55 protein-coding genes (2 of these 55 only partly in view) are annotated in these 56,257 nt (G+C 65.1%); 28 read left to right on the top strand and 27 right to left on the bottom strand.

What is annotated here, in order from left to right; all coding sequences use genetic code 11:
- A protein-coding gene (locus IQ16_RS17245; protein WP_018642271.1) for a S41 family peptidase crosses the window boundary here: on the bottom strand, window positions 1–334 show its beginning. 1,004 nt of this gene lie to the left of the window's left edge; only the first 334 of its 1,338 coding nucleotides appear in the window; it begins with the start codon at window positions 332–334; its stop codon lies beyond the left edge, outside the window.
- A gap of 295 nt (window positions 335–629) precedes the next feature.
- Between IQ16_RS17245 and IQ16_RS17240 the strand changes: the two genes are divergently transcribed.
- From IQ16_RS17240 to IQ16_RS17205, 9 genes are all read left to right on the top strand, one after another.
- Window positions 630–1,763, top strand: coding sequence for an alpha-hydroxy acid oxidase (locus IQ16_RS17240; RefSeq protein WP_018642272.1), 1,134 nt, complete (start codon window positions 630–632; stop codon window positions 1,761–1,763).
- 8 nt (window positions 1,764–1,771) lie between these two features.
- Window positions 1,772–2,404 (top strand): HAD family hydrolase, encoded by a 633-nt coding sequence (locus tag IQ16_RS17235; protein ID WP_018642273.1) that lies wholly within the window; start codon window positions 1,772–1,774, stop codon window positions 2,402–2,404.
- A gap of 155 nt (window positions 2,405–2,559) precedes the next feature.
- Window positions 2,560–2,754 (top strand): hypothetical protein, encoded by a 195-nt coding sequence (locus IQ16_RS17230; protein ID WP_018642274.1) that lies wholly within the window; start codon window positions 2,560–2,562, stop codon window positions 2,752–2,754.
- Window positions 2,755–2,984: 230 nt separating this feature from the next.
- Window positions 2,985–4,196 carry a molybdopterin molybdotransferase MoeA gene (locus tag IQ16_RS17225; protein WP_018642276.1) on the top strand — a complete coding sequence of 404 codons (1,212 nt, stop codon included), beginning with the start codon at window positions 2,985–2,987 and terminating at the stop codon, window positions 4,194–4,196.
- 176 nt (window positions 4,197–4,372) lie between these two features.
- Complete coding sequence (gene lexA, locus IQ16_RS17220) at window positions 4,373–5,074, top strand: transcriptional repressor LexA (RefSeq protein WP_014494969.1); 702 nt, start codon at window positions 4,373–4,375, stop codon at window positions 5,072–5,074.
- 185 nt (window positions 5,075–5,259) lie between these two features.
- The gene (locus IQ16_RS17215) at window positions 5,260–5,457 is read left to right on the top strand and encodes a hypothetical protein (protein WP_018642278.1); all 198 of its coding nucleotides are present in this window, start codon (window positions 5,260–5,262) and stop codon (window positions 5,455–5,457) included.
- Between the two features lie 197 nt (window positions 5,458–5,654).
- The gene (locus tag IQ16_RS45650) at window positions 5,655–6,086 is read left to right on the top strand and encodes a hypothetical protein (protein ID WP_018642279.1); all 432 of its coding nucleotides are present in this window, start codon (window positions 5,655–5,657) and stop codon (window positions 6,084–6,086) included.
- A 30-nt stretch (window positions 6,087–6,116) separates the two neighbouring features.
- Entirely contained in the window at window positions 6,117–6,335 is a 219-nt protein-coding gene (locus tag IQ16_RS45645) for a hypothetical protein (protein ID WP_167526332.1), read from the top strand.
- Entirely contained in the window at window positions 6,310–7,251 is a 942-nt protein-coding gene (locus tag IQ16_RS17205) for a GAF domain-containing protein (protein WP_018642280.1), read from the top strand. The genes IQ16_RS45645 and IQ16_RS17205 overlap by 26 nt, the downstream gene beginning before the upstream one ends.
- A 9-nt stretch (window positions 7,252–7,260) precedes the next feature.
- On the opposite strand, the gene IQ16_RS17200 is transcribed toward IQ16_RS17205, so the two are convergent.
- Both IQ16_RS17200 and IQ16_RS17195 read right to left on the bottom strand, forming a co-directional pair.
- On the bottom strand, window positions 7,261–9,543 hold the full coding sequence (locus IQ16_RS17200) for a ComEC/Rec2 family competence protein (RefSeq protein WP_018642281.1): 2,283 nt from the start codon (window positions 9,541–9,543) through the stop codon (window positions 7,261–7,263).
- A gap of 93 nt (window positions 9,544–9,636) precedes the next feature.
- Window positions 9,637–9,870 carry a DUF2171 domain-containing protein gene (locus IQ16_RS17195; protein WP_026311879.1) on the bottom strand — a complete coding sequence of 78 codons (234 nt, stop codon included), beginning with the start codon at window positions 9,868–9,870 and terminating at the stop codon, window positions 9,637–9,639.
- Between the two features lie 386 nt (window positions 9,871–10,256).
- Between IQ16_RS17195 and IQ16_RS17190 the strand changes: the two genes are divergently transcribed.
- Window positions 10,257–11,585 (top strand): MFS transporter, encoded by a 1,329-nt coding sequence (locus IQ16_RS17190; protein WP_018642287.1) that lies wholly within the window; start codon window positions 10,257–10,259, stop codon window positions 11,583–11,585.
- 64 nt (window positions 11,586–11,649) lie between these two features.
- Here the strand turns inward: IQ16_RS17190 and IQ16_RS17185 are convergent, their stop codons facing one another.
- Window positions 11,650–12,012 (bottom strand): SPW repeat protein, encoded by a 363-nt coding sequence (locus tag IQ16_RS17185; RefSeq protein ID WP_051122962.1) that lies wholly within the window; start codon window positions 12,010–12,012, stop codon window positions 11,650–11,652.
- Between the two features lie 243 nt (window positions 12,013–12,255).
- On the opposite strand from IQ16_RS17185, the gene IQ16_RS17180 reads away from it, so the two are divergent.
- Window positions 12,256–12,438: a hypothetical protein gene (locus IQ16_RS17180; RefSeq protein ID WP_026311880.1), complete on the top strand. Its 183-nt coding sequence runs from the start codon at window positions 12,256–12,258 to the stop codon at window positions 12,436–12,438.
- Window positions 12,439–12,564: 126 nt separating this feature from the next.
- Window positions 12,565–13,995, top strand: a complete 1,431-nt coding sequence (gene glnA, locus IQ16_RS17175) for a type I glutamate--ammonia ligase (protein WP_018642290.1) — start codon at window positions 12,565–12,567, stop codon at window positions 13,993–13,995.
- Window positions 13,996–14,089: 94 nt separating this feature from the next.
- On the opposite strand, the gene IQ16_RS17170 is transcribed toward glnA, so the two are convergent.
- The 3 genes from IQ16_RS17170 to IQ16_RS17160 form a co-directional block, all read right to left on the bottom strand.
- Complete coding sequence (locus tag IQ16_RS17170) at window positions 14,090–14,476, bottom strand: YybH family protein (protein WP_018642291.1); 387 nt, start codon at window positions 14,474–14,476, stop codon at window positions 14,090–14,092.
- Between the two features lie 8 nt (window positions 14,477–14,484).
- Window positions 14,485–16,161 carry a glutamine--tRNA ligase/YqeY domain fusion protein gene (locus IQ16_RS17165; protein ID WP_018642292.1) on the bottom strand — a complete coding sequence of 559 codons (1,677 nt, stop codon included), beginning with the start codon at window positions 16,159–16,161 and terminating at the stop codon, window positions 14,485–14,487.
- A gap of 79 nt (window positions 16,162–16,240) precedes the next feature.
- On the bottom strand, window positions 16,241–16,828 hold the full coding sequence (locus IQ16_RS17160; protein ID WP_018642293.1) for an NAD(P)H-dependent oxidoreductase: 588 nt from the start codon (window positions 16,826–16,828) through the stop codon (window positions 16,241–16,243).
- Between the two features lie 67 nt (window positions 16,829–16,895).
- On the opposite strand from IQ16_RS17160, the gene gltX reads away from it, so the two are divergent.
- From gltX to IQ16_RS17115, 9 genes are all read left to right on the top strand, one after another.
- Window positions 16,896–18,326: a glutamate--tRNA ligase gene (gltX, locus tag IQ16_RS17155; protein ID WP_018642294.1), complete on the top strand. Its 1,431-nt coding sequence runs from the start codon at window positions 16,896–16,898 to the stop codon at window positions 18,324–18,326.
- 146 nt (window positions 18,327–18,472) lie between these two features.
- A complete protein-coding gene (gene gltA / locus IQ16_RS17150; RefSeq protein WP_018642295.1) occupies window positions 18,473–19,777 on the top strand; it encodes a citrate synthase in 1,305 nt (434 codons plus the stop codon).
- Window positions 19,778–19,876: 99 nt separating this feature from the next.
- The gene (locus IQ16_RS17145; protein ID WP_167526331.1) at window positions 19,877–20,581 is read left to right on the top strand and encodes a hypothetical protein; all 705 of its coding nucleotides are present in this window, start codon (window positions 19,877–19,879) and stop codon (window positions 20,579–20,581) included.
- 123 nt (window positions 20,582–20,704) lie between these two features.
- On the top strand, window positions 20,705–21,883 hold the full coding sequence (locus IQ16_RS17140) for an ROK family transcriptional regulator (RefSeq protein WP_018642296.1): 1,179 nt from the start codon (window positions 20,705–20,707) through the stop codon (window positions 21,881–21,883).
- 61 nt (window positions 21,884–21,944) lie between these two features.
- The gene (locus tag IQ16_RS17135; protein WP_018642297.1) at window positions 21,945–23,231 is read left to right on the top strand and encodes an ABC transporter substrate-binding protein; all 1,287 of its coding nucleotides are present in this window, start codon (window positions 21,945–21,947) and stop codon (window positions 23,229–23,231) included.
- Window positions 23,228–24,151 carry a carbohydrate ABC transporter permease gene (locus tag IQ16_RS17130; protein ID WP_018642298.1) on the top strand — a complete coding sequence of 308 codons (924 nt, stop codon included), beginning with the start codon at window positions 23,228–23,230 and terminating at the stop codon, window positions 24,149–24,151. The genes IQ16_RS17135 and IQ16_RS17130 overlap by 4 nt, the downstream gene beginning before the upstream one ends.
- Entirely contained in the window at window positions 24,144–25,001 is an 858-nt protein-coding gene (locus IQ16_RS17125; protein WP_026311881.1) for a carbohydrate ABC transporter permease, read from the top strand. Before IQ16_RS17130 ends, IQ16_RS17125 begins: the two co-directional genes overlap by 8 nt.
- A gap of 10 nt (window positions 25,002–25,011) precedes the next feature.
- A complete protein-coding gene (locus IQ16_RS17120; RefSeq protein ID WP_018642300.1) occupies window positions 25,012–26,127 on the top strand; it encodes an ABC transporter ATP-binding protein in 1,116 nt (371 codons plus the stop codon).
- Window positions 26,124–26,891: an SDR family NAD(P)-dependent oxidoreductase gene (locus IQ16_RS17115; protein WP_018642301.1), complete on the top strand. Its 768-nt coding sequence runs from the start codon at window positions 26,124–26,126 to the stop codon at window positions 26,889–26,891. The genes IQ16_RS17120 and IQ16_RS17115 overlap by 4 nt, the downstream gene beginning before the upstream one ends.
- A gap of 113 nt (window positions 26,892–27,004) precedes the next feature.
- Here the strand turns inward: IQ16_RS17115 and lpxB are convergent, their stop codons facing one another.
- From lpxB to lpxA, 3 genes are read right to left on the bottom strand one after another with little or no spacing between them, the layout of a single operon-like run.
- Complete coding sequence (gene lpxB, locus IQ16_RS17110; protein ID WP_018642302.1) at window positions 27,005–28,183, bottom strand: lipid-A-disaccharide synthase; 1,179 nt, start codon at window positions 28,181–28,183, stop codon at window positions 27,005–27,007.
- Window positions 28,180–29,037 (bottom strand): LpxI family protein, encoded by an 858-nt coding sequence (locus tag IQ16_RS17105; protein ID WP_035666159.1) that lies wholly within the window; start codon window positions 29,035–29,037, stop codon window positions 28,180–28,182. The genes lpxB and IQ16_RS17105 overlap by 4 nt, the downstream gene beginning before the upstream one ends.
- Window positions 29,038–29,056: 19 nt before the next feature.
- Window positions 29,057–29,848: an acyl-ACP--UDP-N-acetylglucosamine O-acyltransferase gene (lpxA, locus tag IQ16_RS17100; protein WP_018642304.1), complete on the bottom strand. Its 792-nt coding sequence runs from the start codon at window positions 29,846–29,848 to the stop codon at window positions 29,057–29,059.
- Window positions 29,849–30,024: 176 nt separating this feature from the next.
- Here lpxA and IQ16_RS17095 point away from each other — a divergent pair, with 176 nt between their 5' ends.
- Window positions 30,025–30,348 (top strand): KTSC domain-containing protein, encoded by a 324-nt coding sequence (locus IQ16_RS17095; protein ID WP_018642305.1) that lies wholly within the window; start codon window positions 30,025–30,027, stop codon window positions 30,346–30,348.
- 23 nt (window positions 30,349–30,371) lie between these two features.
- Here IQ16_RS17095 and fabZ read toward each other — a convergent pair whose 3' ends face one another.
- The 15 genes from fabZ to IQ16_RS17020 all read right to left on the bottom strand — a co-directional run bounded on the left by fabZ (window position 30,372) and on the right by IQ16_RS17020 (window position 50,946).
- Window positions 30,372–30,833: a 3-hydroxyacyl-ACP dehydratase FabZ gene (gene fabZ, locus IQ16_RS17090; protein WP_018642306.1), complete on the bottom strand. Its 462-nt coding sequence runs from the start codon at window positions 30,831–30,833 to the stop codon at window positions 30,372–30,374.
- Window positions 30,830–31,897: a UDP-3-O-(3-hydroxymyristoyl)glucosamine N-acyltransferase gene (gene lpxD / locus IQ16_RS17085; RefSeq protein WP_018642307.1), complete on the bottom strand. Its 1,068-nt coding sequence runs from the start codon at window positions 31,895–31,897 to the stop codon at window positions 30,830–30,832. The genes fabZ and lpxD overlap by 4 nt, the downstream gene beginning before the upstream one ends.
- Window positions 31,898–32,033: 136 nt before the next feature.
- Window positions 32,034–34,574 (bottom strand): outer membrane protein assembly factor BamA, encoded by a 2,541-nt coding sequence (gene bamA, locus IQ16_RS17080; RefSeq protein WP_018642308.1) that lies wholly within the window; start codon window positions 34,572–34,574, stop codon window positions 32,034–32,036.
- A gap of 174 nt (window positions 34,575–34,748) precedes the next feature.
- Window positions 34,749–35,900, bottom strand: coding sequence for an RIP metalloprotease RseP (gene rseP / locus IQ16_RS17075; protein ID WP_018642309.1), 1,152 nt, complete (start codon window positions 35,898–35,900; stop codon window positions 34,749–34,751).
- Window positions 35,901–35,944: 44 nt separating this feature from the next.
- Window positions 35,945–37,168, bottom strand: coding sequence for a 1-deoxy-D-xylulose-5-phosphate reductoisomerase (gene dxr, locus IQ16_RS17070; protein ID WP_018642310.1), 1,224 nt, complete (start codon window positions 37,166–37,168; stop codon window positions 35,945–35,947).
- 4 nt (window positions 37,169–37,172) lie between these two features.
- Window positions 37,173–38,015, bottom strand: a complete 843-nt coding sequence (locus IQ16_RS17065) for a phosphatidate cytidylyltransferase (RefSeq protein WP_018642311.1) — start codon at window positions 38,013–38,015, stop codon at window positions 37,173–37,175.
- The gene (locus tag IQ16_RS17060; RefSeq protein ID WP_018642312.1) at window positions 38,012–38,770 is read right to left on the bottom strand and encodes an isoprenyl transferase; all 759 of its coding nucleotides are present in this window, start codon (window positions 38,768–38,770) and stop codon (window positions 38,012–38,014) included. The genes IQ16_RS17065 and IQ16_RS17060 overlap by 4 nt, the downstream gene beginning before the upstream one ends.
- A gap of 10 nt (window positions 38,771–38,780) precedes the next feature.
- A complete protein-coding gene (gene frr, locus IQ16_RS17055) occupies window positions 38,781–39,344 on the bottom strand; it encodes a ribosome recycling factor (protein WP_026311883.1) in 564 nt (187 codons plus the stop codon).
- 69 nt (window positions 39,345–39,413) lie between these two features.
- The gene (gene pyrH, locus IQ16_RS17050) at window positions 39,414–40,130 is read right to left on the bottom strand and encodes a UMP kinase (RefSeq protein WP_145831628.1); all 717 of its coding nucleotides are present in this window, start codon (window positions 40,128–40,130) and stop codon (window positions 39,414–39,416) included.
- 60 nt (window positions 40,131–40,190) lie between these two features.
- Window positions 40,191–41,114 (bottom strand): translation elongation factor Ts, encoded by a 924-nt coding sequence (gene tsf, locus IQ16_RS17045; RefSeq protein ID WP_018642315.1) that lies wholly within the window; start codon window positions 41,112–41,114, stop codon window positions 40,191–40,193.
- 133 nt (window positions 41,115–41,247) lie between these two features.
- Window positions 41,248–42,243 carry a 30S ribosomal protein S2 gene (locus IQ16_RS17040; protein ID WP_018642316.1) on the bottom strand — a complete coding sequence of 332 codons (996 nt, stop codon included), beginning with the start codon at window positions 42,241–42,243 and terminating at the stop codon, window positions 41,248–41,250.
- 213 nt (window positions 42,244–42,456) lie between these two features.
- Window positions 42,457–44,946 carry a caspase family protein gene (locus IQ16_RS17035; RefSeq protein ID WP_026311885.1) on the bottom strand — a complete coding sequence of 830 codons (2,490 nt, stop codon included), beginning with the start codon at window positions 44,944–44,946 and terminating at the stop codon, window positions 42,457–42,459.
- A 189-nt stretch (window positions 44,947–45,135) separates the two neighbouring features.
- Window positions 45,136–45,906 (bottom strand): carbonic anhydrase, encoded by a 771-nt coding sequence (locus IQ16_RS17030; RefSeq protein WP_026311886.1) that lies wholly within the window; start codon window positions 45,904–45,906, stop codon window positions 45,136–45,138.
- Between the two features lie 327 nt (window positions 45,907–46,233).
- Window positions 46,234–49,737, bottom strand: a complete 3,504-nt coding sequence (gene dnaE / locus IQ16_RS17025; RefSeq protein ID WP_018642319.1) for a DNA polymerase III subunit alpha — start codon at window positions 49,735–49,737, stop codon at window positions 46,234–46,236.
- 486 nt (window positions 49,738–50,223) lie between these two features.
- Complete coding sequence (locus tag IQ16_RS17020; protein ID WP_018642320.1) at window positions 50,224–50,946, bottom strand: outer membrane protein; 723 nt, start codon at window positions 50,944–50,946, stop codon at window positions 50,224–50,226.
- Window positions 50,947–51,201: 255 nt separating this feature from the next.
- Between IQ16_RS17020 and IQ16_RS17015 the strand changes: the two genes are divergently transcribed.
- The 5 genes from IQ16_RS17015 to IQ16_RS47300 all read left to right on the top strand — a co-directional run bounded on the left by IQ16_RS17015 (window position 51,202) and on the right by IQ16_RS47300 (window position 54,915).
- Window positions 51,202–51,510, top strand: coding sequence for a DUF3551 domain-containing protein (locus IQ16_RS17015; protein ID WP_018642321.1), 309 nt, complete (start codon window positions 51,202–51,204; stop codon window positions 51,508–51,510).
- 1 nt (window position 51,511) lies between these two features.
- Window positions 51,512–51,760, top strand: a complete 249-nt coding sequence (locus IQ16_RS17010) for a DUF3551 domain-containing protein (protein WP_018642322.1) — start codon at window positions 51,512–51,514, stop codon at window positions 51,758–51,760.
- Between the two features lie 161 nt (window positions 51,761–51,921).
- Entirely contained in the window at window positions 51,922–53,241 is a 1,320-nt protein-coding gene (locus tag IQ16_RS17005; protein ID WP_018642323.1) for an MFS transporter, read from the top strand.
- An 88-nt stretch (window positions 53,242–53,329) separates the two neighbouring features.
- The gene (locus tag IQ16_RS17000) at window positions 53,330–54,583 is read left to right on the top strand and encodes a hypothetical protein (protein ID WP_035666061.1); all 1,254 of its coding nucleotides are present in this window, start codon (window positions 53,330–53,332) and stop codon (window positions 54,581–54,583) included.
- Between the two features lie 197 nt (window positions 54,584–54,780).
- The gene (locus IQ16_RS47300) at window positions 54,781–54,915 is read left to right on the top strand and encodes a hypothetical protein (RefSeq protein ID WP_283812182.1); all 135 of its coding nucleotides are present in this window, start codon (window positions 54,781–54,783) and stop codon (window positions 54,913–54,915) included.
- A 94-nt stretch (window positions 54,916–55,009) separates the two neighbouring features.
- On the opposite strand, the gene IQ16_RS45140 is transcribed toward IQ16_RS47300, so the two are convergent.
- Window positions 55,010–55,180 carry a hypothetical protein gene (locus IQ16_RS45140; protein WP_018642326.1) on the bottom strand — a complete coding sequence of 57 codons (171 nt, stop codon included), beginning with the start codon at window positions 55,178–55,180 and terminating at the stop codon, window positions 55,010–55,012.
- 52 nt (window positions 55,181–55,232) lie between these two features.
- Window positions 55,233–55,637: a response regulator gene (locus IQ16_RS16995; protein ID WP_035666063.1), complete on the bottom strand. Its 405-nt coding sequence runs from the start codon at window positions 55,635–55,637 to the stop codon at window positions 55,233–55,235.
- 83 nt (window positions 55,638–55,720) lie between these two features.
- On the opposite strand from IQ16_RS16995, the gene IQ16_RS16990 reads away from it, so the two are divergent.
- Window positions 55,721–56,257 carry the 5' portion of a chemotaxis protein CheB gene (locus IQ16_RS16990; RefSeq protein WP_018642328.1) on the top strand. The gene runs 468 nt beyond the window's last position, so the window shows 537 of its 1,005 coding nt (coding positions 1–537); its start codon is at window positions 55,721–55,723; the stop codon falls past the right edge of the window.

Below are 56,257 nucleotides of genomic sequence, written 5' to 3'. Positions count from 1 at the left end.
CCATCGTGACCTCGATGCCGAGCCCGCCGAACTCGCCGGAGGTGGTCTCCTGCATCTCGGTCCAGGCCTTGTCGTTCATGTAGCGTGAATGCGGATCGAGCGAGGTCACCATGCCGGTGATCGCGCCTTCGATCAGCTTGGAATTGTCCGGCTTCTCGACATAGCTCGCCTTCACCCGCTCGAACACTTCGCCGAACAGGTTGAGCTTGGAATAGGCATCGTCCGCGCCCGCCGCCGCCCTCGCCGCCCATAGTCCGCCCTGCGGACCGGATACCAGAAGGGTCAGGCACACGCCGGTGAGCGCGCCAAGGGGGAACAGCAGGGATTTCCGCATGGAGAGTTAGCCTTCTTGCTCGGGGCTCGGGAGCCGCCATGCAAATGGCGATCCAGCCCGGTTCTCACAATACCATTCAGGTTTCTTCAAGGCCGGCCCGCAACGCCGGCGGGGCACCTGCAAAAATCCCTTCGTCCCGGCCTAAACTTTTGGCAACGTTCCGAAACCGTCTCGCGCGAAAGACGGGACTCGGTCGGCCGGCCCGCGCTTCGCAGCTATGCGATTTTAGGATGGTTTTGGAGAGGCGGACGGGTTAGGCGATGACACAAGGCTTCAAATTCTCGGGAGGACAACAATGAACGAAGCGCCCCGCATCCGGCCGGAACGGAACGTTGAACTCGGCGCCAGCAACGAGCCGTTCCAGAACCTGCACGAATTCATCCGGAAGGCGCGCGCCAACCTCAACCAGAATGCCTGGGACTATATCGTCGGCGCCGCCGAGACCGAGACCACGATGCGCCGCAATCGCATGGCGCTGGACGAGATCGCCTTCCGCCCGCGCGTGCTGCGCGACGTCCGCAAGGTCGACGGAAGCGTCGAGCAGTTCGGCCGCAAGATGCGCCTGCCGGTGGTGCTGGCCCCGGTCGGCGCGCTCGAGATTTTTGACCCGGATGGCGCCGCGAGCGTCGCACGTGCTGCCGGCACCTTCGGTGCGGCGCACATGCTGAGCTCGGTGTCCGAGCCCGGCCTGGAGAAAACCGCCGAGGCTGCCCCCGACGCGCTGCGTCTCTACCAGCTCTATGTGCGCGGCGATGACGCCTTCGTCGCCGATGTCGTCAGCCGGGCCGAGAAGAACGCCTACGCCGCCTTCTGCCTGACCGTGGACACCGCCCATTACAGCCGTCGCGAACGCGACATCGCCAAGCGCTACGTTCGTGAAAGCCGCCTGCGCGCCACCGGCGGCGACTACCAGAAGGGACTGGAGTGGCGGACGGTGAAGATGATCAAGGACAAGTTCAAGATCCCTCTGATCCTGAAGGGCATCGCCACCGCCGAGGATGCGCAGATCGCGCTCGATCACGGCGTCGAGTGGATTTACGTCTCCAACCATGGCGGCCGCCAGCTCGACCACGGCCGCGGCGCCATGCATGTGCTGCCTGAAATCGTCGACGCCGTGAAAGGCCGCGCCAGGATCATGGTCGATGGCGGCTTCTGCCGCGGCACCGACATCGTCAAGGCGATTGCGGCAGGCGCCGACCTCGTCGGCATCGGCCGGCTGCAATGCTGGGCCCTGGCCGCGGCCGGCGAGGCCGGCGTGACCCGGATGCTGGAGCTGCTGGAAGACGAGGTGCTGCGCTGCCTCGGCCTCTTGGGCGCCACCTCGTTCGCCGAGGTCGGCAGGTCCTGCCTGCATCCGGCCACCGCGACCAACGCGCCGAGCGTGTTCAGCGCGTTCCCGCTGTTCGAGCACGATCCCTATCGATACTGAGTGAAAGGATGCAGGTGACCCCGCTCTCTCCCGGCAGCGCAGACGCGCTTCTGTTCGATCTCGGGCGCGTGGTGCTCGACATCGATTTCTCCAGGGCGATCGCCTGCTGGGCGGGACACGCCGGCTGCAAGCCTGAAGCCATCGTCGCGCGCTATGTGCGCGACAGCGAAGCCTACCGGCTGCACGAGGTCGGCAAGATCAGCGACGCGGACTATTTCGCCTCGCTGCGCTCATCACTCGGGATCGCGATTTCCGACGCGCAGTTCCTGGAGGGCTGGAACGCGATCTTCGCCGGCGAGATGCCTGACATCGCGGAACTGTTGCCGCGTGCGGCGAGGCGGATGCCGCTCTACGCCTTCTCCAACACCAACCGGCCGCATGTCGACCATTTCTCGAAGGAATATGCCGGCCTGCTCGGCCATTTCCGCGAGCTCTACCTGTCGTCCAGCATCGGCCTGCGTAAACCGGACGCGGAGGCTTTCGACCATGTCGTGGCCGCTATGGGCGTGCCGGCGAGCCGCATCGTCTTCTTCGACGACCTCGCGGAAAACATCGAGGGGGCACGGGCGCGCGGGCTGACCGCGGTGCATGTGACCTCGCCCCGTGACGTCGGCGATGCGCTGAAGCAGCTCGGGATTTGACGGATCCGCCTCCCGGCAGGTGCGGTTCCCTGGAACTCGTTTGCCAAATATGAGGAACCAAATCACTTTGTGCATTTTTGTACAAAGTTCCGGGAACGGAATCTGCCCTTCCGGACTCTTGAGTCCGTTGGGACTTCTACATTGGACCGATCGACGTGCTGGGCAAATCCTACCTCACCAAGCAAGCCTCTCTCCTGCTCGAGTTCGCAAGAACCACCTCGGACTCCGACCTATCCGCCAAGTTGATCAGCAAGGCCGCCGACCTGAAATCCCAGGCCGACCCGCTGCCCGACAAGGACCAGGGTCCCAAAGCGCCGGATGTCAGTCCGGACGCGCCGGCAGGGAGTTGACCGATGCTGGCCGTGGCGCTCGTTCTTCTCGTGCTTGCCATGGCCGTCCTCGTGCCGGTCTGCCTCGCCTTCCGGATCATGCCGCGGCGGATTTGACGTCCATCTTTCGCGATAGAGCGAACGACGCAGGCTGAATCATCCTGCATCTCCCCTGTTTTGCCTCTGCGGCCGCACTCGGCTAGAACTCTCGCCGCCGATTTGCCGAACGTGCTCAGCAGGAGTTTTCACCCGTGGCTTTGATGCCGGTATCTGACGCGCTTGCCGCGGTGCTTGCCGGCGCGGAGCCGCTGCCTGAGGAGACGGTCCCCCTCGACCAGGCCTACCACCGCGTGCTGGCGCGCGACATCGCGGCGCGGCGTACGCAGCCGCCGCAGGCGATGTCGGCGATGGACGGCTATGCCGTGCGCACGGCCGACGCGGCGACGATCGATTCCCAACTGACGGTGATCGGCGAGGTCGCGGCCGGGCGGCCATTTGCCGGGTCGGTCGGCGCCGGCGAAGCGGTCCGGATCTTCACCGGCGGCGTCGTTCCCGCCGGCGCGGATGCGGTCGTGATCCAGGAGGATACGGTCGCTGACGGCAAGCGCATCACGATCAAGGAAGCGGCGATTCCCGGACGGCACATCCGGCGCGCCGGGGTCGACTTTGCCGAGGGCGACGTGCTGCTGCGCAAGGGAGCCCGGCTCACCGAGCGCGATCTCGCACTCGCCGCCGGGATGAATCACCCGCACCTTCCGGTCCAACGCCGTCCCAAGGTCGCGATCCTCGCCACCGGCGACGAGCTGGTGATGCCGGGCGCAACGCCCGGCCCCGGCCAGATCGTCTACTCCAACGGCTACGCCCTGCACGCGCTCGCCCGCCAGGAGGGCGCCGATACCGTCGATCTCGGGGTTGCCGCCGACACGCTGGAAGCCACCGCCGCCGGGATCCGCCGGGCCCGCGAGAGCGGCGCCGACATCCTGATCACGAGCGGCGGCGCCTCGGTCGGCGACCACGATCTGGTCCAGCAGGCGCTCAAGGCCGAGGGCATCGCGATGTCGTTCTGGAAGATCGCGATGCGGCCGGGCAAGCCGATGATGCACGGCCGGCTCGGCGCGATGCGCGTCATCGGCCTGCCCGGCAATCCCGTGTCATCCTACGTCTGCGCTTTCCTGTTCATGGTGCCGTTGATTCGCGCGCTGTCGGGCCGCTCGGTGATTCATCATCGCCGCGAGCACGCCGTGCTCGGCCGCGACCTCAATGCCAACGACCAGCGCGAGGATTATCTTCGCACGCGCCTGGAGCGGCGCGACGACGGCACGCTCATGGCCCTGCCCGTCAATCACCAGGATTCTTCGCTGCTTGCGAATCTCGCTGCGGCACAGGCACTTCTCGTGCGCGCGCCGTTCGCGCCCAAGGCCGAAGCCGGCTCGCCCTGCGAGGTGCTGCTGCTGCCCGTATGAACGCTGTCACCACACGCGTTCCGCGAACTTTGTCGCGTTCACGGTAAATTAAGCAGTTGCGGAACATGTATCGAACATATAGTGTCCGTTCATGATTTGTTTCGAGCATGCAGCGGCTTATCGCTGAACTGAGCGTCTCGGAATCGAACGACATCAACCGGGGGATTTTGGTCGAGATGTTAACGCGCAAACAATACGAGCTCCTGCGGTTCATCAGCGAGCGACTGAAGGAAAGCGGCGTGCCGCCTTCCTTCGACGAGATGAAGGACGCGCTCGATCTGCGCTCGAAATCGGGCATCCATCGCCTGATCACCGCGCTCGAGGAGCGCGGCTTCATCCGGCGCCTGCCCAACCGCGCCCGCGCGATCGAGGTCATCAAGCTGCCCGAGCTCCAGGCGGCTGCCGGCAGCCGCCGCGGCTTCACGCCGAGCGTCATCGAAGGCAATCTCGGCAAGGTGCGCACGACCTCCAGCCCGCCGGCTGACGAGGGTGAGCGTCCCGTCGCCGTGCCCGTCATGGGCCGTATCGCGGCCGGCACGCCGATCGAGGCGCTGCAGACCCGCAGCCACACTATCAGTGTACCGCCTGACATGCTCGGCTCCGGCGAGCACTACGCCCTCGAAGTGCGCGGCGATTCGATGGTGGAAGCCGGCATCCTCGACGGCGACATGGCGCTGATCCAGCGCAACGAGAGCGCCGACACCGGTGACATCGTGGTGGCGCTGATCGACGACGAGGAAGCAACGCTGAAGCGCTTCCGCCGCCGCGGCGCATCGATCGCGCTCGAGCCCGCCAACGCCGCCTATGAGGTCCGCATCCTGCCGCCCAACCGGGTGAAGATTCAGGGCAAGCTGATCGGCCTGTACCGGAAGTACTAGGTGCATCCCGCGGTGCCAGTTGGCGACCGCGCCTAAACGATTGGAGCGGATCATTGTCCGCTCCGGCTGGATAGTCTTTCTGGTTCTGCACAGATTATCCGGCCACCTCCCCCGCGCTAGATCCTCGGCACGCCGCGCAAAGCACGCATCGCTTTGCGGGCCTTTGAGAAACCGAGGAGACAACCATGCGCAAGATCGTCTTGAGCACCGTCGCGATGGCGCTGATCGCAACGTCAGTGTCACCGGCCGTCGCCGCACGATCGCATCATGTCCGCAAGACGACGCCAGCGCGTGAGCAATTGCGCAACGCACGCGACGCCGTTGCACAGCAGTCGCAACCGGCCTGGCCGTATTCGGGCTGGTCGGCACCTGCTGGCCGCTGACGAAGAAGAAGCTCGCAGAATGCACGGAAGCGGGCTTTGTTCCTCGTGCATCTGAAAAAGATATTGTGATGGCAGCCTGCGGAGCCAAGCCGCAGATTTGCCCACAACCAAGCAGACCGTTGTATGCTTCCACTCTGATAGAGGCTTGTGCCTCGACAAGAGGCGCGGGTCGCTATCTTCGAATGAGGAGCACCCCGATGTGTGACTACAGCCTGCACGCCGTCGCGACGCGTCCCGCCGAAGTCGGCGAGACGATCGTCACGACAACCTTCCGCGGCACCTCGACACGCGGCTTCGCCTCCGAAGCCGACATGTCCGTCGCGGTATGCCTGCTGCCGGGAACGGAGCTCGCCTTCGCCGACAACGTCCGCTACGACAATCGCTGGATCTGGACGCGCACCATCAACTCGCGCGTCGGCAAGTTCGGCAAGATCGACCCGCACATTCCGGATCGCCATCACGATGCGATCGAATTTCCCGACGGCAAATACGTGCTGGTGACTCAGCTCGTCGAAGGCCAGCGCGCAACCGTGCTGCAATTGCCGGTGACCCAGCCACTCGGCGAGCGCGAGCACAAGCCGCAGACCATCGCCGACAGGCCGACGATCACACGCCTGCCGATCGGCTGATCGTAGCTGCCCCGGCTCGCGGGTCGGGCCATGATTGAAATCGCCATCGCCGGCCGTGGCCGGCGACGTGGTGTGGTTTGCATCTTCGAAAATACCTTCGCCGGATCAGCCGCCGCTCTTCTCCGTCGCACGAAGTTTGCGCTGCCCTGCCTGAATTTTGAACGTCCGTTCCGCAGGCAAATGGCCGATGCTGCCAAAAGGCTTGAGGCGGCGGACACGTTCGATGAAGACCTTCATTCGCGTCGTTGAACTCTGGGTGCCCGACCGGACGCGTACGCGGCTGGAATTCGGCGGGGGCCTCTACGGCGAAGGGCTGTCCGCGTTCAAGGCCGCAAGTGAAGAGCTGCGCTTCGGTCGGGATGAGGGGCTTCCCGGCAAGGCCTGGGCTTCCGGCCACCCCGTCATCCTCACCAAATTCGCCAACTCCTATTTCAAACGGACCGACCAGGCCCTCGCCGCGGGCCTGACTTGCGGCGTGGCGGTGCCGGTATTTTCAGGCGAATTCCTGCAAGCCGTGATGGTCCTGTTCTGCGGCGACGACGAGGCGCATGTCGGCGCGATCGAGCTCTGGCACAACGACCCCGATACCTCCCACGAGATGGGCCTCGTCGACGGCTACTATGGCACCGCCGACATGTTCGAGTTCAACTCGCGCCACACCAGGTTTCCGCGCGGCTTCGGCCTGCCCGGACGCACCTGGAAAGCCGGCCTGCCGCTGATCATCAAGGACCTGCACAACGCCAAGAGCTTTCTGCGCTGGGAAGACGCCGCCGAGGTCGGGATCAATCTCGGCGTCGGCGTTCCCTACCGGACCGGCACCGACCAGACCTGGGTGCTGACCTTCCTCTCCGCGCAGGCAACGCCAATTGCGCGGCGCTTCGAGATCTGGGGGCCGGATGAGGCTCGTTCTGCGCTGGTCTTCCGCGCCGGCGATTGCAGCGCCCAGACCGATCTTGTCGCGCTCTATGCGGACAAGTCCATCACGAGGGGCGACGGCAGCATCGGCGGCGCCTGGGCCACGGGGATGCCTGCGCTCAACGATGATCTCGCGCATGACAAATCGATCGCCGCGGCCGAAGCCCGCGCGTCCGGGCTGAGCCAGATGGTTGCCTTGCCGGTGATCGGGAGCGCCGGGCTCGACGCCGTGCTGGCGTGGTACCTGTAGCCCGCCTCCTCAATCCTCAGCCTGCATGTCCGCCTCGGACGGCGTCGCATCCCGGCTACGGGGCACCGCCGCCGGCGGCGCAAGGCTCGCGCCGAAATCGCCTTCGCCGGCGGTTGCCGGCGCCCATGGGCGGTCTGCGCCTCTTGCCTTGACCGTCTGCACCGCAAAGCCGTCGCCCCGCCGTGTCAGCGCCAATGCGCCCTGCGCGGCAAGGCGCTGCCGGTCCACCACCATCGCCGCGCAATCCGGCGCAGCCGGCCGGGCCGTCACCACCAGCGCGGCGCGGCTGCAATCGTCCGCCAGCGCATCGATGCGCAAGGCCAGCGCGACGAGGCGCCCGTCGGCAAGCGGCGTCACGCAGCCGGCCTCGTCGCACGACACGCCGTCGGCCAGCGTACCATTGGCGGCATCGCGCGGGTCAGCGTCGGCTGCCAGCCACTCCTTCAGCAGAAAGCTGTCCTTGCCAGCCCGGATCATGTGCAGGTGTCCGTCCCTGCCCCGCACCGCAACGCTTTGGCCGTCTCCGGCGATCAGGATATCCGGCGGCCGCGCCGACAGGCCCCAGAGGATCGCAGCCAGCAGCACCAGCCCGCCTGACCAGCGCAGCGGCGTACGCAAGAGACCCATGACAATGATGCCGAGACTGGCCGCGATCAGCGGCGCGATGCCGAACGCCGGGATGCGGCCGACCGCGCCGGGCAGTGCCGCCACCCAACGCGACACCACGACCATCCAGTCGATGCCGATCCCCATCAGCCACCAGAACACGCCATCGAGCCCGAAGGGAGCAGCGAGCAAGCCCAACAATCCGGCCGGCATCACCAGCGCCGAGACCACCGGCATCGCGCCGAGATTGGCGAGCACGCCGTAAGGCGTGACGCGGTGGAAGTGGAAGGCAGCATAGGGCGTGGTCGCAAGCCCCGCGATCAGCGAGGCCAGGAACAGCATCGCGATCTCGCGGCCGCCCCACAGCGCGATGCGCGCGGTCGCGGAATGGTCGGGCGAGGCAAACAGGTTCGGCATGCCGATCTGCACCAGCGCCACCAGCCCGAGCGTTGCCGCAAACGACATCTGGAAACTGGGGTGAACCAGCGCCTCCGGCGCCACCGCGAGCACGATCAGCGCGGCCACGGCCAGCGTGCGGAAGGTGATGGCGCGGCGATCGACCATGACGGCGATCAGCACCACCGCGGTCATGAAGAACGAGCGTTGCGTAGCAACCTCCGCGCCCGAGAGCAGAAGATAAAACGCCGCGGCAACCAGCGCTGCAGCCGCCGACCATTTCTTGATGGGGAAGCCGACCGCCAGTCCCGGGATCAAGGCCAGCAGCGCGCGCACCGCGAAGAACACGACGCCGGCAACCACCGCCATGTGATAGCCGGAGATCGACAGCACGTGGCCGAGCCCCGAGACGAACATCGCGTCGTTGACGGGCGTCGTGATGGCATCGCGCCGGCCGGTCAAGAGCGCAGTCGCGATCGCGCGGTTGTCGCCTTCGAGCACGGCACGGATGCGCGCGTCGATCGCATCGCGCAGGCCCTGCATGAAGGCGGCGTAGCGCAGCCGCAAGCCGCCGGTCTCCGGCGGCACCGAAGCCGTGATGGCGCCCATCACGAAGCCCGAGGCACCGATGCCCTGGAAGAACATGTCGCGCGAGAAATCGTAGCTGCCGGGGCGCACCGGCGAGATCGGCGGCATCAGCCGCGCCTTGAGCTGCACGAAGCTGCCGACCTCGGGCGCTGTCCCCTTGCGAACCGAGAGCCGCACGCGCTCCAACTTGATGTCGCTGCGCTGCGCCTCCATCGCGGTGACGCGCAGCACGAAGCGATCGGTGCGCTCGCGGATGTCGCGCGTCTCGACGAAGCCCGACAACGACACTGAATAGAGCGGCTTTGCCAGAACGGTGTGCGCGATCCGCGCCGTCTTCCAGGTGGCGACGGCAAAGCCGGCCGCAACCGCCGCGATCATGATCGCAGGGGCAAACAGCCGGCTCCGCCGCACCAGGACGGCGCCGAGCAGCAGCGCGATCGCCGTTGTGGCAACGACCCACAGCACCGGCTCGTGGTCGGCCGCAAAGTAGAGTCCGATGCCGCTGCCGAAAGCGACGGGGACCCACGGCAACAGCCGGCCCGCGCCGGCCTCGGCGCTGGCCCATTGGCGCAATGTCCCGGCGATCGCGGACCAGAGGTCGAAGTCTGCGGGTGCAAGGCCGCCAGCGGACGCGGAGCGCCCCGCCGGCCAGGTTCCTGCGATCCCTTGCGAGACACGCTGCGGCCGGCCCGCCTCCGCCATTCCTGCACCTTATGATACGCGACAGGCTCAGAGGCTACCGGAACGTGCAGGCGGACGAATAGCGGTACAGATCAGGAACGAAGAGGGTGCGCCCTACTTTTCCTCTTCCATCGTCACGGCGACATCCGCCTTGGCCGACAGGCGCACCTTGTTGCCTTCGACACCGGCGACGAGGCCCTTGTCGATAAAGTGATGATGGCCTTTGTGGCTGCCCTCGCCGCTGTCCTTCTTCGTCAGCTTGATGCGGTTGCCCTCGACGCGATCAACGGTGCCGACGTGGACGCCGTCGGCGCCAATGACTTCCATATGCTCTGCGATGTTCTGCATAGTGGGCTCCTCGTTGGACCCACACAACGCCTGAGAGGCTTTTCCGTTCGTTCGTGACAAAAATGCCCGGCACGATGGGCGCCCGTTCCATCTCAGGACGGGTCAGCCTCGGTTCAGATCGATTGAGCCGAAAGTCTCATAAGACGCCAGCCCCGGCGGGATTACACTGCTTCACCGCCTCCCCGGCAGACGGGCAGGTCGTGATAGCTCGCGGTACCGAAGAGACCGCTGGAGCTCTTCTCAGATGGCTCAGGCCTCCCTGAGATTAGGCGTTGCGGACGCAACTCGCAATTTTCGCCTGTGGCGACGCGCACCAAACGTACTCCGCGAGCGAATGGGCGCTGAAGAGCGCCAAGAGTAGCGTTTGAATTCGATAGGAGCAGCACATGGCAGTTCAAGTACCGAGCGATTTTCGTCGCGTGATTGTTGCTGCGTCGGTGGGAAACGTCATCGAATGGTATGATTTCTATATCTTTGGCAGCCTGGCCGCAGTTCTGTCGGTCAAGTTCTTCGAGCAGTCCCACCCGGTTGCAGCCCTCCTCAGCACGATCGCGCTGTTCACTGCGGGCTTCCTGATCCGCCCGCTGGGAGCCTTCCTCTTTGGATGGATGGGCGACAGGGTCGGACGAAAATATACGTTCCTCATCACGCTGAGCGGAATGGGACTGGGCACCGGGGCAATCGGGTTGATCCCGACCTACCAGTCCATCGGTCTGACGGCGGCGTTCCTTTTATTCGGTTTGCGCATGATCCAGGGTCTGTGTCTGGGCGGCGAATATGGCGGCGCCATCACCTATGTCGCAGAGCATGTTCCGGACGACAAGCGCGGCTACTACACCGGCTGGCTACAGACCTCGCCAACTCTCGGCATCGTCGTGTCCCTGGCAGTGATCATCCTGACACGGACTTGGTTCGGCAATCAGGCGTTCGACGAATGGGCGTGGCGCGTTCCGTTCCTGGTGTCCTTCCTGCTGGTCGCCATCGCCATCTATATCCGTCTCCAGCTCCAGGAGACGCCGATCTTCCAGGAGATCAAGGCTCGCGGGCAGATGACCAGGAACCCCTGGAAGGAGGCCTTCCTGAGTTCGAACATCAAATACATCGGGATTGCCGTTGTGGTCCTGATCGGTCAGGGCGTGGTCTGGTACAGCGGTCAGTTCTGGGCGCTGTACTTCCTGCAGCAGGTCTCCAAGGTGGACGCGCTGACCTCCGCCTACATCGTGGGTACAGCGCTGCTGATTGCCACACCGAGCCTGATTTTCTTCGGCTGGCTGTCGGATCAGATCGGCCGGAAGCCGGTCATCCTGGGCGGCATGCTGCTCGCCGCGATCACGTATTATCCGCTGTATCTGTGGCTGGGAGCGGTCACGCAGCCCGGCAACATCAACTATCCGACCGCGATCTTCATCATCTTCATCCTCGTTTGCTACGTCGGGATGGTCTACGGGCCGGTCGGCGCGTTCCTGGCGGAATTCTTTCCCGGCAGGATCAGGTACACGTCGGTGTCGGTGCCGTACCACATCGGCAACGGCTGGGGCGGCGGATTGGTGCCGTTCATCACGTCGGCGGCCTTCGCGGCGACCGGAAGCATAGGCTACGCGCTGATCTACCCGATTGCGGTCCCCGCGGTGTGCTTCCTGCTCGCGCTGTTCCTGATGCCGGAGACACGCAAGATCAGCATCTGGCAACCGATCGAGCCCAGAACCGCATCGTAACGTGATCGCCTCTCCTCCGGCCGCCATACGATGGCGGTCGGAGAAGAGCCGGCAACCTCTCCTCTCAGCCGGCGCGGTGAGGCCAGTGATCGTGCCACCAGGCACTGAAGTTGCGATCGGTCATCAATTCCCAGACAGCGAGCAAGATCACCAATAGGCCGGACACTACGCTGCTAGCCGTGGCGGATGCGGACTCGTAGCCGACGGACCAGGGTGCCGCCACCAGAGCCAGTCCCAGCAGCATTTCGCCCCATTCTTCCAGGTCGGACGGGATGACAAAGGCTTCCACGGCAAACAGCATGACGCCTAGCCCGAGCGCGATGGTGATCCAGACCGCCGCCCCGGATAAGCCGAGGACAAAGGACGACAGGACCAGCCATACGCCCACCAACAGGCTGGCAGCGTCTTGCCAATGTTGGATGCGCATGATGCTCACCTCCCTTCTGGTATTCATATGGGGGCGCACCGATGATGAACCATCCGTCCGGCCTGCGTTGTGTTGCCGCGAGTGCGGTCCGGGAGCCGGCGTCAAGCCCGGCCGCCCATGCCTTGAGAGGGCCCTTGCGAGTGCGGCGCACCCGGATGCAGACTGTCGCCGCTTGACAGGTGTCAATGTCGACCGTTCCCGGTGCCGCTGAAGTTCGCGCCCGGAGCAGAGGGAGATGACGCCATGCGAGAAATGGAAATCCACGACTATGCGCGGCAGTTGCTGGAAGCCCATGGCCCCAAGGCCATTGCGGAAGCCGCTCAAAACGCCATCGACCTCGAGCAGAAGGGCGAACTCGAATTGGCAAAAACCTGGCGGCACATCGAAGATGCGATGAAGATGATGCGCGGGCCCCACCAAAGCTGACTGCCGGCGCGCGAAGCTTGCCTGACTGCGGCGACAACGCCGAACGTGGACGACAGTCCGTCGCGAGCCGCTAGGTTGCGGCCGAACGGCTACGCGATCTCGGGACGCTGACCTGGGAGCGAAGCCATGGTTGCGAAATGTACGACAGCAGAAGACCTCCTGAAGGCGATCACGGACGAGAAAGTCCAGATGATCGATTTGCGGTTCACCGACCTGCCGGGGGTGTGGCAACATTTTTCCGTCCCGCCAAGCGCGGTGAATGCCGATGCGCTCAATGAAGGCATCGGATTCGATGGCTCATCGATCCGCGGCTTTCAGGAGATCCAGGAAAGCGACATGCTCGTCGTCCCGGATCCGACGACGGCCTTCGTCGACCCCTATAGTCCGGCCAAGACGCTGGTTCTCATCTGCAACATCCGTGACCCCGTGACCGGCCAATCCTATAGCCGGGACGCCCGCTACATCGCCCAGAAGGCCGAAACCTACCTTGGGGGTACCGGGCGTGCCGATACGAGCTATTTCGGCCCGGAGGCCGAGTTCTTCGTCTTCGACGAGGTCCGCTACGGCCAGGGCATCAACTTCGCCATGCACGCGATCGACTCCAGCGAAGGCAGCTGGAACACCAGCACGGATGAAGGACCGAATCTCGGTCACAAGCCGCGCTCGAAAGAGGGATACTTTCCCGTTCCTCCGACCGACAGCATGCAGGCGCTACGCACCGAAATGGTGATGACGATGGAATCTCTGGGGATCCAGATCGAAGCCCATCACCATGAGGTCGCGACCGGCGGCCAGAACGAGATCGACATGCGCTTCACCACGCTGACCCACATGGCCGACAATTTGATGATCTACAAATACGTGGTCAAGAACACCGCGCATCAGCACGGCAAGACCGCGACATTCATGCCGAAACCGCTGTTCGAGGACAACGCGTCGGGCATGCACGTTCACCAGTCGCTCTGGAAGGGCGAGACCAATCTGTTCTACGACAAGGGCGACTACGCCGAGCTGAGCCAGCTCGCGCGCTACTATATCGGCGGGCTTTTGAACCACGCCTGGGCGTTGTGCGGGCTCTGCGCGCCCACCACGAACTCCTACCGACGCCTGGTGCCGGGTTATGAAGCACCGATCAACCTCGTCTACTCCCAGCGCAATCGCTCCGCCTGCTGCCGGATACCGATGTATTCGCCGAATCCGCGCGCAAAGCGCGTCGAGTTTCGTTCACCCGATCCGTCCTGCAATCCCTACCTAGCCTTCGCCGCGATGCTGATGGCCGGTCTCGACGGTATCGACATGCGGATCGATCCTGGCAGCCCGATCGACAAGAATCTCTACGACCTCCCACCTGCGGAGGCGAAGGAGGTGAGGTCCACGCCGGGATCGCTGGATCAGGCGCTCGACGCGCTCGAGCGCGATCACGCGTTCCTGCTGCGCGGTGACGTCTTCACCGCCGACGTGATCGAAACCTGGCTCGACTACAAGCGCAAGAAGGAGGTCGACCCGATCCGGCTGCGACCGCATCCTTACGAGTTCCATTTGTATTACGACATCTAGCTATTCACCGTCATTCCGGGGCACGACGAAGTCGCGAGCTATGATGCGCAATTGCGCATCTGAGAATGACGAAACTGATGGAGTCGTATTGTTGCTAGATCAGCGGCGCCTTCGACGAGGCATGGTGATTGACGATCTTCCAGTCGCCGTCCTCGCGGATGATGACCCAGCTCATCTTGACGACGAGGTCGGGGCGTTCGCCGGCGAGATCGAACGAGATGGTCGCGCCCATGTTGATCAGATCGGGACCGGCCTGCGCCGCGCTCACCTCGGAAAACACCGCACTCGGCTTGCGCCAGCGCGGCAGGCCGTTGAAATAGTCGGCGACGCCGTCCCGGCCCCGATAGAGTTTTGGGTTCGAGCCGAAGAAGAACGCGTTCCTCGAATACAGCGATGACAGCGCGGCCGCATCGAGCGTCGCGAAGCCGGCGCACCATTTCGCGATGATGACGGAAACGATGACGTCGGCTTCGCTGCTCATGTCATCCCTCAACCTTTCGCGACTTCCTTCGCGAAGGTGTCGCGCAGGCCGATGGTGCGCGAGAACACCGGCTTGCCCGGGGTCGAGTCCTTGTCGCGCACGAAATAGCCCTGGCGTTCGAACTGCATCGGCTCGGTGGAATTGCTCTCGGCAACCGAAGCCTCGATCCGTGCATCGGAGAGGATCTCCAGCGAGTTCGGATTGAGATCGGCCGCGAAGTTCGAGGCGTCCGGGCTCGGATTGGCGAACAGCTGGTTGTAGATGCGGATCTCCGCCGGCTTCGACGTCGCCGCCGGCAGCCAGTGCATGGTCGCCTTGACCTTGCGGCCGTCGGGCGCGTTGCCGCCCCTGGTCGCGGGATCGTAGGTGCAGCGCAGCTCCACCACCTCGCCGGCGTCGTTCTTGATCACGCCGGTGCACTTGACGAAATAGGCGTAGCGCAGCCGCACCTCGTTGCCCGGGGACAGACGGAAGAACTTCTTCGGCGGGTTCTCCATGAAGTCGTCCTGCTCGATATAGAGCTCGCGGCCGAACGTGATCTTGCGCGTGCCCGCCGACAGATCATCCGGGTGGTTGATCGCCTCGAGCTCCTCGGTCTGCCCTTCCGGATAGTTCTCGATCACGACCTTGAGCGGCTTCAACACCGCCATGCGGCGCTGCGCGGTGCGGTTCAGCTCCTCGCGGATGCAGAATTCGAGCATGCCGACATCGACGACGCTGTTGGCTTTGGCAACGCCGATGCGCTTGACGAATTCACGCAGCGCCGCCGGCGGCACGCCGCGGCGGCGCATCCCCGCCACCGTCGGCATGCGCGGATCGTCCCAGCCCGCGACGTGGCCGTCGCGGACAAGCTGGGTCAGCACGCGCTTGGACAGGACAGTGTAGGTCAGGTTCAGCCGCGCAAACTCGTACTGATGCGGCTCTGACGGCACCGGCAGCTTCTCGATGAACCAGTCGTAGAGCGGCCGGTGGTCCTCGAACTCCAGCGTGCAGATCGAATGCGTGATGCCTTCAATGGCGTCCGACTGGCCGTGGGCATAGTCGTAGCTCGGATAGATGCACCATGCGTTGCCGGTGCGCGGGTGATGCGCATGCAGAATGCGGTACAGCACGGGGTCGCGCAGATTGATGTTGCCCGCGGCCATGTCGATCTTGGCCCGCAGCACGCGCGCGCCGTTGGGGAATTCGCCGGCCTTCATGCGGCGGAACAGGTCGAGGTTCTCCTCCACCGTGCGGTCGCGGAACGGCGAGTTCTTGCCCGGCTCGGTCAGCGTGCCCCGCGAGAGGCGGATCTCCTCCTGGGTCTGGTCGTCGACATAGGCGAGCCCGTCCTGGATCAGCTTCTCCGCCCATTCGTACAGGCGGTCGAAATAGTCGGAGGCGAAGAAAAGGTTCTTGCCCCAGTCGTAGCCGAGCCAGCGCACGTCGGCCTGGATGGAATCGATATATTCCTGCTCTTCCTTGACCGGATTGGTGTCGTCGAAGCGCAAGTGGCAGCGGCCCGGAAACTCCTGGGCGATGCCGAAATTGAGGGCGATCGACTTGGCGTGGCCGATATGCAGGTAGCCGTTCGGCTCCGGCGGGAACCGGGTCACGATCTCCTTGTACTTGCCCTGATCGAGGTCGGCCTGGACGATGTCACGAATGAAATCGCGCCCAACCTCAGGTGCCACCGGTTCTGTCATTACGAAAATCCTGTAGGGAAATCAGCGGTCCTTCTGCCAAATTCGCGCCGTCAGGCCAAGCCCCATGCCCGCCCCCCGGTCAAACTTCGGCGATCCTGGCACGCACGCGCTCGACAAAGGCAGCCCGGGATGCCGGTGTCGACCGGTCCATATCGTAATGCGCCAAATAGAACGAGCTAACGCGAGGTCCGCACATCGGCTTCAGCGCCCGAAACAGGACCTTGCGGCCGGGGTCCTGCATGACGATCCGGGTCAGCCACCACGGCGAGCCGTAGCTCGTCACGACGCCGAACAGGCGGATATTGGTCAGCAATGGCCTGATGCGACCGCCGCTCAGATCATGGGCAAACGCGGTTCCGGGTGCCCAGACCCGGTCGAAATAGCCTTTGAGCATGGCGGGCATCGAGAACCACCAATGCGGAAAGCAGAAGATGATGCCGTCGGCGCGCCGCAAGTGCCCGATGAGGCGCGCCACTGCGTCCTCGGCATAGGGGCTCTGGTAGTAGCTGCGCCGCTCCGCCTCGGTCATCGCTGGGGAAAAGCCCTCGCGGTCAAGATCGGTCGCGATCACCTCGTGCCGGCGCTCCAGCGTCTCGACAATGGTGTGGAACAGCGCATGGTTGTAGCTGTCCGCAAGTGGATGGCTATGAACGACCTGGATTAGCATTGGCAAACTCTCCCATCCCTATGATACACGGTCGCCCCACAGCCTTACCTTCCCTGCTCGCTACAGAATGACCACATCCCCGATCGTCACCCGCTTCGCTCCCTCCCCGACCGGCTTCCTCCATATTGGGGGCGCCCGCACGGCTCTGTTCAACTGGCTCTACGCCAAGAAGCATGGCGGCAAGATGCTGCTCCGGATCGAGGACACCGACCGGGAGCGCTCCACGGAAGCCGCGATCGGCGCCATCCTCGATGGGCTGAAATGGCTCGAGCTCGGCTGGGACGGCGAGGTGATCTACCAGTTCAGCCGTGCCGCCCGTCACCGCGAGGTCGCCGAGCAATTGCTCGCCGACGGCAAGGCCTATCGCTGCTACGCCACGGCGGAGGAGCTCACCGCGATGCGCGAGAAGGCGCGCGCGGAAGGGCGCACCCGCCTCTATGACGGCATGTGGCGCGACCGCGACCCGGCCACGGCTCCGAGCGACGTCAAGCCCACCATCCGCCTGCGCGCGCCGCAGACCGGCGAGACCGTGATCGAGGACCAGGTCCAGGGCCGCGTGGTCTGGCAGAACGAGAACCTCGACGACCTCGTGCTTTTGCGCGGCGATGGCAATCCGACCTACATGCTCGCGGTGGTCGTGGACGACCACGACATGGGCGTCACCCACGTCATCCGCGGCGACGACCATCTGATCAACGCCGCCCGCCAGAAGCAGATCTACGACGCGATGGGCTGGGCGCTGCCGAGCATGTCCCACATCCCCCTCATCCACGGCCCCGACGGCTCCAAGCTGTCGAAGCGGCACGGCGCGCTTGGTGTCGATGCCTACCGTGCCATGGGGTACCTGCCGGCCGCGCTGCGCAACTATCTCGTCCGCCTCGGCTGGAGCCATGGCGACCAGGAGATCTTCTCGACCGAGGAGATGATCGAAGCATTCGACCTCGCCAGCGTCGGCCGGGCCGCCGCCCGCTTCGACTTCGCCAAGCTGGAGAACCTCAACGGCCATTACATCCGCCACGCCGACGATCAATCACTCGTGAGGATGTTCGAGGACGTGCTCGACCATGTCGTACCCAGCCGCGACGAGATTAAGGCGAAGTTAAACGACACCACGCGGGCGCAGCTTCTCAAGGCCATGCCGGCCCTGAAGGAGCGCGCCAAGACGCTGCTCGAGCTGATCGACGGCGCCTATTTCATCTTCGCCGACCGGCCGCTGCAGCTCGATCCCAAGGCGCAGGCGCTGCTGACGCCCGAGAACCGCAAGCTGATCGGCCAGCTTCATTCCGCGCTGGAGAAAGTCGAGACCTGGAGTGCGGCCTCCGCGGAAGCTGCTCTGCGCGCCTTTGCCGAGGAAAATAGTCTCAAGCTCGGCGCAGTCGCCCAGCCGTTGCGAGCGGCGCTGACCGGACGGACCACATCGCCTGGTATATTTGAGGTTTTGGACGTGCTGGGACGCCAGGAAAGTTTGGGCCGGCTTAAGGATCAGGCTACGACGTAAGTAGGCCATGCGTGCGGGTGATCTTGCAGCGCACACAGCAATAATATACCCATCTCCCCCGTACCTTCTGGAACATCCGGCCTGCCCCGCCATCTCATCGGGGCCTTCCGGGTCCGGCCCGTTTCACCATACATCGGGGACCTCTGATGGACGCAAAAGAAAGCCCAAAGACCGCCACGCTGACGGTCGGAAACAAGAACTACGATCTCCCGATCCTCAGCGGCAGCGTCGGGCCCGATGTCGTCGATATCGGCAAGCTCTACGGCCAGTCTGGTCTGTTCACCTACGATCCCGGCTTCACCTCGACCGCGAGCTGCCAGTCAAAGATCACCTATATCGACGGCGATGCCGGCGTGCTGGAATACCGCGGCTATCCGATCGAGCAGCTCGCCGAGCACGGCGACTTCCTGGAGACCTGCTATCTCCTGCTGTACGGGAACCTGCCGACCGCTGAGCAGAAGAAGGATTTCGACTACCGCGTGACCCATCACACGATGGTGCACGAGCAGATGGCCCGCTTCTTCCAGGGCTTCCGCCGCGACGCCCATCCGATGGCGATCATGGTGGCCGCGGTCGGCGCCCTCGCCGCGTTCTATCACGACTCCACCGACATCAACGATCCCAAGCAGCGCATGATCGCCTCCATGCGCATGATCGCGAAGATCCCGACGCTGGCCGCGATGGCCTACAAGTACACCGTCGGCCAGCCCTTCGTGTATCCGAAGAACTCGCTCGGCTTTGCCGAGAACTTCCTCAACATGTGCTTCGCGGTGCCTTGCGAGGACTACAAGGTCAGCCCGGTTCTCGCCGACGCGCTGGAGAAGATCTTCATCCTGCACGCCGACCACGAGCAGAACGCCTCGACCTCGACGGTGCGCATCGCCGGCTCCTCGGGTGCCAACCCGTTCGCCTGCATCGCGGCCGGCATCGCCTGCCTCTGGGGCCCGGCGCATGGCGGCGCCAACGAAGCGGCCCTGAACATGCTCTACGACATCGGCACGGTCGACAAGATTCCCGAGTTCATCGCCAAGGTGAAGGACAAGAACTCTGAAGTCCGCCTGATGGGCTTCGGTCATCGCGTCTACAAGAACTACGATCCGCGCGCCAAGATCATGCAGAAGATGTGTCACGCCGTGCTCAAGGAGACCGGCCATGGCGACGATCCGATGCTGAAGGTGGCGATGGAGCTCGAGAAGATCGCGCTCAGCGACCAGTATTTCATCGACCGCAAGCTCTACCCGAACGTCGACTTCTATTCGGGCATTACGCTGAAGGCGATGGGCTTCCCGGTCTCGATGTTCACCGTGCTGTTCGCGGTCGCCCGCACCGTCGGCTGGATCAGCCAGTGGAGCGAGATGATCGAGGATCCGCAGCAGAAGATCGGCCGTCCGCGCCAGCTCTACACCGGCGTCACCAAGCGCGATTACGTGCCGATCAAGGATCGCAAGTAAGTCTAAGGCCAATTCGGCTTTCGAAACGGCGCCATCTCACGATGGCGCCGTTTTTGTTTGGCAGGGTCCGACAGAGCGAGCGAAGCGTGGGGCGAGCCGATGCGGATCACGAACCCGGTGGATGGATGGTTGCAGGTCGTGGCCTGCTCGCCCTTCCCCGATGCCGCCGGCGAGATGGTGCTTCATCCCCGATGTGACATTGACGGGGTGGTCACCGCGGAGCGCCTTGCGGCGACGGCCGTGCAGTACAGCGGCTATGACGTGCCCAAGGCGAAATGGCCGCGCCCTGGTGTGATGCTTCCTGTCACCGTGAACCTCGCTGATCCCACGCGGTTCAGGATCGAATGGGATCTGGTGCCGACCGGGCGCGAAGCCGCCGAAACGCTGGCGGCAGATTTGCGTGGCGCGCAGCAGGCCGACACGCTCGGCCGCCACCGGTTTCCCCGCATCTGGCGCGAGGAAGAGCATGCCGCATCGTCGCCGGCGTTGATCAATGGGCTGACGCCGCAGCAGACGGAGATTGCACTTGCTGGCGGCGGCGCCGCCCTCGGCCTGGTTCCGACGACGGCGAAAGTACTGAGCGCGCATGAGTTGCAACCAAGCAGCGCACCGGGCGGGACGTGGGATATCGCCGTCGCTGTGAACGACCCCACCGGTGGAGCCGCCTGGCAAGCGGTCACGCGCATGTCATTCAGCAGCGCGAGCCGCCGCGAGCGCCGCATCACCGCGGGGGCCGAGTTGCCTGTCCTGGTCGACCCGGACAACCGCAAACGGATCATCGTCGACGTCGCGCGTCTCTCCTGACTGGCGTCACTCTTCCAACCTTGCTGCCGCGCACAACAACAAGTCGGCGCATCGCGCCGGCGATCGCTTGACAGCGGAAATGCTCCGCGCGCATTCTTACACTAAGTAAGAATGACGACAGGGATGGAAATGCCGGAGCAGCCGAGAAGTCGGCGGCAGACGCGCGCCGCCATTTTGACTCATCTGCTTCAGTCGGGCGGCTCGTTTCGGCCACCGCTGGCCAAGGCCGTGCGGCTGTCGGAAGCGAGCCTGTCGCGCATCCTGTTTGACCTCAAGGCCGAAGGCCTGATCGAGGAGGTGCGGCGCCCGGCCCCTTACGTCGGCGGCCCAACGGCGCTGGTCGCACTCGATGGCTCGGTGGCCCTGGCCGCCTTCGAGCTGAGCACGCAGCGGCTCAGTGTCGGCGTTGGCAGCCTGTCGGGCGAGCTGCACTACACGGAGCGCGTGCCGCTGCCGAAAACGCCGACCGCCGAATCCGTCGGCCGTGTGTTCCGCGAGGCCATGACGTCGCTGCGCGACTGGACGCGCCGCCGCCGCATCACCCTGGCGCAGATCGGCGTCTCCATTCCCGGCCTCGGCCGGCTCAGCGTGTCGGGCAATCCGATCATTCCCTGCGACGTCGGACGCATCCGCGACATGCTCGACGGCATGTTTGCCGGCGTGCCCGCCGAGTTCACCAATTCAGTCGTGGCGCACGCCACCTTTCACCGCTGCCGCACCGAAAACTATCCCTTCAGCACTACGCATCTGTTCGTCCTCGTCAGCCACGGCGTGGCCGGCGCGTGGATGGACGATCCGGGCGAGGCCGACGCCCTGCAACCGATCGAGCTCGGCCATATGGTGTTCGGGCCCGAAGGACCGCGCTGCCGCTGCGGACATCATGGCTGCGTCGAGGCCTATACGTCGCTTACGGCTTTGGCCGAGCTCCTCGGCGTCGCCGAAGCCGAGCTGCTCCAGCCCGGCAGCGAATGGGTGAACGCGATCCCGCTCCCATCGCGCGTTCGTCAGGAGCTGCACCGACGGCTGTTCAGGCTCGGCCTTGCGATCGGCAACACGCTGAACGTGAAGCCATGCGGCGGGGTCGCGATCAGTGGCTGGCCATCGCTTCTCGGCGATGACGACCGCCAGGCGGTGATCGACGGGATCGACGCCTGCCTGCTCGGCGGCCGGACCCTGGCGCAAACGTCCCTCGCCTTCGTGCCGCCCTCGACCGGCAACGATCCGCAGGCCGCGCTTGCCTTCGCCTGTTTTTGCCTTGCCAGAAGCGGCGGCATGCCCGCCGCATCGACGGAGGCTGCCTGACATGCTCTGAGCCGCGCAGTCTGCACGCACCACGAAAGTTCACACCCGGGAGGAACTTGCCATGCCGATCACAACAACAAGGCGCCGTCTGCTCGCTGGATCCGTTGCCACGCTCGCGCTGCCGGCATTTGCCCGCGCGCAAAGCGCGGTCAAGCCGCGCCTGACCGCGATCTCGCAATGGTCCGCGGGCAGCGACGGAGCGGCGATCACGGCGCTCGGCAAGAAATTCGAGGAAAAGGGCGGTGTCTGGCAGCACTCGCCCGTCCCCGGCTTCACCACCGAGATGATGAACAAGCTGCGTGCCCAGATCATCGCCGGCGATCCGCCGGCCTGTTCGCAGCTCAAGGGCCCGGAGATCGCGGCCTGGTCGAAGATTGCCCCGACCGTCGATCTCGACGCCCTCGTCGCGGCCGCCGGTTACGAAAAGGTCGTCGCACCAGATCTAGCCAAATTGCACAGGCCGGCGGGCAAGTGGATCGCGCTGCCGCTGCAGATCTACAGCACCAACATGCTGTTCCTGTCCAAGCGCGCGATGGACAAGGCCAAGGCCGACAAGACCCCCGTCACCTGGGCCGAGTTCAACGATCTCGCCGAAAAGATGAAATCGGGCGGCGTCGCATTTCCCGTCGCCAACGGCGGCACCCGTCCCGATGATGGGCAGAAGTTCGAGGCCGCTTTGGCCGGGATCAGTCCGGCCGTATATCGCACGGCCATCATGAATCTCGACGAGAAGGCGCTGAAGGCCCCTGAGATCAAGGCTGCCTTCGCGCAGGTCCGCAAGATCGCCGACTGGATGGACCCCAATGTCGGCGCCCAGCATTTCTCGACCAACTTGAAGCGCTTCGTCGACGGCGACATGGGCATGATGATCATGGGCGGTTGGGCGCAGGGCGTACTGCGCAACGCCGGTTTCAAGTTCGAAGACTTCGTGATCGCCCCGGGCCCGAGCGACAATGGCAAGCCGGTCTTCCTGCTGAATGCCGATGCCTTCATCTTCTGGCAGCGCAAGGAACCCGATCTGCAGGCGGGTCAGACATTGATGGCCCAGCTCGTCATGGATCCGGCGATCCAGACGATGTACTCGCAGATCACGGGATCGATCCCCGTGCGCACCGATGTCGATCTGTCTGGTGAAGGCTGGTCGGACGGTCAACGGCGGACCGCAGCCGCTCTGAAAGAGGCGATCGCCAGCAATCAGGCCGTCCTCAGTCTTGCGCACAACATGGCGCAGGAAAACGGCATGACCGCCGCGATGATCGACGTGATCACGGAGTACGTGAAGAACAAGACGATCAAGCCGGAGCAAGCGGCCACACGCCTCGCCGACGCCGTCGAGGGCGCACGTTGACCATCGCCGTCTCGACAGGACCGGGCCGGCCGGCGGCGTCTGAAATCGTCCGCCGGCTGCCCGAATATCTGACCATCTGGGTGCCGCTGCTGTTGTCCGCCGCGCATCTCATTGCGTTCTCGCTGTGGACGATCTGGATATCGTTCACACCATCCACGCTGGTCCCTGTTACGGGCTGGGTGGGTTTGCGCAACTATTCCGCGGTCGCGGCCTCGCGCAACTGGCAGATCGCCCTCGACAATCTGCTGCTGTTTGGCAGCGCCTTCGTGTTGCTGAGCCTTGCGACCGGCCTCATCCTTGCAATCCTGCTCGATCAGCGCATTCGCGGCGAGAATTTGCTGCGCTCCATCTTCCTCTATCCCCTGGCGGTGTCGTTCGTGGTCACCGGCACGGTCTGGAGCTGGCTGCTCAATCCCGGCCTTGGGATCCAGAAGCTGGTCCACGACCTCGGCTGGACCTCCTTCCGGTTCGACTGGCTGATCGACCGCGACATGGCGATCTGGACCATTGTCATCGCTGCGATCTGGCAATCCTCCGGCTTTGCCATGGCGCTGTTCCTCGCCGGCCTGCGCTCTGTCGATGCCGACCTGATCAAGGCCGCGCAAATCGACGGCGCCGGAGCTATCAGGATGTACCGGCGCGTCATCCTGCCGACGCTTTGGCCGATCACCATCACCGTCATCGTCATCCAGCTGCAGTTCGCGATTTCGACCTTCGACCTCGTCCGTGCGCTCACCAATGGCGGGCCCGGCATAGCGACGCAGCTGCCGGCACTCGTCGTCTATGACCTGATGTTCCAGCGCAGCCTGCTCGGACGCGGAGCGGCGGCGGCGGTCCTCATGCTGCTCATTCTTCTCGCGGTCTTGCTGCCCTATGCAGCGTGGCGTTACATCCAGCGGCGGCGGGCGAAGCATGCGTGACCGCACCTTCGCGCCAAGCCGGATCCTGATCTATCTCATCGTTTTGCTGATCGCCGCAGCATGGCTCGCGCCGCTCGCTGTTGTCGTGCTGAACTCGCTCCGGACCAACGAGGAGATCGCGCAAGGCTCGATGATCGGCTGGCCGCAACATCTGGCCTGGAGCAATTACGCCGCCGCCTGGAGCGGTTTCTGCGTCGCCGAGACCTGCGCCGGCATCCAGCCGTACATGCTGAACTCCGCGCTTGTGACCATCCCCGCGACGGTCTTCTCCACCCTGCTTGGCGCGGTCGCCGGTTACGCGGTGTCGCTCTGGCGCTTTCGCGGCGATAGCTGGATCTACGGCATCGTCACGCTCGGCATCTTCCTGCCGCAGCAGATGCGCCTTCTGCCCTGGACCATCGTGCTGCGCGATACCGGCCTGATGAACACGCTGACCGGCTTGGTCGTGATCCACACGATCCAGGGCCTGTCCTTCACCACCCTGTTCTGCCGGAACTATTACGTTGCCATCCCGCAGGAATTGATAAGAGCCGCGCGCATCGATGGCGCAGGATTCTTTCGCATTTTCTGGCGCATCATCCTGCCGCTCTCGCCGCCGATCCTGGTCGTCACCGTGATCTGGCAGTTCACGCATATCTGGAACGAGTTTCTCTACGGCGTGACATTCACGACCGGCCAGCAGCAGCCGGTCACCGCCGCGCTGATCGCGCTCTCCGCCGCCGTCGCCGATATCCCGCAGCATGGCGTGCAGAGCGCCGCGGTGATGATCGCCGCCCTGCCGACGCTGCTGATCTACCTGATCGGCGGCAAGTACTTCGTACGCGGCCTGACCGCGGGGGCCGTGAAATGATGGATTTGCCATGACAGCACTGAGCATTCGCGCCCTGTCGAAGCGCTACGCCAATCTGGAGGTGCTGAAAGGCATCGACCTCGACATCGAGAGCGGCGAGTTCACCGTGCTGGTCGGGCCGTCCGGCTGCGGCAAGTCTACGCTGCTCAACATCGTCGCCGGGCTGGACCGCGCCAGCGCAGGCACCGTGGAAATCGGCGGGCGCGTCGTCAACGATGTCCCGCCGAAAGACCGCGACATCGCCATGGTGTTCCAGTCCTACGCGCTCTACCCATCGATGACGGTGCGCCAGAACATCACCTTCGGCATGGAATGCCGTCATGTGCCGAAGGCCGAGCAGGAGAAGGCGGTCGCGAACGTCGCCAAGCTGCTCCAGATCGAGCCGCTGCTCGGCCGCAAGCCGTCGCAGCTCTCCGGCGGCCAGCGCCAGCGCGTGGCGATGGGCCGGGCATTGGTGCGCGATCCCCTGCTCTTCCTGTTCGACGAGCCGCTCTCCAATCTCGACGCCAAGCTGCGGGTCGAGATGCGGATGGAGATCAAGCGCCTGCATCAGCGCATCGGCGCCACCATCATCTACGTCACCCACGACCAGATCGAGGCCATGACCATGGCGACCCGCATCGCCGTGATGCACCGCGGCGTGGTGCAGCAATTCGCCGACCCTGATACGGTGTACCGCTATCCCGCCAATCTGTTCGTCGCCCGCTTCATGGGCTCGCCGCCCATGAACACGATGCCGGCACGGCTCGAGGCAGATAGCAGCGGACTGGTGGCCGTGATCGGCGCCGGTCGACCGGACGAGGTGCGTCTGCATCTGCAGGGCTACGATGCCGCCGCATCCTATGTCGGCCGCGAGGTGGTGCTCGGAATCAGGCCGGAATGCATCGCCGAAGGCGACCGCGCGTTCGCGGGCGCAACCGGCGCGCCGGTTGTCGTCACCGCGCCGGTCGAGATGGTCGAACCTACCGGGGCCGAGACCATCGTCCTGCTGCGCCTTGGCGGCGAGCCCGCGCAGGCGCGCATCTCGCCGGACGTCCGCCCCGCGCCGGGCGAATTGGCGCCCTTCGCGCTCGACACCCGTCGCATCTGCCTGTTCGACCCCGAGACGGAGCGACTGATCGCATGACAAAGACGAGCTATCCTGGCCTCGCCGACCGCGTGGTGCTGATCACCGGTGGCGCCAGCGGCATCGGTGCCGCCTTCGTGCGCGCCTTTGCCGGTCAAGGCGCCCGCGTCGCCTTCCTCGATTTCGACGAAGCGGCCGGCGCGGCGCTGGTGGCGGAGGTGGCGGCCGCGTCCGGCACGGCGCCGCTGTTCGTGCCTTGCGACCTCCTCGACATCGATGCCTTGCGCGCCGCCATGGCCGAGGTCCGCCGAAAGCTCGGGGACGCCGCGGTGCTCGTCAACAATGCCGCCAACGACCAGCGCCAGGTGCTCGCGGAGGTGACACCCGCCGAATTCGACTGGACGATCGGCGTCAACCTCAAGCACGTCTTCTTTGCCGCGCAAGCCGTGGTGCCGCAGATGCAGGCGCGCGGCGGCGGCTCGATCATCAACATGTCGTCGATCGCCTGGATGCGCGGGGCGCCGGCGCTGCCGGTCTATGCCGCCGCGAAGGCAGCGATCGTCGGCTTCACCAACTCGCTGGCGCGGTCGGTCGGCCCCGACCGCATCCGCGTCAACGCGATCGCGCCGGGCATGGTGATCACCGAACGCCAGCGCCGGCTGTGGTATCCGGATGAGCGGGTCATCGCAGAGTTTCGCACCCGCCAGGCCATTCCCGATGCGGTGACGCCTGAGGACATCGCGCGGATGGCGCTGTTTCTCGCATCCGACGAGAGCCAACGTATCACCAGCCAGTGTTTTCGGGTCGATGGCGGCTTGGCCTAGGACCGTCGTGCTGTAGGGTGGGCAAAGGCGCAAAGCGCCGTGCCCACCGTCTCTCAATGATTACGAAAGAACGTGGGCACGCTTTCGCTTTGCCCACCCTACGGGACCGTCGCCTACCGCCGCGCCTTTCGCATCGTCGCGAGGACCACATCGGCGGCGAGCACGCTCGGCGATTTGTTGCCGGTCGACATGATCCGATCGAGCCGGGCGAAGGCTTCGACCTGCCGCTGGCGCAGCGGTGTGTCGGTCAGCACCTCGGACAGCGCCAGCGCGAGCTTCTCCGGCGTGCAGTCCTCCTGCAAATACTCCGGAATGACATCCTCGCCGATCACGAGATTGGCGAGGATCACTGAGGAGACGCGGATCGCGCGGCGCAGGATGAAGGCCTCGATCGCACCGACGCGATAGGCCGTCACCATCGGAATGCCCGATAGCGCGAGCTCGAGCGTTACCGTGCCTGATTTCGCCAGCGCGGCATGCGCGATCCGGAAGGCGGCGCGCCTCTCGGCCTCGCCGATCACGATTTGCGGCTCGACCGGCCAGCTCGCAATGCCCTCGCGCACGGTGGCTTCGAGATGCGGCATGGTGGGCAGCATCAATTCGAACGCGCGCCCCTCCGCCTGCAACCGGCCGAGCGCCGCGCCGAACACGTCGAGATGATGCCTGATCTCGCTGCGGCGGCTGCCGGGCAACACCAGCAGCACCGGCGGCTCGGTGTTGCGGCGCGTCTGCTCCTCCACATTCGGCCGCAGCGAGGACAATTGCTCGATCAGGGGATGGCCGACATAGCTGCAGGGCGGCCCGCCGAGCTTGCGGTATTCCTCCGGCTCGAACGGCAGCAGGCCGAGCACGTGATCGACGTAGCCGAGCATGGTCCGCGCCCGCCCCGGCCGCCAGGCCCAGAGCTGCGGCGAGACGTAGTCGACGACCGGGATCGCGGGATTCTTTGCCCGCACGCGGCGGGCGACGCGATGGGTAAAGTCGGGACTGTCGATGATGACGAGCGCGTCCGGCGCGGCCTCGGTCACGGCATCGACGGTCTGGCGGATCAGCCGCAGGATTTTTGGCAATTGCTGCACCACTGCGGCAAAGCCGACGATCGACAGCTCCTCGATCGGAAACAGCGTCTCCAGCCCCTCGCGCGCCATGGTGCGGCCACCGACGCCGACGAACTGCACGCCGTCGCCGAGGCGCTGGCGCAATACCTTCATCAACGCGCTGCCGAGCCGATCGCCGGATTCCTCCGTCGCGATCAGAAAAATCTTTCGCTTGGGATCGCGGGTCTGCATCATTTGGGCAGGCCGATGACGAAGAGATATTTGGCATCGGCAAGCGCGATCATCGCCTGCGGCTCGGCAGCAATCGTGTTGCCGGCGATGACGGCGATGCCGGCAAGGCCGGCCTTGGCGACACCCTCGATGGTACGCGGGCCGATCGTCGGCAGGTCGAAGCGCAGATCCTGACCGCTCTTCGGTGCCTTCACCAGCACGCCGCGGCCGGTGGCGGCGCGGATGCGGCCCTCTTCGCGCAGGCGCGCGACGCGCGCGAGTAGCGCGTCGGTGCCTTCGATGTCCTCGACCGCCACCACATGACCGTCGATCACGACGGCAGCCTGGCCGATATCGAACGGGCCGAGCGCCGTCAGCACCGCGCGCCCGCGCTCGATGTCGGACTTGGCATTGTCATTCGGCCAGGCACGACTGATGCAGCCCTCGGGCATCAAGAGGTCGGGCGCCACATCCTTGATGCCGACCATGCGAAAGCCGTCCTGCTCGAGAAGACGGCCGACACCCGAGAGAAGATGATCGTCGCCGCCGCGAAAGGCACGGATGACGTTGCCGAGCAGGCGCAGCGTCTTGATGTCGAACCGGATCTCGGACAGCGAAGGCCGCACCAAGGTGCCGATGAAGATCAGGTCGCGGCAGCCCTCCTCGCGGAACAGCCGCATCGCGCGGCCGAGCTGGCCGACCGAGATCCAGCGGTGGCGGAATTTCTCCACCCGCGCCGGATCGCAGGCACCGCGCAACGGAAACAGCACCGGCGTGATGCCGCGCGCGGCGAGCGACTCGGCCACAGCGAACGGCATCGCGCCGCCGCCGGCGACCACGCCGACCGGCGATGAAATCCCTGGAGCCGCCGATGTCATGTCCGCGGCCATCCCGGTTTCACTTCGCGATGGCGGGAAGACAGAGCGGGCGCTTGCCCTTGCCGATGAAGTCGAGAATTTCGGCGATGGCCGGATCTTCTCCCGCGAGCGGCCGCACCGCCTCGAGCCGCTCGGCGAACGTGCCCGGGCCGTGGAAGAGCTTCTGGTAGAAGCCGCGCACCGTCGCAAGCCGCTGCTTGGTGAACTTGCGGCGCTTCATGCCGATGATGTTGAGGCCCTCGAGTGCCGCATACTGGCCGTTGACCAGCCCGAACGGAATGATGTCGTCGCGCACGCCGCAGACGCCGCCCACCATGACCTGCGGCCCGATGCGGGTAAACTGGTGCACTGCGGACAAGCCGCCGATGAAGACGAAGTCGCCGATCTCGCAGTGACCGCCGAGCGTTGCCGACGTCGCGAAGATCGCGTCGTTGCCGACATGGCAATCATGGCCGACGTGGCTGCAGTTCATGAAGTAGCCGCGGTCACCGACCGTGGTGACGCCGCCGCCGGCGACCGTGCCGGCGTTCATGGTCACGGATTCGCGGATGGTGCAGCCTGAGCCGATCTTGAGCTTGGTCAGCTCACCCCGATAGCTGAGCGACTGCGGCGGCGTGCCCAGCGAGGCAAAGGGATAGATGGTGCAATCATCGCCGATGGTGGTCTGCGCCGTGATGTGCACATGCCCGATCAGCTTGCAGTTTTTGCCGATCACGACGTTCGGACCGATGATGCAATAGGGGCCGATCTCGGTGCCCTCGCCGATCACGGCGCCGTCCGCGATCCGTGCGGTGGGATCAATCTTGCTCATCAAGCAATCTAACTCGTCAAGAAGGTCTGGTTATGTGTTGAAGTCGCTTGGTTTTCCGGTGGTTAGCGCGACTATGCCCGATCTGTCCAGTGACGTATCATCTCGGCGTGTTTCAAGTGCCGGATGAAGCGGCCCTTCCCGCCTTTCAACGTGCTCATGTGGAGCTTGAACTTATCATGGTCAGGGCCCTGGCACTTCTGCTCGCGCAGCTCGCGGCTGCGCCGATCGTCTCCGAAACGGTCGAGATCGGCGAGCGCGACCGCGTCGATCTCGGGGCATTCGAGTGCCGCGACATCACCCGGAGCACGGTGCTCCAGCGGGTCTGCTACGATCGCACGCGTCGGGACCTCGTCGTCGCAGCGAACGGTGCCTACGACCGCTATTGCGGGGTCACGGCCGAGACGGTCGACCGCCTCCTGGGCGCACCCTCGATGGGCCAGTTCTTCAACCAAAATATCAGGCGCGAGACTGCGGGCAGCCGCTACGACTGCCACGCGTGAATCCATTCGCGCTAGCTGCTCCCTCAATCCGTCAGCATGGCGCCGACGTCGGCCTCCGCAACCACCTGGCCGTTGACCTTGGCGTCGCCGTGAAACCACCACATGGCCTTGCGGCGGCCGAGAGAGCGCATGTGATACTCGATGGTATCGCCGGGCAGCACGGGCTTGCGGAACTTGCACTTGTCGATGGTGAGGAAATACACCGCGCGCGGCTTCTCGGTGCCCTCGACCGATTTGATGCCGATCACGCCCGCCGTCTGCGCCATCGCCTCGATCATCATGACGCCGGGATAGACCGGACGCTCGGGGAAATGCCCCTGGAAGGCCGGCTCGTTGAAGGTGACGTTCTTGATGCCGATGCCGCTGTAATCGGCGCGGATGTTGATCACGCGATCGATCAGCAGCATCGGAAAGCGGTGCGGCAGCGTCTGGAGGATCGCGTTGATATCCACCAGCTCGAACTTGATAGGCGATTCCTCCGTCATTCCCGTCCCTCGTCCTTCGGATCGGCCTTGCTGTCGCGTACCAGGCGCTCCACCGCGATGATCTCCTTGAACCATTGTTTGGTCGGCTTGGCGAAATGCCCGCCCCAGCGGCCGCCCGGCGGGATGTCGTCCTTGACCGCGCTCATCGCTGTCACCTGGGCTCCATCGCCGATCTTGAGGTGATTGTTGATGCCCACCTTCGCTCCGAGCGCCACGTTGTCGCCGATGGTCAGGCTGCCGGCGAGGCCGATCTGGGCCGCCAGCAGGCAGTGCCGGCCGATCGTGACATTGTGGCCGATCTGGACCTGATTGTCGATTTTGGTCCCTTCGCCGATGACCGTATCCCGCAACGAGCCGCGGTCGATCGTGGTGTTGGCGCCGACCTCGACGTCGTTCTGGATCAGCACGCGCCCGGTCTGGGGCACCTTCAGATGGCCCTCGGGGCCGAAGAAGATGAAGCCGTAGCCGTCCTGGCCGATCGAGCAGCCCGGATGGATCAAGACGTTGTTGCCGATCAGGGCGCACTGGATCGCGGTGCGGGCGCCGACATTGCAGTCCCGGCCGATCTTGACGCCAGGGCCGATCACGGCACCAACACCGACCACCGTGCCGCTGCCGATCTCGACATCCGCACCGATCACCGCCAGCGGCTCGACGATCACGCCGTCCTCGAGCCGGGCGGTGGGATCGATGATGGCCGACGGGGCGATGCCGTCATTGCCGGTCCAGGATTGCGGCCTCAGCGCGTCGCCGTGCCATTCCCGGGCAATGCCGACGAAGGCGCGGAACGGCTGCTTCGCCCGCAGCACGGCCACATGCGCGGGCACCTCGGCCTCGAAGCGCGGACTGACCAGGCATGCACCTGCCTTGGTTGCCTTGAGCTGATCGACATATTTGAGGTTGTCAAAGAATGCCAGATGCATCGGCCCGGCTTCGTCCAGCGAAGCCAGGCCGGTGATGACGAGGCCGCCCCTCGTGGGGTCAACCAATTGCGCCTTGGTCAGCGTGGCAATGTCGGCCAGCGCTGTGGCAGGCGGCTTTGTAAAGAAGGTCGGCTGCGCCATTCCACCCCGTCGCGGTCCGGCTTCGGCATGAAGCGGTCAGGCCGCATCATGCCTTATCTCATGGATTGAGCACGATCTTTTTGGAGATCGGCCCCCCAGGAAAACTGAGGGGCCGGATCATGCCGTGCTGTTCGAATTAGAAGGTGGTGCCGCCGCCGAACCGGAACTCCTGGGTACGGTCGTACTTGCCCTTGCTGAGCGGCACGGCGTAGTCGAAGCGCAGCGGACCGAACGGCGACTGCCAGATCAGGCCGACACCGACCGACGAGCGGATCACCTTGCTGTCGTCGTAGATCAGGCCGGTACAGGTTCCCGCGGACACCGGATTGGTGGTCGAGGGGATGCAGCCCGCCACATTGACCTCGTTGGTCGCGGTCCAGCTCGTCGGTCCCTTATAATCATAGAGACCGCCAGCGTCGGCATAGACTGCACCCTTCAGACCCACTTCCTTCGGCAGGAACCAGAACGGCATCTGCAATTCGAACGAAGCGCCCCAGTACTTGGTGCCGCCGAGTGCGTCCTGCGTGCCAAAGGGATTCAAATCGCGAGGACCGATGCCGTTCGGAGCAAAGCCGCGGACGAGGTTCGGGCCCATCTGGAAATGATCGAGCATACGCAGATCGCTGCCCATCTTGGTCAGGATACCGCCCTGGAGGTGGACAAGGCCCACAATGTCCGAGACCAACGGGGTGTAATACTTACCGTCCGCCGCGGACTTGAGGTAGGAGACGTCGCCACCGACGCCGGCGAAGTCCTGGCGGAAGTCGATGAGCAGACCGTCGGTGGGGTTCTTGTTGTTGTCCAGCGTGTTGTAGGTCAGCGTGTAGCCGAGCGCCGAGGTCAGGGTCTTGCCATTGGCAAGCTCCTTGCGCACTGGCAGCGAGGCTTCGCCGTCGCTGTAGCAGCCGAGGCCATTGGTCGAGGCCAGGCTGATACCGTTAGCATTGGCAAAGGCTGGGCTCGGATTGAACAATGGATTCACGCTGCCATCGGGCAGAAACTGCACGTTGTTACAGTTCGCCAGGTAGCTCGGCAGCGTGATTTCCTGCCGGTAGATCGAGTAGCGCAGCTGGAGCGCCAGATCTTCACGCAAGGAGAAGCCGAGACGGGGCGAGAAGCCGAGCGTCTTGGTGCCGTAGGAGATGTAGCTGTTGGACTTCTGCTCACGCTGATAGAGGTCGAGGCCGAGCGCGACGCGATAGTCGAGCAGATACGGCTCGACGAACGAGAGCGAATAGCCGCGCGCGTACTGGCCGTAGGTCACCGACGCCTTGGCGAACAGGCCGCGGCCGAGCAGGTTGCGCTCGGAGACCGAAACTTCGGCCAGCGCACCGTCGGTCGTGGAGTAGCCGCCCGAGATCGAGAAGTCGCCGGTCGATTTCTCTTCCATATCGACGATCAGGATGACGCGGTCGCTCGACGAGCCGGGCTCGGTCGTGATCTTGACGCTCTTGAAGTAGTCGAGGTTCTTCAGGCGCCGCTCGGCGCGATCGACCAGCGCGCGGTTGTAGGCATCGCCTTCCGAGATGTCGAACTCGCGGCGGATGACGTAGTCGCGTGTACGGGTGTTGCCGCGCAAATTGATGCGCTCGATATAGGTACGCGGACCCTCGTCGATGTTGAACACGACGGACACCGTGTGCGCCTCGAAATTGCGGTCGCCGCCGGGACGGACCACGGCAAAGGCATAGCCGCGGCGCGAGGCTTCAATCTGCATCTCCTCGACCGACTTCTCGACCGATTCGACGTTGTAGAGCGAGCCGACCCCGACGCGCGAATAGCCCCGCATCGAAGACGGATCGAAGTTCGGAATGCTGGAGCGGAAATCGACCGCGCCGACGCGATACTGCGCGCCTTCCTCGATCTTGAAGGTGACGTTGAAGCCCTTCTTCTCCGGATCGTATTCGGTGAGCGCGGCCACGACCTGGACGTCGGCGAAACCGTTCTTGAGATAGAAGCGGCGAATCAGGTCGCGGTCAGCCTCGACACGATCCGGATCGTAGATGTCGCCGCTGGCGAGGAAGCTGAGGAGGTTCGATTCGCGCGTCTTGATGACGTCCCGCAGGCGGTACGACGAGAACGCGACGTTGCCGACGAACTCGATCGACTTCACGCCGGTCTTGGAGCCTTCCACGATCGTGAAGATGAGATCGACGCGATTGTTCGGCTGCTCGATCACTTCGGGCGTGACGCGCACGTCGTAGCGGCCGGAACGGCGGTAGATTTCAGCGATTCGCAGCGTGTCGGACTGCACCATGGCGCGGGAGAAGGTTCCGCGCGCCTTGGACTGGACCTCGGCAGTGAGCTGCTCGTCCTTGATCTTCTTGTTGCCCTCGAAGGCGATGCGCCCGATCACCGGGTTTTCCACCACGGAGACGACGATCTGGCCGCCGGGGCCGCGGTTGATCCTGACGTCCTGGAACAGGCCGGTCTCGATCAGCGCCTTGAGGCCGTCATCGATGGCGCCTTGATCCAGGCGGCCGCCCGGACCCGGCTTGAAATAGGAGCGGATCGTCTCCACCTCGACGCGGCGATTTCCTTCGACGGAAATCGACTGGACGGTCTGAGCAAGCGCAGACGAAGACACAAAAGCAGCCCCGACCGGGGCAACCACCGGCGCGCCGAACATGATCAGGGTTGCGAGCAAGCCCCCCCGGAGTCGCAGTCCAAACTTCATGCGCAACGCGCCCTTATCATTCCGTGCCAGACCCACCCCAACGCCGGTCTGGAGATTCCCCAAGTTCAGGCCGCTTGTAGCCAATTTCGCCGACGCCGCAAACGGCCGAAAGCGCCGTGATTTCAATTTCATTCCAGGACGTTGCTCAACAGCAACGCCACAAAAAAGCCCCTATCAGGAAGCTGCCATCCGCAGGATGTCGTTGTAGGTCGCAAACACCATCAACATCAGCACCAAGCCCAGCCCGATTCGGAACCCCATCTCCTGAGTCCGCTCGGACAAGGGCCGACCGCGAACCACTTCGGCCGCATAGAACATAAGGTGACCACCATCGAGCAGCGGGATCGGGAACAGGTTCAACAGACCGATCGACACTGACAGCACGGCGCAGAGATTGATCACGAACTGGAACCCGGCACTGGCCGCCTGCCCCGACATCTTCGCGATGCCAAGGACGCCACTGACCTCGTTCGGGTTACCGTGTCCCACAAACAGCGAGCCCAGGAACTTGAAGGTGCTGGTGATGATGAACCAGACCTGTTCCACGCCGATCTTGAACGCCTCACCGACACCGACGGGCGCGGTCGAGGCCTCGCCGGCCTGAGTCTTGTGCTCGACACCGAGCACACCGACGCGGTGGCTGTTGCCGAACGGGTCCTTGCGCTCGAGCAGCGCCGGGGTCGCAGACAGCGCCACGATGGCCCCGTCACGCTTCACCTGGAACGCAAGCGTCGAACCAGCGTTCATCGCCACGATTCGCTGCATGTCGGCAAAGCTCTCGATCGGCTTGCCGTCGATCTGAACGACGACGTCACCGATCTTGAAACCGGCCACAGCCGCCGCGCCATCGGCGACGACGCCGTCGACGCGCGCGATCGTGCTCGGCTTGCCGTAGTACAGCGCCATGCCGGCGAAGATCAGCGCGCCCAGAATGAAATTGGCGATCGGACCGGCCGCGACGATGGCCGCGCGCGGGCCGACCTTCTTATGGTGGAAGCTGCCGGCGCGCTCCTCGGGCGTCATCGCCGCAAGTGTATCGGCCGACGGGGTCGAGGCCTCGCTCTCGTCGCCGAAGAACTTGACGTAGCCGCCAAGCGGGATCGCCGAGATCTTCCAGCGGGTGCCGTGGCGGTCGTTGAAACCGATTAGCTCCGGTCCGAAACCGAGCGAAAAGGTCAACACCCGAACGCCGGCCCAACGCGCGACCAGGAAATGGCCGAGCTCGTGGAAGAACACGACGATGGTCAGGACGAACAGGAAGGGAACTGCGTAGCCGAGGAGCCCATGGCTCAACGCATTGAAACTATGGACAAAAAAGTCGATCATCGATTTCCCTCATCCAGCGCCGCAAGGCCCTGGCCCCGAACCAACTAGGATGCCTTTAAGGCAATTTGAGGCAATAGGGCGGCAGCTCTATTTCGAGCAACATGGTCAACAGAGATTGCATCGTCGGCGGACGTCAGGGGCGCCTGGTTCCCGCCGCGGATCCAGTCATCAAGGGTCGCCTCGACCAGCCGGGCAATCGCGCCGAAGCGGATCTTGCCGGCGATGAAGGCGGCGACGGCGACCTCGTTGGCGGCGTTGTAGACCGTGGTGGCCCCCTTCCCGGTCCGGAGCGAATCGTAGGCCAGCCGTAGTCCCGGGAACCGCTCGAAGTCCGGCGCCTCGAAGGTGAGCTGGCCGATCTTGGCGAGGTCGAGCTTGGCCGCCGGCCCCTTGATGCGGTCGGGCCAGCCGAGGCAATGCGCGATCGGCGTGCGCATGTCGGGCGAGCCGAGCTGCGCCATGACCGAACGGTCGGAGAACTCGACCATGCCGTGGATGATCGACTGCGGGTGCACCAGCACGTCGATCTCGTCCGGCGAGAGCGCGAACAGATAGGAGGCCTCGATCACCTCGAGCCCCTTGTTCATCATCGAGGCGGAATCGATCGTGATCTTCTGGCCCATGCTCCAGTTCGGATGCTTGAGCGCCTGCTCGAGCGTCGCCTGCTCGATGTCGGCGGGCTTCCAGGTCCGGAACGGGCCGCCCGATGCGGTGATGATGACGCGCACCAGCTCGTCGCGATTGCCCGATGCCAGTGCCTGAAACAGCGCGTTATGCTCGGAATCGGCCGGCAGGATGCAGGCGCCCGCCTTCGCCGCGCGTTGCATGAAGAAATCGCCGGCGCAGACGAGGCATTCCTTGTTGGCGAGCGCGACATGCGCGCCGCGATCGACCGCGGCGAGAGCCGGCTTCAGCCCGGCGGCGCCGCTGACGGCCGCCATCACCCAATCCGCTGGACGCGCGCCGGCCTCGATCACGGCGCTTTCACCGGCGCCGCATTCGGTGCTCGTTCCCGCCAGCAGAGCCTTGAGCTCGCCGAGCTTCGAGCTGTCCGCGATCGCCACGAAGCGCGCGTTGAATTCCTTCGCGAGCTTGGCCAGCGCCTCGACATTGCCGTTCGCCGTCAAGGCCTCGACGCGGTAGCGCTCGGGCGAGGCGCGCAGCAGATCCATCGTGCTGTCGCCGATCGAGCCGGTGGCACCGAGGACTGTGACGCTGCGAATGTCGGACGCAGCAAGCCTGTTATTACGCAAGGGAACGGCGCTCATATCCTCACCAAACCATAAGACCGCTTCCGGCGCTATGCACACCGTGACGGAGAAAGCCGATAAACCAGGCCGCCAGGATGGCGGCAACAAAGCCGTCCAGGCGGTCCAAAAGCCCGCCATGACCGGGAATTAAGTGACTGGAATCCTTGACTCCGAACCGCCGCTTCACCGCGGATTCGAACAGATCGCCCAGCTGCGACACCACCGAGAGCACGGCGCTGATCAGCAGCAGCGGGACAGCCTTGCCGACCCCGCAAGCCGCAAAGCCGGCAGCGACCGCAAGGCTCGCGGCAAAGCCGCCGAGGGCTCCGGCCCAGGTCTTCTTCGGGCTCACCCGCGGCCACAGCTTCGGTCCGCCAATGCCGCGGCCGGCGAAATAGCCGCCGATATCGGTCGCCCACACCACCAGCAGCACGAACATCAGCGCGGAGAAACCGTTGACGAGATCCTTCCGCACCAGGATCGAGGCCAGCAGCGCCGCCGACGCATAGGCAAACCCGGTGGCTGCCCATAAGAACTTGCCCCGCGCGATCAGGGTCACGATCGCACCGCCGATGAGGCCGGTGACGACGGAGGTCTTGAGCCCGCCAAAAGCGACGGCGGCTCCCATCATGGCGATCACGACCGTCCCTGCCCCGGTCAGCGAAGCCGATCCCGCCCCCACCACCATCAGCCATTCCGCGAACAGCCCGATCGAGACCAGGGTGACGAGAAGCGCCCACAGCCAGCCGCCGGCATAGGCGATGGCAATGGTCAGCGGCGCCAGCACCAAGGCTGCGAGGACCCGCATCACCAGATTGCTCGGGGCAGGCTTGGCGCCCGCCGGTGCGGTGTCGGATTCGCTCACGAGGCGGTTTTCGCGACCAGGCCGCCGAAACGGCGCTCGCGCCTGGCAAATTCGGCGATCGCGCCCTCCAGCGCCGCCTTGTCGAAATCGGGCCAGTGGATCGGCACGAAGACGAGCTCGCTATAGGCGGCCTGCCACATCAGGAAATTCGAGAGGCGCTGCTCGCCGCTGGTGCGGATGATGAGATCGGGATCGGGGATGTCGGGCGCATCGAGATGCGTGCCGAGCGTCTCGGCGTCGATCGTGGCAGGGTCGCGCTTGCCGTCGGCAACCTCGCGCGCCAGCTTCTGCGCCGCCTTCGCGATCTCCTGCCGCGAGCCGTAGTTGAAGGCGACGACGAGCGTGAGGCGGGTGTTGTCCCGCGTCAGTTCCTCGGCTTCGTTCAGCAGCGCGCAGATGTCGCTTTCGAGCCCATCCCGCTCGCCGATGATGCGAACCTTGACGCCGTCGCGATGCAGGCTCGCCAGATCGTTGCGGATGAAGCGGCGGAGCAGACCGAAGAGATCGCCGATCTCGCTCGCCGGACGCGACCAGTTCTCCGAAGAGAAGGAGAAGATGGTGAGATAGCGGATGCCGAGCTCGTGCGAGGCGCGCACCACGCGGCGCAGGGCCTCGACGCCGCGGCGATGCCCCTCCGCACGCGGCAAGCCGCGCGCGGCCGCCCAACGCCCGTTGCCATCCATGATGATGGCGACATGCGCGGGCGCCTCGGACCGGTCGGGTCCTTCCGTAGCGGGCGCGGCGGCGTTGGACATGGAGGCAGCCTTAAACAGTCAGGATTTCTTTTTCCTTGGCGCCCAGCAGCTGGTCGATCTCGGCGATGGTGCCATCGGTCGCCTTCTGCACCTCGTCGGCGTGACGCTTCTGGTCGTCCTCCGACATCTCGTGATTCTTCTCGAGCTTCTTGAGCACGTCGAGGCCGTCGCGGCGGACGTGGCGCGCGGCGACCTTGGCGGCTTCCGCGTATTTGTGCGCGACCTTCACCAGCTCCTTGCGCCGCTCCTCGTTGAGCTCGGGAATGCGCAGGCGCAGCACCTGGCCTTCGGTCGCGGGCGACAGGCCGAGATTGGAGTCGACGATCGCCTTCTCCACCGCCTTGACCATCGACTTGTCCCAGACCTGCACCGAGATCAGGCGCGGCTCGGGCACGCTGACGGTGGCGAGCTGATTGAGCGGCATATGGCTGCCATAAGCGTCGACCTGCACGGGATCGAGCATCGAGGCCGAGGCGCGGCCCGTGCGCAGGCCGCCAAGCTCGTGCTTGAGCGAGGCGACGGCGCCCTGCATGCGGCGCTTCACTTCGTTGAGATCGAAATTACCCGTGGCCATCACGTTTCTCCTTCAAAATCCCGGCGACCTAACCCGCGCCCTTCCCTTGAGGGCGCGGCAGATGAGCCGTCAGCCGGCGACGATGGTTCCGTGGCCGACGCCACGCAGAATCGCACCGATCGAGCCCGGCGCCGCGATCGAGAATACGATGATAGGCAGCGACGTCTCGCGGGCAAGCGCGAAGGCGGTCGCATCCATCACCTTGTAGCCGCCTTCGATCGCCTGCGAATGCGTCAGCCGGTCGAACCGCGTGGCGCTCGGATCCTTCTTCGGGTCGGCCGAGTAGACGCCATCGACATTGGTCGCCTTCAGGACCGCCTCCGCGCCGATCTCGGCCGCGCGCAGCACGGCGGTCGTATCGGTGGTGAAGAACGGGTTGCCGGTTCCGCCGCCGAGCAGCACGATCCGGCCCTCGGCGAGGTATTTGTGCGCCGCAGTGCGGGTGAACAGCTCGGAAATCTCGGGCATGACGAAGGCCGACAGCGTGCGCGCCGGCGTGCCCTTGCGCTCGATCGCCGCTTCCAGCGCGAGGCAGTTCATCATGGTGGCGAGCATGCCCATGGTGTCGCCGGTGGTGCGCGAGACCCCCCGGGAGGAGACCTCGACGCCGCGGACCATGTTGCCGCCGCCGATCACGACCGCAACCTCGGTACCGAGCTTGCGGGCGGCGATCAGGTCGTCCGCAACCCGGTCGACGGTCGGCTGATCGATGCCAAACCCCTGCTGTCCCGCGAGATATTCGCCGGACAGCTTGATCACGACGCGACGATAGACCGGATCAGTCATGAGCACTTTCCTCGTCCGGGCGCCGCTTCCGGCGGCACGCCGGAAGGAACGTTCCGGCGCTTACTTCTTGCCGCTGGCCGCCGCGACCTCGGCTGCGAAGTCGCTTTCCTGCTTCTCGATTCCCTCACCGAGAGCATAGCGCACAAAACCGGCGATCTTCACTGCGCCGCCGACCTTGCCCTCGGCTTCCTTCACCGCCTGCGCCACCGACTTGCCGGTGTCGTGGATGAAAGCCTGCTCGAGCAGGCAGACTTCCTTGTAGTAGGTCTTCAGACCGGACTCGACGATCTTCTCGATCACGTTCTCGGGCTTGCCCTGCTGACGATACTTGTCGGCGAGCACGTCCTTCTCGCGCTTGACGACGGCCGGATCGAGGCCGGACGGATCGAGCGCCAGCGGGTTGGCGGCGGCGACATGCATCGCGATCTGGCGGCCGAGGGCGGCGAGCTCGTCGGCCTTGCCCGGCGATTCCAGCGCGACGATCACGCCCATCTTGCCGGCGCCGTCGATGACCGCACCGTGGACGTAGTGCGACACCACGCCCTGCGTCACCTCGAGGGCGGCAGCGCGGCGCAGCGTCATGTTCTCGCCGATGGTGGCGATCGCGTCATTGATGGCGGCCTCGATCGTGACGTCGCCGACCTTGGCGGCCTTGATCTTCTCGACGTCTGCACCTGCGTCGAACGCGACCTGGGCGATCATCTTGACGAGGCCCTGGAACTGGCCGTTGCGCGCGACGAAGTCGGTCTCGGAGTTGACCTCGACCACGACGCCCTTGGTGCCCTTGGTGAGCGCGCCGATCAGACCCTCGGCCGCGACGCGGCCCGACTTCTTGGCGGCCTTCGACAGGCCCTTCTTGCGCAGCCAGTCCTGCGCCGCTTCCATGTTGCCGTCGTTTTCGGTGAGCGCGGCCTTGCAGTCCATCATGCCCGCGCCGGTCGACTCGCGCAGGTCCTTGACCATCGCAGCTGTGATCGTTGCCATCGTTGAAAATCCTTTGTGCCTGCCGGTTTGCCGCGGCGTGGCATCCGATCGCGCCGCCGCGGTCCATCTCAGGGATTCGCGTCAACTGAAATGGTGGCCGGATCCTATCCGGCCAACCCATCGCTCTTTTTGACTATTCCGCTTCCGCGGTCAGCGCCTTGGCCTTGGCCACCCAGGCGTCCGCGCGGCTCGGCAGACCGACTTCTTCGCCGATCGTGTGCGCGGTGTCGTGGTCGAGCTCGGCGAGCTGCCAGTAGTGGAAGATGCCGAGGTCGTTGAACTTCTTCTCGATCGCGCCCGACACGCCCGGGAGCTTCTTGAGGTCGTCGGCGGTGCCGCGCGGACCTGCGAGGCCCTGGAAGCCGCTCGAGGACGCCGCCGGCAGCTCTTCGGCAACCGGACGAACCGAGGCGCCGATGTCGATGCCCGAATCGCCCTGGGCACGCGAGATGCCGTCGATCGCCGCACGGGCGATCAGGTCGCAATACAGCGCGATGGCGCGGCCGGCGTCGTCATTGCCGGGGACCACATAGGTGATGCCCTTCGGGTCCGAATTGGTGTCGACGATCGCGGCGACCGGAATGTTGAGGCGCTGGGCCTCCTGGATCGCGATGTCTTCCTTGTTGGTGTCGATCACGAAGATCAGGTCGGGCAGACCGCCCATGTCCTTGATGCCGCCGAGCGAACGGTCGAGCTTGTCGCGCTCGCGCTGAAGCGTCAGGCGCTCCTTCTTCGTGTAGGAATTGGCTTCGCCGCCCGAGAGCACGTCGTCGAGGTGACGCAGGCGCTTGATCGAGGCCGAGATCGTCTTCCAGTTGGTCAGCGTACCGCCGAGCCAGCGCGAATTGACGAAGTACTGCGCGCAGCGCTTGGCAGCATCGGCAACGCCGTCCTGCGCCTGGCGCTTGGTGCCGACGAACAGGATGCGGCCGCCCTTGGCCACCGTGTCGCTGACGGCCTGAAGGGCCGTGTGCAGCATCGGCACGGTCTGCGCGAGGTCGACGATGTGGATGTTGTTGCGAGCACCGAAAATGAACGGAGCCATTTTCGGATTCCAGCGGTGAGACTGGTGACCAAAGTGCACGCCAGCTTCGAGCAGCTGACGCATAGTGAAATCGGGCAGTGCCATCGTTCTAATTCTCCGGTTGGTTCCTCCGGAAACGTGTGAGCAAAACGGAGCGTTCTCGCCCCGGTTGCCACCGGACGGCCTTGTGAGCCATGTTTCCGTGTGAGATGGCGCGCTCTATAGCGCAATTTCGGCCAGAAGCAAGGAAATAAGGGCCTTTCGGGGGCGATTTTCGCCCGCCAGAGGCCCCTGTTCCATCAATACCGGCCCTGCCATCTAGCACTTCGGCTGGTTGGGCGGGCACTTCTTTGCGGGCGGCGGGGCCGCCGGGCGTGGCGGAGGTGCCGCCGGACGCGGCGGGGCCACGGCCACCCGTGGTGGCGGCGGTGGTGGAGCCGGCCGGGCAACAGGCGGTGGCGGCGCGGGACGGGCCGCAGCGACCGGCGGCGGAGCGGGTCGCGGCGGCGGGGGTGCAGCCATCCGCGGCGGCGGAGGCGCAGCCACCCGTGGCGGCGGCGCGGATACGCGCGGCGGCGGTGGCGGCGGCGTAGGCCGCGCCACGGCCTGGGGCCGCGGCGGCGGTGCAACGGGTCTCGCCGCCTGCGGCGGAGCGGCTGATGGCCGATTCTGCGGCCTGATCGGCTCATGCGCAGCCGAGGGCGGCGGCGCAACCGGCCTTCCGGCCGCGGCCGGAGGCGTGCCGGGCGACTCGCGGGTTGCGGACTTGGCGCGATCCGCAGGCCCGGCCCCCGGCGGGGTCTGTGCCACCGGCGGCTTCGGCGGCAGGCCGGGCGCGGCAGGCGGGCTTGTCGTGGTGGGCGCAGCCGTCGCAGAGCCGGCAGCATTTGGCGCACCGGGATGGGCAGGCAGCGTGGTCGTGCCGGGAGCCGCAGCCGTCGGCGCCCCCGGATGAGTCGGCGGCGGCGCACCGGGTGCAGTCGCCGTCGGTGCTGGCCTGCCGTTCGGCAGCGGGCCAGCCCCCGCCGGCGCCGCAGGCGGACCGCCATGGGCTCCTGGCACCGGCAACGTGTTGGCCGCGGGCAGCCTGGTCTGTGGTGCAGCGTTCGGGGCCGCACCTGGTGCGGCGGCGCCCGGCAGGGCGTTTGGCGCGACGTTCGCCGGCGCCGCCGGCGGCGCCCCGGGCCTCGCCGTTGGCTGGACCGTTGCGCTCGGCGGCAACGGCGCCTTGCCCTGCTGGATCAGGGCGGCGCGCTGCATCACCGCCTGCGGCACGGCCGGCGCCACCGGATTGGCGCGGCCGGCAACCGCCGGCGCCAGATTGGCCGGCCCGGCGCCCGCAGCAGGCGCCGGTGCCGGCGCCTGGTTGATCACGGTGTTGATGACCGTGGTGTTATGGATGTTGTTGAAGATGATGTTGTTCGGCGGCGGCGCGACATAGACCGGCGGCCTCACGAACACCGGGATCGGCACGAACACCGGCTGCGGCAGCACGAACAGGCCGACCACGGGCAGCGGCGGCGGCAGCACGACGAAATCCGGCGGCGGCGGCGGCAGGTAGTAGACCGGCGGCGGCGGTGGCGGCGCGAAGCCGAAATCGGGGTCGCTGAAATACAGCACCGGGCGATCGACATAGACCACCTCCTCCGGCGGCGGCGGCGGCACGTCGTAGTCGATCATCGCAAAGCTCGGCGGCGGCTCGACCGGCGCGGTGAGGATCGCAAGGCGGCGATGCGCATCGCCCGCGTGCGGGCCGCGCGGATAGCGGCGCAGATACGACCAATAGGCCTCCGGCGTGTCGGTCCGGTACGTGCGTCGCCAGGTGATCGCCTCGCGGCGCGCCGCGACGATCACCATCACGCGCTTGGACATCGGATCGTTCGGATAGGCCGCAAGAAATTCCTCATAGGACGGCAGCGTGTCGCGCGAGAGCGCGGCGGCATAGGCATCCTGCGCGCCGAGATCGCGGATCGGCTTGCTGCGGATCGCAGCAACCTGGTCCGGTGCCGTCTCCGGCGGCGGCGCGTCGGGCCCGCGCTCGAAGAAGGAGAATGGCGCCGATATCTTCTGCTCGTTCCAGGGCACCTGCGCGCCCTTGCTGGCCTCGTTGACGCGCAGGCGGACGCGGTCGAACACGTCTGCCAACGACAACCCGCCGGTCCGGATCATTTCCGCCAGCGACTGCGCGTAGATGCCATAGGGTCCCGGCTCCTCCGGCGCGACCGTGCCGGGGGCGGCGTTGAAGGCGATCAGCATGTTCGGATCGGGCTCGACCAGCGCCAGTCCGCTCGCGATCGGCTGCCCGCCCTCGATGAAGGGCTGCGCGCGGGCTGCATCGAGCACGACGATGTTGGCCTTGAGCGGAATGGCCGCAAGCTGGCGCGCATAGTCGCTGATGCGCAAGGCTTCGGTCGGAATGTCGGTGTCGCGCGTGATGTTGGAATCGACCGGGATGAAATAGTTCTCGCCGGCGAGCTGCACGCCGTAGCCGGCCAGATAGACCATCGCGACGGTGCCGGGTCCCGACGCCTGCGCCTTCTGGACGAAGTCGCGAAAGCTCTTGCGCAGCGTGTCGCCGTCGAGATCGCGGGCGCCGACGACGTCGAAGCCCGCTGCTTGCAGCGTCTGCGCGATCAGGCCGGCATCGTTCGCGGTCGTCGCCAGCGGCGACTTGGCATAGGCGCCGTTGCCGACAACCAGCGCGATGCGCTTTTCCTGCTGCTGCGCGCGCACTGGCCCCGGACTGCCAGCGGCAAGGACCATGATCGGCAGGAGAAGGCAGATGAAGACTTTGAGCGTCCCACGCATGGCTTGCTTGCCCGCTTTTGTCTTTGAGGTGCCAGCGTGCATGAAACGCCCGGCTGGCTGAATGGCTCTTGAACGAAAAGCGCGGATTGAGGCGGCGGCATGGCGCCCCCGCCTCATATCAAATCAAACCCTGCGTCAGGCTCGCGCAAGCCTTGTGACCGCACTGCGGCGCGAGCCGCGTCGGCCCGTTCAGCCCTGGATCAGGTCGACCGTTCCCGTCGTGAGACGGTAGATGCCGCCGACGACCTTGATCTTGCCCTGCTCCACGGCCGCGTTGAGGATCGGCGCGGCCGACTTCAGCTTTGCGACGTTGTCGATCACGTTCTGCCGGATCGCCTTGTCGAGGACATCCCCGCCGCCCTGCTGCATGGCAGCCTTTGCGGCGGGCGCGATCGCATCGACCAGCGAGGGAATGTGTCCCGGCGGCGAGGTATTGTCCTTGATCGCCTTCAGCGTCGCATCGACCGCGCCGCAACTGTCATGGCCGAGCACGAGGATCAGGGGCGCGTTGAGCACCGCGACTGCATATTCCATGCTGGCGATGGTCTCGGTGCCGGCAAAATTTCCGGCGACGCGACAGACGAAGAGATCGCCGCGGCCGCTGTCGAAGGCATATTCCGGCGCGATGCGCGAGTCGGCGCAGCTCAGAACGGCCGCGAACGGGTTCTGGCCACCGGCCAGCGCCTCGCGCTCGTGCTTGAAATCGTGGCGCCGCGATACGCCTTCGACATAGCGCGCATTGCCCGCCATCAGCCGCTTCAGCGCCGCATCGGGCACCAGCACGTTCTGCGGCTTGGGTGGCTGCTTGGCTTCCTTTGCCAAGGCGCGGTTGGCGAAAGCTCCGCCGGCGAAAGCCATGCCAAACGCGGCGGCGCCAAACAGCATCGCGGACCGACGTGACGGCGCGATGTCTTGATGCAGAGATTGATGATGCAGAGATTCAGAGCACTTGTCGCACATGTGATGTTTCCCCAGGTACCAGTGGACGAATGGAAGCGTTGCGATGATAGGTGCGCCGATATGAAGAAATCACCAATTATAATTGACGCAACTTATGATTGCTGCACCGCGAACCATGCTGCTAAGCCGAAGCGATCGCTCGCCTCACGCGCAGCGACTGCACGGGCCTGCGCGCGCCCGCATATATTCGCGACCGGCTGCTAGGGCATGATCCAAAAAAAGCGCAGCAATCTTCCCTCGCGACAAACGCGGCACGCGTTTGTACGGAGATCATGCTCCAACAACGATCCAAAGCGCGATGACGATTCTTCGAAATCTCATCGCGCTCTACAGTTGCTGCACGTCCACCACGCCCGCAACCGCCTTGATCGCGCCAGCGATCTGCGGCGAGACCTTGAAGCGGCCGGGCAGCTTCATCTCCACCTCGGTCTCGAGGTCGAGCATCAATACCAGCGAGACCTCGCCGTCGCCATTTGAGCGCGGCGCAATCCCGGGACTGCCGATCTTCGGCGCGGCACCGTTCGACGCGGCTGCATCGGGACCGGCGAGACGCTTGGCGATCGAGTCCAGCGGCTTGGTGTCGCGCAGGAAGATGCGCAGGCCCTTCTGCGTCTTGGCCGCGGCATCATCGAGCGGCTCGGCATGCAGCACGCGCGCGCGCACGTCCTCGCCCTGGAGCTCGGCGCCGAGCTGGAGCAGCACGGCGGCGCCCGGCTCAAGCACGTCGCGATATTGCGCGAGGCCTTCGGAGAACAGCACCGCCTCGAAATGCCCGGTCGGGTCCGACAGGCCCATGATGCCCATCTTGTTGCCGGTCTTGGTACGCCGCTCCATGCGCGAGACAACGGTCGCCGCGACCTTGCCGGCGGTGGCGCCGGTCTTCACCGCGCGTGAGAACTCGGCCCAGCTCTGCACGCGCAGCCGCTTGAGGACGGTGGCGTAATCGTCGAGCGGATGTCCCGACAGGAAGAAGCCGATCGCGTCGTATTCGCGGCGCAGCCGCTCGGCAGGCAGCCACGGCTCGATCTGGGGCAGCATGATGGTCGGCGCGTCCGCCGACATGCCGAACATGTCGTTCTGGCCGATCGTCTCGGCCTGATGCGCGCGCTGGCAGGCGGCCATGATCGAGTCCGCCCCGGCGAAGACCCGCGCCCTATTCGGCTCCAGCGTGTCGAAGGCGCCGGCGGCAGCCAGGCTTTCGATGATGCGCTTGTTGATCGCACGCGGATTGACGCGCGCGGCGAAGTCAGCGAGCGAGGTGAACACCCCCCGCTTCGTGCGCTCCTCGATGATCTGCTCAATCGCCTGGATGCCGACGCCCTTGAGCGCGGCAAGCGCGTAGTAGATGACCTTGTCACCGACCTCGAAGGTCGCCCCCGAGCGGTTGATGTTGGGCGGCTCGACCTTGATGCCGAGGCGCTGCGCCTCGGAGCGGAATTCGGAGAGCTTGTCCGTGTTGTTGAGATCGAGCGTCATCGACGCCGCGATGAACTCCACCGGATAATGCGCCTTCATATAGGCGGTGTGGTAGGACACCAGCGCATAAGCCGCCGCGTGGCTCTTGTTGAAGCCGTAGTCGGCGAACTTGGCGAGCAATTCGAAGATGGTCTCGGCCTGCGCCTTCGGCACGCCGTTCTTGACCGCGCCCGCGACGAAGATATCGCGCTGCTTGTCCATCTCGGCGCGGATCTTCTTGCCCATGGCGCGGCGCAAGAGGTCGGCGTCGCCAAGCGAATAGCCCGACATCACCTGCGCGATCTGCATCACCTGTTCCTGGTAGATGATGACGCCGAAGGTCTCCTTCAGGATCGGCTCGAGCACCGGATGCAGATATTCCGGCTCCTCGTCGCCATGCTTGCGCGCGCAATAGGTCGGGATGTTCGCCATCGGGCCCGGGCGATAGAGCGCGACCAGCGCGATGATGTCCTCGAAGCGGTCGGGGCGCATGTCGACCAGCGCGCGCCGCATGCCCTGGCTTTCAACCTGGAACACGCCGACCACCTCGCCGCGCGCCAGCATCTGGTAGCTCTCGGCATCGTCGATCGGCAGTGTGGCGAGATCGACATGGATATCGCGCGGCTTGAGCAGCTTGCAGGCGACGTCGAGCACGGTCAGCGTCTTCAGGCCGAGGAAGTCGAATTTGACGAGGCCCGCCGGCTCGACCCACTTCATGTTGAACTGGGTCACCGGCATGTCCGATTTCGGATCGCGGTACATCGGCACGAGTTCGCTCAAGGGGCGATCGCCGATCACGATGCCGGCCGCGTGGGTCGAGGCGTGGCGGGTCAGGCCTTCGAGGCGCTGCGCGATGTCGAAGGCACGCGCCACCACCGGATCTTCATCGCGGAACGCCTGCAGCTTCGGCTCGCTCTCGATCGCAGCCGCGAGCGTCACCGGCGCCGCCGGATTCTGCGGCACCAGCTTCGTGAGCTTGTCGACCTGGCCATAGGGCATCTGCAGCACGCGGCCGACGTCGCGCAGCACGCCGCGCGCCTGCAGCGTACCGAAGGTGATGATCTGCGCGACCTGGTCGCGACCGTAGCGCTCCTGGACGTACTTGATCACCTCGCCGCGGCGGTCCTGGCAGAAGTCGATGTCGAAGTCCGGCATCGAGACGCGTTCCGGATTCAGGAAGCGCTCGAACAGCAGGCCGAACTTGATCGGGTCGAGGTCGGTGATCGTCAGCGCCCACGCCACCAGCGACCCTGCACCGGAGCCACGGCCCGGTCCGACCGGAATGCCGTGCGCCTTGGCCCATTTGATGAAGTCGGACACGATCAGGAAGTAGCCCGCGTACTTCATGCGCATGATGACGTCGAGCTCGAACGCCAGGCGCTTGTTGTAGTCCTCCTCCGTCGTGCCCTGCGACAGGCCGTGCACGCGCAGACGGTTGGCGAGCCCCTCCTCCGCCTGCCGCTTCAACTCGGCCGCCTCGACCGCGGCGGCATCCGAGCTCGCCGCGGCGCCGACGGTGAAGAACGGCAGGATCGGCTTGCGCGTCATCGGGCGGTACGAGCAGCGCTCGGCGATCTCGACAGTCGAGGCCAGCGCCTCCGGAATGTCCGCGAACAGCACCGCCATCTCGGCGCGGGTCTTGAAGCGGTGATCGGGTGTGAGCTGCACGCGATCGGTCTCGGCGATCAGCCGACCGCCGGCGATGCAGAGCAGCGCGTCATGCGCCTCGTAATCGTCGGTCGCGGCGAAATACGGCTCGTTGGTCGCAACCAGCGGCAGGCCCTTCGCATAGGCGATGTCGATCAGGCCGCTTTCGACGCGCCGCTCCTTGTCGATGTTGTGACGCTGCAATTCGATGTAGAGCCGGTCGCCGAACAGATTGGCCAGACGCTCGCAGCGCGCCGCCGCGAGCTCGGCCATGCCGCCGGCAAGCGCCAGCGAGATCGGCCCGTCCGGACCGCCCGTGAGCGCGATCAACCCCTCCGTCTCGCCATCGAACCAGTCGAACTTGATGAACGGGGCATGGCTGTCGGGTGATTCCAGGAATGCCCGCGAATTGAGCCGCATCAGGCTGCGATAGCCGCGCTCCTGCGCGGCCAGCAGCACGACGCGCAAGGGTCCCATCGCATTGCGCGCGTTGGGATCCTGATCGCCGAAGTCGATCGCAAGCTCGCAGCCGACGATCGGCTGGATCCCGGAGCCCGCCATCTTGTCGGAGAACTCCAGCGCCCCGAACAGATTGTCGGTATCGGTCAGCGCCAGCGCGGGCTGGTGGTCTTTCTTCGCAAGCTCGGCGAGCTTGGCGATCTTGATCGAGCCCTTGAGCAGCGAATAGGCCGAGTGAACGTGAAGGTGGACAAATCCGGCGCTCGGCATGGTCGCGTGACGGCCTCTTGCAGATGAGATGGAGCGGTCGCCGGCTCCTCAAGGCATCATGCACTCGCGCGGCCGACTCGCATCACAATGGTGGGGTCTCGCGCCGCCAGAGTCCACGCCGGAGCGGCCGCTTCGCCGCGTCGTCCCGCTTTTCCCCAAGGCACCGGTTAAGAGGGCACCTGAAGAGGAGCACCGGTTTACAAAAACCGCAGGTCTAGAGCTGCGGAATCACCTGGGCCCAGATCGCGATCATCCCGACGAACAGCGTGATGGATGCCAGTGCAGCCGCCTCTTCCACGAAAATCCTGAACATGGTCTCGCTCCCTTGCTAGAACGTATGAAGAACATTGTTCTCATTTTGTTCACAGGAGTCAAGCGATCTCGGCGGCCTCGAAATGCGATGGTTAACTTGCTGAACTCAAACAACAAAAAAGCCCCGGCCAACGGCCGGGGCTTTCGAGAACCGCTCGCGAAGAGCGATCGGTATCAGTAACGGCCGAGCATCGGGCCGCCGAACTTGTAGTTCAGGCGGACGAGGCCCATGTCGACGTCCTGCTTGATGCGATCGGTGCCCACCAGGCCGGCGAAGGTGACGTCCTTGTCGGACAGGAAGATGTGGTTGTACTCGACGCCAACCGACCAGTTCGGCGCAAAGCCGTACTCGAGGCCGGCACCGACCGTGCCACCCCAGCGGGTCTGGTCGTTCGAAGCCAGCCGCGCGCCGGAGGCCCTGTCGAAGACTTCGTACTTGGTGCCGGCCACAGCGGCACCGCCCTTGACGTAGACGAGGACGTTGTTCCAGGCGTAGCCGACCTGACCGGTGATCAGACCGAACGAGTCGATCTTCGAGCGGTTGCGGGTCGTGAACAGCGCGCTGTCGTTGTCGCCCGAGAAGTCGGCCCAGTTGCCCTGGCCTTCCACGCCGAACACCCACTGGCCGGACTGCCAGCGATAGCCGATCTGGCCACCGACCGTGCCGCCGGTCGCGTCGTGCGAACCTTCGCGGCCACCGCCGACCAGATCCCAGGTCGAGTGCGACGAACCACCGCCGCCGTTGATGCCGATGTAGAAGCCGCTCCAGTCGTAGATCGCGGCGACCATCGCGGGCGCCTTGGTGTAAGGACGCGCGGCGAGGTCGGCAGCCAGCGCCGGTGCAGCTGCGCTGAGCGCGACGAGGCTCACAGCGGCAAGCAACAAATTCTTCTTCATTTCAATCCCGTTCCAGTTTCGTCGTTAGGCCCCCTGGCCGTGGCGTGGTCATAACAGCGATCGATGGAATTGCTGTAACCTCGACGCAACAGTTCACACCAAAGGCCCGCGCTTCATTAATGAAGATTTATCGGAGCGCGCTGGAAACCCTTTGAAACAAGTGTTTTCGAGAGTTCCAATGTCGACGAGACGAGATAAACTGCACGCGCGCGTAACATCGTCGCGCGCACAATCGTGTGATTGGAGAATCGAGAAATGCGCGCACGAATTGCCCTCCCCATTGTCGCCACACTTTCGCTTGCAATCGCCACATTCACGCTCGCGCTGAACCTAAGCACGCCTGCACGCGCGTTCGGTACGCATCACGCGTTCTGCCTCACGGGCGACGAATGGCCGGGGCTGAGCAATTGCAGGTTCGATACTTACGCGCAGTGTCAGGCAAGCGCATCGGGCCGCGCGCTGACCTGCATCGCCAATCCCTATTTCGGGGGACAGAGTGATGATCCCTACGCGTATCAGAATCGTCCGCGCGCGCTGGCGCCCGGCACCTTGCTCTCGCGCTGAGATGCGCAGCGCCTGGCTAGCGCTCATTGCGACCGGCACGCTCTTCGTGAGTGCGCAGGCGCGCGCGCAGACCTATGATCCCAGCTATCCGGTCTGCATGCAGATCTACGGCCAGGTGGGCTATTTCGACTGCCGCTACACCTCGCTCGAGCAATGCAGGTTTCTTGCCGTCGGGCGCTCGGCGAGTTGCGTCGCGAATCCGTATTTTTCGCAGCAGAGACCCGCTCCGCGGTCGAAGCGCCCCGGCTAATCGTCGGCACACGCAAATCGGGACGCTGATATGCGACCTGCCTTGCGCTGCGCCTTACGTGTTGACGCAGACAGATCCGGGTTTAAGTACGACGGACAAATCTTGCAGGGATGGCGACGTTCGCTGGGTTGGTTCCCGTTGACGCCAGCAATGCAGGACTCATGACGATCTCGCCTCTCGCGACCTCGCCCCGCGCCAATTCGGCCGCGGCCGCTCATCCCCCTCGCCTCGCCATCGTCCTGATCTCGCTCGCGATGGGCGGCTTTGCGATCGGGACCACCGAATTCGCCTCGATGAGCCTGCTGCCGTTCTTCGCCGCCGATCTCCACATCGACGAGCCGACCGCAGGGCACGCGATCAGCGCCTACGCACTCGGCGTCGTGTTGGGCGCACCGCTGATCGCGGTGCTGGGTGCGCGCTTCGCCCGGCGCACGCAACTGCTCGTGCTGATGGCCGTGTTCGCGCTCGGCAACGCGCTCACTGCTCTTGCACCCGGCTTCGGCTGGATGATCGCGGCACGCTTCCTCTCGGGGCTGCCACATGGCGCCTATTTCGGTATCGCCGCGCTGGTTGCGGCTTCGCTGGTTCCGCAACAGCGCCGCTCGCAGGCGATCGGCCAGGTCATGCTCGGCTTGACCTGTGCCACGATCATCGGCGTGCCCCTCGCCAACCTGATTGGGCAGTCGGTCGGCTGGCGGGCGAGTTTTGGTCTCGTGTCGGTGCTGGCGCTGCTCACGGTGCTGCTGTGCGCGCTGTTCGCGCCGCGCGACCAGGCGGGCCGGTCGGATCCACTGCGGGAGCTCGGCGCCCTCAGAAGCGGCCGCGTCTGGATCACGCTGGCGATCGGCGCCATCGGCTTTGGCGGCATGTTTGCCGTCTACACCTATCTTGCGACAACGCTGATCGAGGTCACCAAGGTCAGCCCCGCGACCATTCCGTTCTTCCTGGCATTATTCGGCATCGGCGCCACGCTCGGCAATCTGTTCGTGCCGCGCTTTGCCGACCGCGCGCTGATGCCAACGGCGGGCATCATCCTGCTGTTTGCTGCGGTCGCACTCCTGGTGTTTCCGCTCGCCGCCGGCAATCCCTGGCTGCTGGCGATAGACATCTTCGCGATCGGCGCCAGCGTCTCGCTCGGCGCCATCCTCCAGACGCGGCTGATGGACGTCGCCGGCGACGCGCAGGCGCTCGCGGCCGCGCTGAACCATTCGGCCTTCAACACCGCCAATGCGCTCGGCCCGTTCCTGGGTGGCCTTGCCATCCGCGAAGGGCTGGGCTGGACCTCCACCGGTCCCGTCGGCGCCGCACTCGCGCTTCTCGGTTTGCTGATCTGGGCCATCGCCCGGCGCGATGCCGGCTCTGCTCCGGTCGAGGTCGCCTCGCGAGGCGACGCTGCTCCGCTCGCGCCGTCGCTGGCGCCGGATCACCGAAGCCGTTCGGCGGTTCACAGGGATCTGCCCGCCGGGACGTCAGCAAAATAAACGCGAATTCGAGCGCCACCGCAAGTTGTGAAAGCGCCAAGCGTCGTATAGCGTCGATATCGGTTTGCACCGCATAGTCGATCATTTCATGCTCGCCCGTATTCTGCTTGCCGTCGCCGCCCTGTCGCTTCCCGGCGCATTGCGCGCTGAAACGCCGTCGGAGAAAGCCGGATTTGCGCCCAGGCTGACGATCTATCTGGCCAAGGGGGCGCCCGATGCGTGCGGGCCGGGCTGCGACCGCTGGATCGCCATCGAGGGCGAGATCGATGGGGACGCGGCCCCGCGCATTCGCCGCTTCCTCGCCGCGGTCAAGGACACGCAGCGGCCGATCTACCTTTATTCGCCCGGCGGGAACGTGGAGCAGTCCTACGCGATCGGGCGGCTGCTGCGCAGCCGCAAGGCGATCGCCCGGGTCGGCCGCACCATCGTGACGGCATGCGCGGCGGACACGCAGGTGGACGCCGCCTGCCTGAAGGTGAAGAACGCAAGCGGCGAGGTCGAGGCGGAGCTCACCACCCGCAAGGCCATGTGCAACTCGGCCTGCGGTTACCTGTTCATCGGGGCGACCTCCCGCGAGGTGGCGCCCGACGCGGCGCTGGCGGTCCATAATTCCAGGCTGGTCCTGCGCTTTCGTGGGGATCCGCCTCCACAGATCGTTGCCGAGGCGAGGCAGCGCCGAATGGCGAGCGCCGATCGCGATCGCACTGCGTTCATCACCTCGATGGGCATCAGCCGCGAGCTCGACGCGCTCATCCGGACCGTGAAGTTCGAGAACCTGCACGTGCTGACGCGCGCCGAGCTCTATCGTTTCGGGATCGACACGCGACCGCTCGCCGAGACGGCGTGGAAGCTGGAGAAGGACGCGCGGCCATACGTCCGCAAGATCGCCGTGATGAAGAAGGAGAACGACTCGTCGTTCCGGACCATGGAGTGGCGCCTGTCGTGCGAAAACAAGGCGCGCGTGCCGCTGTGGTTCGCGGCCGAAATCGACGAGGCGTCGACCGGCAAGAGCACGATCCTGATCACGGCGGACGCCGTCACGGACAAGGAGGCCGGAGGGTCACCGCTGCGATCCGGCAGGTACGAGGTCTGGCGCGGCAGCATCGACGCCGACATGGTCAAGGCGATCCTGGCCTCCCGCTCCCTCCATGTCCGCGAAACCACGACGATGCCCGACGACAAGACGGACATGACGAAATTCGACGTCGACCTCACGGGTCTCGCGCCGGCCTGGACGCAGCTCAAATCATCCTGCGCCTTGTCGGCGCTCAACCCGATCAGCCCCTGGCCGGCCACGGTGCCGGGCGTCAGCGCAACACCTCCGGCTGCGGCAGCGCCGTAAGCGCAGCCCAGCCTGGAGGCCAAGCCGGCCCATCGCTCAGAAAGCGGCCGGCGATTCACATAGCCTAATGCGCACCGCGCGGAACAACGTCAAAATCGTGTCCGGGATGAGGGCAACACGATGACGATGGATCGGGTCGAACGGGCTTTCATCGCGACAGCGATGCTGGGTTTCCTGGTGATGCTGGGAGCGATCATATGGATGATGGTGGCTTGACGGATTCCTCGTTGCGCCAGGCCATCTCGCAAGGCTTATTGCAAGCCTTGCCTTATCTCGGGATCGCCCTTTGCCTTGCCGTGGCTATGTGGCTGACCTGGAGCCGCCTGCTCTAAGCATGATCCGGAAAAGTGCGAAGCGGTTTTCCGATAGGATCATGCTCAAACAACAACCTGAAGCGCGATGAGGCTTCATCAATCTCATTGCGCTTCAGACCGGATCGCCCTCCCCGCGAACCGGCTCGACCGCAACCAGTCCATCCCGGACACGCTGCGCCCTTGCGATGTGATCGCTGTCGCGCAGTATCTTGAGGGCATCGCGAACCAGTTCGCGCGAAAAGGACAGGAGCTGCGCATCGCCCGCGCGGGGGGTGTAGATCATTCGAACCTCACTTGGATCAAGAGCGGGCAGCGCAACGGCGCGACGCTGCGCTTCAAGTCTTCGGCTTCTCGATCAACCCGGCCAGGCCGCGGACCATCGCTGCGATGTCGATCGGTTTTTCCCACAACACCACATCGTGAAATTGCGGAGCGATGCTGACCTTGTCGTAGCCGGTCGTGAACACGAACGGCACGTGGCACGCCCTGAGCTCCTGTGCAATCGGGAAAACCATTTCGCTGCGAATGTTCACGTCGAGCACTGCGCCGTCGAGGATACCACCGCCATTGATGATCGGGAGCGCATCGTCGAGCTCGCCGACGGGACCGGCAATTTCCGCGCCCGCCGACCGCAGCGCACGGCTGATGTCGTCGGCCAGGAAATACTCATCCTCGACCACGAGGATGCGACGTCCCGACAAGGGGGCGTGCCTGCGCGACAAGGTTGGCGATACCGCCATGTTTCCTCCAGTCCCCGCGAATAGATAGGAACATAGGCCTCAAGGCCGCCTTGGTGCAAACGAAGCATTGAATGGCGGGTTCCATGAGCAACCGCGACATCATTGTCATCGGCGGTTCCGCAGGAGCCACGGCCCCGCTGAAACGGATTCTGGCGGATTTGCACCCGGATGTTCCGGCAGCCGTTTTTATCGTGCTCCACCTTCCTGCGCAGGGCATCGGCATCCTGGCCACCGTCGCCGCTGCTGCCAGCAGGCTCCCGGTGCATCAGGCCATCGACGGCATGAAGTTCGAGCGGGGCCACGTCTATCTCGGCGCCCCCGACCATCATTTGCTGCTGTCAGGCGATCGTATTCGCCTCGGGCGCGGCCCGCGCGAGAACATGGTGAGGCCCGCAATCGACGCGCTGTTCCGCTCGGCCGCCCTGCATCACGGCCCGCGCGTGATCGGGGTGGTGCTGAGTGGACTGCTTTCGGACGGCGCCGCCGGCCTGAGCGCGATCAAGCGCTGCGGCGGAATGACGATCGTGCAGGACCCGTCGGAGGCGATCGCGGTGGAGATGCCGCAGCGCGCGCTGGAGGCAGCCACCGCCGACCTCTGCGTTCCCGCCGCGCGGCTCGGC

This window comes from Bradyrhizobium huanghuaihaiense (assembly GCF_007830635.1).
Taxonomy (GTDB): Bacteria; Pseudomonadota; Alphaproteobacteria; order Rhizobiales; family Xanthobacteraceae; genus Bradyrhizobium; species Bradyrhizobium huanghuaihaiense.
This window is presented reverse-complemented; position numbering and strand designations above follow the sequence as displayed.

Bases quoted from the DNA above. Each gene is read 5' to 3' on its own strand.
- IQ16_RS17140 (WP_018642296.1), top strand. From the start codon at position 20,705: ATGGAAATGCCGGAGCAGCCGAGAAGTCGGCGGCAGACGCGCGCCGCC.
- lpxB (WP_018642302.1), bottom strand. From the start codon at position 28,183: ATGATGCAGACCCGCGATCCCAAGCGAAAGATTTTTCTGATCGCGACG.
- gltA (WP_018642295.1), top strand. From the start codon at position 18,473: ATGGACGCAAAAGAAAGCCCAAAGACCGCCACGCTGACGGTCGGAAAC.
- frr (WP_026311883.1), bottom strand. From the start codon at position 39,344: ATGGCCACGGGTAATTTCGATCTCAACGAAGTGAAGCGCCGCATGCAG.
- rseP (WP_018642309.1), bottom strand. From the start codon at position 35,900: ATGATCGACTTTTTTGTCCATAGTTTCAATGCGTTGAGCCATGGGCTC.
- IQ16_RS17120 (WP_018642300.1), top strand. From the start codon at position 25,012: ATGACAGCACTGAGCATTCGCGCCCTGTCGAAGCGCTACGCCAATCTG.
- IQ16_RS17145 (WP_167526331.1), top strand. From the start codon at position 19,877: ATGCGGATCACGAACCCGGTGGATGGATGGTTGCAGGTCGTGGCCTGC.
- IQ16_RS17135 (WP_018642297.1), top strand. From the start codon at position 21,945: ATGCCGATCACAACAACAAGGCGCCGTCTGCTCGCTGGATCCGTTGCC.
- IQ16_RS17160 (WP_018642293.1), bottom strand. From the start codon at position 16,828: ATGCTAATCCAGGTCGTTCATAGCCATCCACTTGCGGACAGCTACAAC.
- lpxD (WP_018642307.1), bottom strand. From the start codon at position 31,897: ATGGCGCAGCCGACCTTCTTTACAAAGCCGCCTGCCACAGCGCTGGCC.
- IQ16_RS17015 (WP_018642321.1), top strand. From the start codon at position 51,202: ATGCGCGCACGAATTGCCCTCCCCATTGTCGCCACACTTTCGCTTGCA.
- IQ16_RS17180 (WP_026311880.1), top strand. From the start codon at position 12,256: ATGCGAGAAATGGAAATCCACGACTATGCGCGGCAGTTGCTGGAAGCC.
- IQ16_RS17005 (WP_018642323.1), top strand. From the start codon at position 51,922: ATGACGATCTCGCCTCTCGCGACCTCGCCCCGCGCCAATTCGGCCGCG.
- IQ16_RS17035 (WP_026311885.1), bottom strand. From the start codon at position 44,946: ATGCGTGGGACGCTCAAAGTCTTCATCTGCCTTCTCCTGCCGATCATG.
- dxr (WP_018642310.1), bottom strand. From the start codon at position 37,168: ATGAGCGCCGTTCCCTTGCGTAATAACAGGCTTGCTGCGTCCGACATT.
- tsf (WP_018642315.1), bottom strand. From the start codon at position 41,114: ATGGCAACGATCACAGCTGCGATGGTCAAGGACCTGCGCGAGTCGACC.
- IQ16_RS17020 (WP_018642320.1), bottom strand. From the start codon at position 50,946: ATGAAGAAGAATTTGTTGCTTGCCGCTGTGAGCCTCGTCGCGCTCAGC.
- gltX (WP_018642294.1), top strand. From the start codon at position 16,896: ATGACCACATCCCCGATCGTCACCCGCTTCGCTCCCTCCCCGACCGGC.
- fabZ (WP_018642306.1), bottom strand. From the start codon at position 30,833: ATGACGGAGGAATCGCCTATCAAGTTCGAGCTGGTGGATATCAACGCG.
- IQ16_RS17060 (WP_018642312.1), bottom strand. From the start codon at position 38,770: ATGTCCAACGCCGCCGCGCCCGCTACGGAAGGACCCGACCGGTCCGAG.
- IQ16_RS17095 (WP_018642305.1), top strand. From the start codon at position 30,025: ATGGTCAGGGCCCTGGCACTTCTGCTCGCGCAGCTCGCGGCTGCGCCG.
- IQ16_RS17190 (WP_018642287.1), top strand. From the start codon at position 10,257: ATGGCAGTTCAAGTACCGAGCGATTTTCGTCGCGTGATTGTTGCTGCG.
- IQ16_RS17205 (WP_018642280.1), top strand. From the start codon at position 6,310: ATGAAGACCTTCATTCGCGTCGTTGAACTCTGGGTGCCCGACCGGACG.
- lexA (WP_014494969.1), top strand. From the start codon at position 4,373: ATGTTAACGCGCAAACAATACGAGCTCCTGCGGTTCATCAGCGAGCGA.
- bamA (WP_018642308.1), bottom strand. From the start codon at position 34,574: ATGAAGTTTGGACTGCGACTCCGGGGGGGCTTGCTCGCAACCCTGATC.
- IQ16_RS45140 (WP_018642326.1), bottom strand. From the start codon at position 55,180: ATGATCTACACCCCCCGCGCGGGCGATGCGCAGCTCCTGTCCTTTTCG.
- IQ16_RS45650 (WP_018642279.1), top strand. From the start codon at position 5,655: ATGTGTGACTACAGCCTGCACGCCGTCGCGACGCGTCCCGCCGAAGTC.
- IQ16_RS17105 (WP_035666159.1), bottom strand. From the start codon at position 29,037: ATGACATCGGCGGCTCCAGGGATTTCATCGCCGGTCGGCGTGGTCGCC.
- IQ16_RS47300 (WP_283812182.1), top strand. From the start codon at position 54,781: ATGGATGATGGTGGCTTGACGGATTCCTCGTTGCGCCAGGCCATCTCG.
- IQ16_RS17170 (WP_018642291.1), bottom strand. From the start codon at position 14,476: ATGAGCAGCGAAGCCGACGTCATCGTTTCCGTCATCATCGCGAAATGG.
- IQ16_RS17115 (WP_018642301.1), top strand. From the start codon at position 26,124: ATGACAAAGACGAGCTATCCTGGCCTCGCCGACCGCGTGGTGCTGATC.
- IQ16_RS17235 (WP_018642273.1), top strand. From the start codon at position 1,772: ATGCAGGTGACCCCGCTCTCTCCCGGCAGCGCAGACGCGCTTCTGTTC.
- IQ16_RS17010 (WP_018642322.1), top strand. From the start codon at position 51,512: ATGCGCAGCGCCTGGCTAGCGCTCATTGCGACCGGCACGCTCTTCGTG.
- IQ16_RS17240 (WP_018642272.1), top strand. From the start codon at position 630: ATGAACGAAGCGCCCCGCATCCGGCCGGAACGGAACGTTGAACTCGGC.
- IQ16_RS17165 (WP_018642292.1), bottom strand. From the start codon at position 16,161: ATGACAGAACCGGTGGCACCTGAGGTTGGGCGCGATTTCATTCGTGAC.
- dnaE (WP_018642319.1), bottom strand. From the start codon at position 49,737: ATGCCGAGCGCCGGATTTGTCCACCTTCACGTTCACTCGGCCTATTCG.
- IQ16_RS17185 (WP_051122962.1), bottom strand. From the start codon at position 12,012: ATGCGCATCCAACATTGGCAAGACGCTGCCAGCCTGTTGGTGGGCGTA.
- glnA (WP_018642290.1), top strand. From the start codon at position 12,565: ATGGTTGCGAAATGTACGACAGCAGAAGACCTCCTGAAGGCGATCACG.
- IQ16_RS17215 (WP_018642278.1), top strand. From the start codon at position 5,260: ATGCGCAAGATCGTCTTGAGCACCGTCGCGATGGCGCTGATCGCAACG.
- lpxA (WP_018642304.1), bottom strand. From the start codon at position 29,848: ATGAGCAAGATTGATCCCACCGCACGGATCGCGGACGGCGCCGTGATC.
- IQ16_RS17030 (WP_026311886.1), bottom strand. From the start codon at position 45,906: ATGTGCGACAAGTGCTCTGAATCTCTGCATCATCAATCTCTGCATCAA.
- IQ16_RS16995 (WP_035666063.1), bottom strand. From the start codon at position 55,637: ATGGCGGTATCGCCAACCTTGTCGCGCAGGCACGCCCCCTTGTCGGGA.
- IQ16_RS17200 (WP_018642281.1), bottom strand. From the start codon at position 9,543: ATGGCGGAGGCGGGCCGGCCGCAGCGTGTCTCGCAAGGGATCGCAGGA.
- IQ16_RS17195 (WP_026311879.1), bottom strand. From the start codon at position 9,870: ATGCAGAACATCGCAGAGCATATGGAAGTCATTGGCGCCGACGGCGTC.
- pyrH (WP_145831628.1), bottom strand. From the start codon at position 40,130: ATGACTGATCCGGTCTATCGTCGCGTCGTGATCAAGCTGTCCGGCGAA.
- IQ16_RS17040 (WP_018642316.1), bottom strand. From the start codon at position 42,243: ATGGCACTGCCCGATTTCACTATGCGTCAGCTGCTCGAAGCTGGCGTG.
- IQ16_RS17000 (WP_035666061.1), top strand. From the start codon at position 53,330: ATGCTCGCCCGTATTCTGCTTGCCGTCGCCGCCCTGTCGCTTCCCGGC.
- IQ16_RS17125 (WP_026311881.1), top strand. From the start codon at position 24,144: ATGCGTGACCGCACCTTCGCGCCAAGCCGGATCCTGATCTATCTCATC.
- IQ16_RS45645 (WP_167526332.1), top strand. From the start codon at position 6,117: ATGATTGAAATCGCCATCGCCGGCCGTGGCCGGCGACGTGGTGTGGTT.